This is a genomic window from Halomonas sp. DP3Y7-2, assembly GCF_019800795.1.
In the GTDB taxonomy this organism is placed as follows: Bacteria; Pseudomonadota; Gammaproteobacteria; order Pseudomonadales; family Halomonadaceae; genus Halomonas; species Halomonas litopenaei_A.
In genome coordinates this window covers 1-57,671 of sequence record NZ_JAHVKJ010000002.1, presented here as the reverse complement: position 1 = coordinate 57,671, position 57,671 = coordinate 1, and the positions used below count along the sequence as shown (strand labels likewise).

Below are 57,671 nucleotides of genomic sequence, written 5' to 3'. Positions count from 1 at the left end.
CCGGATGCGGGGCAAGGCCCGAGTAGTCCTCAGGCAGTTCCCCCTCGCTGAAGACGATGACGACGGCCTCGTAGCCTTCCGCCAGATAGCCCTGCGCTTCCCATAGCAGGGCATTGAATTCGTTACCGCTGGCACCCAACGCCTGAAGGGGGCGGCGATGATGATTGGCGATAGCGTGAACGCCCAAGGTGGCGTTGTGCACCGACATGGAAAACCGGGTGGGGGAAAGGGGGGCGCTATCGGCCAAGGACTTCAACATGGCTAGCGTGAAGTTGGCATCACCATGGCGAGACGCATGAACGAGAGGAAAGCGCGCATCGGGGTCAAGCTTGCTCAAGATGTCGCAGGTTGCGCGCCCGGGGGTGTCGAGCCGGCGTCGCAACATGCTGGGCACTGAGGAACCTGGTTTCTCGGGCGGCAGGAGGCAGGCATTCATTGCCTGGCTATCACGGCTCGGGGCCCAGCCTAACCATTCACTAAGGCGTAGTTGTTTCATACCTGACATCCGCCTGAGCGAAAAAGTGAAGTTTATCGTTAAAAGGGCGGCTCTCCAAGTAAGCTTAAGTCAAGTATTTCGTCGAAAATAGACGAATAAGCGCGTCTATTTAGAATATTACCGCCACTCGAATGTCGATAATCAGCAAATGTTATATGTCCTAAATGGATGGCCCGGGCTCGGCGGAAGAGACAGACAGAGAGTAACGTCCGCGCGGCTCGGGCCGGCGCCAATAGGCTCGACAGGGGGCTTGGGTGTGTCTCAGGGGACCGCCTGCTGAGCGACAGCCTCGCGATAGCGTTCCAGAGTCAGCTGATTGTTGGCGACCCAGTCGCTATCGACCGCCACCTGCATGTGGTCTTTTACATGCACATGGATGGGCGACATCTCATGCTTATCGGAAAAGGCAAACTCCGTTTCGATATCGGTATTCAGCGCAATGGCCCAGAAGCCCGGTTGGAACCAGGACCAGAAGCGGGTCACCGCAATATCTACCGTCGTGACATCATCGGCAGGCTGGGCGACAACGCGCCAGCCGGCATCCTCGAAGCCCTCACTGGCGTAGGCGCGAATCAAGTCGGTGACGGATGTGCCTTCTGGTAACTGGACGTCGCCGAGGGCCTTTCCGAAGCCATTTCGCTTGCGTCCAATGGCTCGTGCCTTGCGTTCTGCTGTCGCTGCCGTGGCGCCCTCGAAGCCTAGAGAGGGAATGTCTGCGCTGCGCGGAGCTTCCTCGAAGTGACGCTGGTCGGTGACGTTGCGGATATACAGGCTTGGACCGGACATCGCGTGGGTGGCGGTGACTGTGGCAGGGTCTGGCGCGGGAATATTCACGGTGCTGCGGCTTGTTGCGCACCCCTGCAAGAGTAAAACGGCCATCGCGGTAGCGATCAGTAGGATTCTGTTCATGCTGTCGTCCCTGCTTATCTTACGTTATGGAGTTGGCTTCTGGCGGTAGCGAGGTACTTGCCGGCAACAGAATATCAGTAATGTCTTATTTGAAGTGTGATAGCCGTCCCCGTAGCTGATGTAAGGCAACGTAATGCAGGTGTTGGTTTGTAATTGTCTAATTTATGTTAATGTTTTGTATTGGTTTTATCTTCATGAATTTTATGGATTTATTGCCCTGAGTGTTCTCTCGGATCGGCAGGTTGCTTTTCCATCTGTTGAGCGATGCGCGCTGCTTGCCTATAAGGGAACGGACCTGGCTGTTGGGTGGGAGAACCCCAGCCAAGTGGCCGAGACGTTGTCGCATGAGCGGCGACGGCCGGCATATTTCCCGAGCAAACAATGGAGTGTTTGTCATGGCGAAGAACCCTCATACCACCTCGAATCGCGATCAGGCTCACGACACCGATCGTGGTACCACTGCCAACAGCAAGTCAGAGAACCTTGAGACCTACCGCAGTGATGCCACTGGCCACGATCTACGGACCAACCAGGGCACAAGGATCGCGGACAACCACAATTCGCTGAAGGCCGGCGAACGTGGCCCGACCCTGATGGAGGACTTCATCTTTCGCGAGAAGATGAACCACTTCGATCACGAGCGCATTCCCGAGCGTATCGTCCACGCTCGCGGCGCCGCGGCACACGGCTACTTTCAGCCCTATGAGGCGGCAGCCCGCTATTCCAAGGCGGGACTATTCAAGGATCCCGGTAAGAAGACCCCGGTCTTCGTGCGCTTTTCTACCGTGCAGGGGGCGCGGGGCTCCAACGACACCGTGCGTGATGTGCGCGGTTTTGCCACCAAGTTCTACACCGACGAGGGCAACTGGGATCTGGTGGGCAACAACATGCCGGTGTTCTTTATTCAGGACGCGATGAAGTTCCCCGATCTGGTGCATGCGGTGAAGCCTGAGCCTCATAACGAGATTCCCCAGGGCCAGTCCGCCCATGACACTTTCTGGGACTTTGTCTCGCTGATGCCTGAAAGCGCTCACATGGTGCTGTGGACCATGTCAGACCGGGCGTTTCCTCGACACTATCGGTATATGGAAGGCTTTGGCGTTCATACGTTCCGACTCATTGATCGCAGTGGCAAGGCCCGCTTCGTCAAGTTCCACTGGAAGCCGCTGGCCGGCACCCATTCGTTGATCTGGGACGAGGCGCAGAAGCTCTGGGGGCGTGACCCGGATTTCAATCGCCGCGAGATGTGGGGCGACATCGAGAACGGCGATGTGCTGGAGTGGGAGCTGGGCATACAGGTCGTCGAGGAAGAGGATGAGCATGCCTTCGACTTCGACATTCTTGATCCGACCAAACTGATTCCCGAGGAAGTGGTGCCGGTGACTCCCATTGGCAAGATGGTGCTGGATCGCAATCCAGACAACTATTTTGCCGAGACCGAACAGGTGGCGTTCAACCCCGGCAACGTGGTGCCAGGGATCGACTTCAGCAACGACCCGCTGCTGCAGGGACGTCTGTTCTCCTACCTGGATACCCAGATGCTGCGCCTGGGCGGCCCCAACTTCCACGAGATTCCAATCAACCAGCCGGTGTGCCCCTTCCATAATCATCAGCGTGACGCGCCGCACCGTCAGACCATCAACAAGGGGCAGGTGTCCTACGAGCCCAACTCGATCGACGATGGTTGGCCCCGTGAAACGCCTCCTGCAGATGAACACGGCGGGTACGAGAGCTATCACGAGCGCATCGACGCCCACAAGATCAGGGGACGCAGCGAGTCCTTCGGCGATCACTACTCCCAGGCTCGCCTGTTCTGGCATAGCCAGACGCCGGTTGAGCAAGAGCACATTATTGCGGCCTACGCCTTTGAGCTTTCCAAGGTGGAGCGGCCGTGGATCCGGGAACGGGTGATTCGGGAGATTCTTCCCAACATCGATATGACGCTGGCTCGTCGGGTCGGCGAGGCGCACGGTGTGACACCGCCGGATCATCCCCCCGCCGCCAAGGAAGAGCTTGGCACGATATCGTTGGATAGTTCGCCTTCGCTGAGCCTGCTGCATCGTGAACAGCCCGACATCCGCTATCGCAAGGTGGCGATTCTGGTCGCCGATGGTGTCGATGGCGAGCAGGTAGAAGTCCTGCAGCAGCGCCTGGAGGCTGAAGGCGCTCAAGGGTTGGTCATCGCGCCGTCGATGGCTTCGGTAAAGACCCTGCAAGGAGGCACCCTGACCCCGGATGCCATGCTCAATGGGCTGCCCTCGGTGACCCTGGACGCTGTCGTGGTGGCACCGGGTGAAGATAGCGCCAAGACGCTGGCAGGCTCTGGCCTGGGCCTCTACTACGTGCAGGAGGCCTACAAGCACCTCAAGCCTATCGCCGCTCTCGGTGACGGTACCAAGGTGCTGCAGGGTGCCGGTATCGAGGTGCCGGAAGAGGGCGTGTTCTCGGCGGATCGTGTCGACCAGTGCTTTGCCGATTTTCGTGAAGCGATGCGTGGCCACCGTGTGTGGTCTCGCGATGCCAAGGCGAACGACATGCCGGCCTGAGATAGCGGACCGCGATATCGTGGTGCAGGGCCCTGCGGCTGGCACCCTATCGTAGCCACTTCTAGCCCCCCAGGCCTTGCTTGGGGGGCTGGGTAGTTGAGGTGGCTTGATCGGCGTGGGGCCAGCGGAGCCGGAGGCGCTGGCGGCATGATCTGCACCATGCCAGACAGGTCGGCAGGGCTAAATAATTTGGCTTAAATGAGCGTCAGTGAACCTGCTGATATCGACTTTTGTCTCCATGCGGGTCGATCGCCTGCACGAGTCCAAGGTGATCTCGCACGCAGCGGTGACGCTCGTCGTCTTCGGAGTCGATGGTTTTTTCGACGTTGGCGTTTTTTTCTGCTCATTTTCCGCATTCAACCCCCTATTTGTCCCACTATGTGGTCTCCGTGGTGACTATTTGACCAAGCATGGCAGCTTGCCTTGAATGGAGTGAATTCAGGGAGGTGCCATGGACGAGTTGACCTACCAGCGAGACAGGCCGGTCGTGCGGTCTGGGACTCAGACACTTAGTCGAGGGCTTGAGGTCCTCCAGTACGTCGCGCGTGGCATATCGACCCCCAAGGCGCTGGCGCAGACGATGCAGCTTCCACGCAGCACGATCGCCCGGACCTTGGCCAGTCTGGTCAGGGAAGGCTATTTGCACAAGGTGCCTTACAGGGGGTACTTCCTGGGAGCGAGGCTGATCGAGCTGGGAGAGCGGGCAGCGGAGCAGCAGCCACTGGTGGATATCGCCAGGCCCTTCCTGGAGGCCTTGGCCAATGATACCCGTGACACCGTTCACTTCGGTGTTCTTGACGGTAGTGACGTGCTCTATCTGTGCAAGCTGGCAGGCAAGCGTAGCCTTGAAATGCGCTCGCGCAGCGGAGGTCGCATGCCCGCCCTTGCCACGGCAATGGGCAAGGCCATGCTGGCGTCGCGCGACCCTGCTTCCTGGCCCTCCTATCACGCCTCACTGCAGCGCCATCATTCTCCGGCAGACGATGCTCCTCCGGTAAAGACCTTTGCCGAACTCCACCGAGACCTGATCGAGAGCGATGAACGGGGCTGGAGCTACGACTGGGAGGAGAACGAGTACGGCATCCGCTGCGTGTCGGCGGCAGTGATGAACCATGCCGGCCTGTCCATCGCCGCGGTGAGCGTGACCAGCGTCATCAGCTTCATGCCCGAGCAACGAATGCGTGCACTAGGCGGTCAGGTGAAAAGGACAGCAGATGCCATTGCTCGATCGTTGTCCTGTCGAGCGTGACCCGTAAGGCCTGGTCTGCCGGGCTGGGTCTTGTGGACTTGGCTTTCTGAGCATCTCCCTATCGGCTCAGGACAAAGGTGCGACAGGAACAGTGAACAGGAGAGGGTGATGGAAGCATTGGTCTATACCGGGCCCGAGAAGGTGGAAGTTCAACAGGTCGCCCTGCCTGTTCCCTGCGACACCAAGGTAAAGGTGCGAGTGCTGCTATGTGGTATCTGTGGCACCGACATCGGGATCTATTCTGGCAAGCACCCACGCGCCAAGGCGCCGTTGATACTGGGGCATGAATTCGTAGGCCGGGTCGAAGAAGGTCCTGAACACTCGCGCTTTGTTCCCGGCGATCGTGTTGTGGCCTACCCCTTGCTGTCGTGTGGTGACTGTCATCCCTGTCGTCATGGCACGCCACATGTCTGCGCCAATCTCAGGCTGATCGGCATCGATCGTGATGGAGGGCTTACTGATCATCTGTGGCTCGATGATGAGGTGCTGTTCAGGGTGCCCGAGGCGCTCCCGGATCAAATTGCGGCGCTGGTCGAGCCATTGGCGGTGGTCGTGCGCACCCTTCACCAAGCACGCTTCACTCTGGGGCAGACAGCGGTGGTGATGGGGGCTGGACCTATCGGGTTGCTGACTGCTGTGGTGCTGCGTCACGCTGGCGCGTCGCGCATCCTTGTCTCGGACATTGACTCGTCTCGCCTCGAGCTGTGTCGACGCATGGGCTTCGACGCGGTCGATGCCAGCATCGAGAGTCTGCAGCAGCGTGTCCTGCAGGTCAGCGGCGGAGATGGCGTGGACGTGGTCTTTGAATGCTCCGGGGTGGCCAGTTCTGCCCTGGAGATGACCGCTCTGGCACGGGTCGGAGGAACGCTCTGTCTCACCGCTACCCATAAAACGCCGCCACCAGTATCGCTGATCGACGTCAACTTCAAGGAGCTGACATTGGTCGGCTCTCGAGTCTACACCCTGGCGGAATTCGCCAGTGCCGTGGAGCTGGCTGAGTCGTTGGCCGACACCCTGGCGCCGGTGATCACCCAGGTCGTTCCTCTATCAGGCTCGGCGAGCATCTTCGACATTATCGCTGATCCCGCCATCCATACCGTCAAACTGCTGGTGGACTGTCAATCATGACGCTATTTGATCTTGCAGGTCATAGAGCTTTGGTAACCGGGGGCTCGCGAGGGCTTGGCTACAGCATGGCAGATGCCCTGCTCGATGCAGGCGCCGAGGTGGTGATTATCGGCAGTCATGACAGCGTGCTGTCATCGGCGCGAGATCTGGCGAGGGGGGCAAGCACCTGTCACGGTGTCGTTGCCGACCTGAGGAGCACCGATGAGCGTCGCCAGGGCTTCGCCGCAGCCATGGATGCATTGGACGGGCGGCTCGATATCCTGGTGAATGCCGCGGGCATTCAGAGCCGTTATCCCGCTGAAGAATTTCCCTTGGAAGCCTTTGAAGAGGTGATTGATGTCAACCTCACGGCGGTGTTCGAGCTATGTCAGCTTGCGGGGCGGCATATGCTTGATCAGCGGCGTGGAAAAATCATCAACATTGCCTCACTGCTGTCATTTTTCGGCGGCTATACCGTCCCTGCATATGCGGCCAGCAAGGGCGGTGTCATGCAGTTAACCAAGGCACTGGCCAACGAGTGGGCTGGGCGAGGCGTCAACGTCAACGCCATTGCACCAGGTTACATGGCGACCGAGATGAATGCGGCCCTGCTGGCGGATCATGCTCGCAATACCGGGATCACGGAGCGTATTCCCGCGGGAAGATGGGGCGTTGGCGATGACATGAAGGGGCCTCTCCTGTTTCTGGCATCCACCGCTTCCGACTATGTCAATGGTGCCATATTGCCGGTCGATGGTGGCTACCTTGGACGCTAGAACAAGGGGCATGAAGATCGCCTTCTCGGATCTTGATCATGCCGATTATCTGATCGAGAGCGATATCCTTTCCTCGGCTGGCCTCTCGGCGACGATGTTGCGCTGCCGTAGCGAGATGGAGGTTATTGAGCAGCTTAATGATGTCGATATCGTACTGAACCAGTACGCCCCTTTTACGCGTCGAGTGTTCGAGGCATTGCCACGCCTGAAGCAGGTCGTCCGTTATGGGGTGGGCGTCAACAATATCGATATAGCAGCTGCCACGCAGGCCGGAGTGCAAGTCTGTCATGTGCCCGACTATGGCATGCATGAGGTGTCCGATCATGCCTTGGCGCTGACGCTCGCTCTGCTGAGAAAGCTGGTGCCAATGCACCATGCTTGCCACCAGGGGCGCTGGGATTATGTCGAAGCTGTACCGTTGAGACGACTGTCCTTGCTGACCATCGGTGTGACCGGTCTTGGACGGATCGGGCGACTGTATGCGCGCAAGATGCAGGCACTTGGATGCCATGTGCTGGGCTATGACGCCTACTACCATCCATGTGCAGAAGATGGGACGGAGATGATCCAGCGTGCCGAGCTGCTAGAGCTTTACAGTGACGCCGATGTTATCGCCGTTTTCTGCCCATTGACGGCAGATACTCATCACCTGATCAATGCCAGCGCCCTTTCTTCAATGAAGGAAGGGGTCTATCTCATCAACACCTCCCGTGGCGGGATCATTGATGAAGACGCCCTTGCCGATGCGCTGGCATCGGGGCAGGTGGCGGGAGCGGGTATCGACACCACAGAGCATGAACCCCTGCAGCCATCGAGTCGGTTGTGGTCGAGTCCACACTGTCTGATTACCCCCCATATGGCCTGGTACTCGGAAGACGCGGCCGCTGAGCTAAAGCGCAAGGTGGCTGAAGAGGCCGTGCGGTTTGCTCGAGGCGAGCCGGTGCTATGGCCCGTCAACCGTCTGACGTCGTAGCGGGTGTCATCACGCTGAGTCGTAACAAGCCGCCTGGCGGCACTCCCGGGCCTGACGGGCTCGTACTCTAACGCGAAAGAAGGATGTAGCGATGCCTAAGGCTTGCAAGCTCCAGTGGGTGATGTCGGTCGCGATGCTCGGTTCGCTGTTGGCCATGACGCCAGCCACCTCCCAGGCCGAGACGTTACGTATGTCAACGGTCACTTCAGTGTCGGCCAAGGACGCCAGCTATGAGTTGAAGCGCCTGGTAGAAGAGCGAAGCGGCGGTGATCTAGAGATCACGATCTTTCCTGACAACCAGCTGGGGGATGACCGGGTGGTGGTGGAGAGCACCATCTTTGGTGACATCGATATTGGTTTGTCGTCGACCAGTCCCATGGCCACTCTGTTTCCCGACCTTTATCTCTTTGATGCGCCCTTCCTGTTCCTATCCAAGGAGGGGGCCTATGTCGAGCTCGACGGAGAGGTGGGGGATCAGCTGTTGGCCTCTCTTGAGAGCAAGGGCCTGAAGGGGCTGGCGTTCTGGGAAAACGGGTTTCGCAACTTCACCGACAGTGGAAAGGTGGTGGCGGTACCCGCCGATGTGGAAGGCATGAAGGTACGCACCATGGAGAATGAGGTCCATCTGGCCGCATGGCGCGCCTATGGTGCCAACCCGACACCGATGGCGTTCACGGAACTGTTTACCGCGTTACAGCAGGGCACGGTCGACGCTCAGGAAAACCCGCTGGGAATCATCGATGGTAACCGTTTGCAGGAAGTACAAGACCATGTGTCGCTGACGCAGCATGTCTACACCCCGTATCTCGTGTTCATGAACCTTAGTGCCTATAACGCTCTGAGCCAGGACCAGCGTGACGTGCTGGAGGCCGCCATCGATGAGATGACCACCTATCAGCGTCAGCGCTCCGAGGAACTGGAGGGCGAGATTCTGGCGAAGTTCAGTGAGCAGGGCGTGACCGTGACCGAGCTGTCGCCAGAGCAGAAGGCGATGTGGCGTGACGCCGCGGTGGAGGCCGATATCTACGCACTGGTAAAAGACAAGATGGAGCATCCCGAGTACCTCGATCAGCTTTTGTCCCAGTAGCTTCCTGGGGCGCCGGTTCATCGGCGCCCCTTCTTTTTGCCTAAAGTTTCGCTGTTTGCTCCCGATTGCCGCAGGAGGGTGCGGATGAAAGTGCTCAAATGGTTCGACCAGTACGCGGAGATTTCGATCTGCGTGGTACTGATGTCTGCGATGACGTTGCTGCTCGCGGTTCAGGTGTTTATGCGTTATGTCATGGGGGGGTCCCTTTCCTGGTCGGAGGAGCTCGCCCGCTACTTCTTTATCTGGTTGATCTATCTGGGTATCAGCTACGGCGCGCGAGAAATGCGCCATATCAAGATCGATGCGGCGCTCAAGCTATTCCCGCGACCGGCGCGCCCTTGGGTCGTGATTCTTGGGGATGTGCTGTTTCTGGTCTTTGCTCTGTACGTTGTCTGGACCAGTTGGACGGTCATCGAGCGCCAGATGATGCTCGGCCAAACCTCTCCGGCTATCGGCGTGCCCATGTGGATCGTTTATGCAGCCCCCTGTGTGGGCTTTGCGCTGACCACGGCGCGACAGGTGCAGAGCATCTGCTGGCGGATCAAGCATCCCGACGCTGCTCACGAATCGGAGGTGTGAGATGACTGCAGCCGTGTTGTTTCTGAGCCTGGTCGCGCTGTTGATCCTCAATGTGCCAGTGGGCATCGCCATCGGCCTCTCCTGTGTGGTGACAATTCTCACCTTTGGCACGCTGTCCGATCTGTATGTGGCGCAGACTTTGGTATCCGCCACCGACAGCTTTCCGATCATGGCGATTCCGCTGTTTATCCTGGCGGGCGACCTGATGGGGGCCGGTGGGGTTTCCCGGCGTATTCTGGCGGTGGCGTCTGCCTTCTTCGGCCGTGTGACGGGAGGGCTGGCCATCGTCACGGTGGTGGTGTGCATGTTCTTTGCTGCGGTATCGGGGTCTGGTCCGGCGACCGTTGCGGCCGTCGGCTCCATGGTCATACCGACCATGCTTGAGGCGGGCTATTCCAGGTCCTTCGTGCTGGCACTGGTGGCGGCGGCGGGGAGCATCGGCGTCATCATTCCTCCATCCATTCCGATGGTGCTCTACGGTGTCTCTACCGGCACCTCCATCTCCAACATGTTTCTGGGTGGCGTATTGCCCGGATTGTTGATCGGTATGGTGCTGATCCTTTACGCCTACTTCTACTCCAGAAAAATGGGTTGGAAAGGCACTGAGGAGCCCTTTGAAGGGCGCAGGACGCTGTGCCTGGTATGGGAAGCCAAGTGGGCGCTGCTCAATCCCGTGATCATTCTTGGTGGCATCTATGCGGGGATCTTCACGCCGACCGAGGCGGCGGCTGTCGCTGCCGTCTATGCATTTGTCTGCGGTGTCTTTATGCACCGGGAGCTCTCGCCCAGAGACATCTTCAAGGTGATCGCGGGCTCTTGTGCTATCACTGGCACGGTCATGGTGATCCTTGGCTGTGCCTCCACCTTTGCCCGTATTCTCACGATCGAGCAGATCCCGGTGGCCATCGCCGACTTCATGCTGCAGTTCTCGTCGAGTCCGGCGGTGATGTTGCTGGTGATTCTGGTGCTTTTGCTGGTGGTTGGCTGCGTGATGGATACCACCCCCGCCATTCTGGTGCTGTCACCGATTCTGTATCCGGTGGCCACCTCCATGGGGATTGATGCCGTGCACTTTGGCATCGTGATGGTGGTCAGTCTGGCGATTGGCTTTATTACCCCGCCGCTGGGGATCAACCTGTTCGTCGCAGCTCGGATTGGTAACGCGCCCTTGGGTACGGTCATCAAGGGGATCGTGCCTTTCGTGACGGCCATGGTCCTGACGCTGCTGGTGATTGCCTACGTACCAGCGCTGCCATTGATGCTCATATCACTGCTGAGCTGAGCTGAGCTGAGCTGAGCTGAGCTGGGTGGGTAAGCGGAGTTCAGCCTAAGGGGTTGAGTTAGCGGGTTGAGCTTCGGGAGTTGAGTTTAGATAGAACAGAGGATGTGAGGCGCAGTCGCGTCCGGTGCAAAGCAGGACGACCTGAGCGACGCCGCGGGGTCTTTTGGACGGTAGCGTTGGCAGGAGCGACGTGCAGGTGGGGTCGAAAAGATCCGCGGTCTATTGAGGCCGCTTATGCGCCAGCTCGACATGGGGTATCCGAAACGAAAAAGGCTCCTGCGAAATGTTCGCAGGAGCCTTTTTCTGTGAAATTCTTTGGTCGGAGTAGCAGGATTCGAACCTACGACCTCTGCCTCCCGAAGGCAGCGCTCTACCAAGCTGAGCTATACTCCGACGCGTGAGGTGTGCCCCTCAACGGATGCGTAGTATACGGATCCTTGTGATTGATGCAACTCTTGCGAGCCCGATTCGGTACTTTTTTCCAGCTTGCCCGGCACTTGGGGGCACTTTGCCTGTTGCCTATCAGGCCTGGTGATTGTCAGGTCTTGCGCTCTACCGCCAGGCGGGCCAGCTCGGCCATGCTGTCACGGTAGGGAGAGGGCGGCAGCTGGTCGAGTTCTGTCAGCGCCTTCGAGACCATCTCTTCCGCTTTCTGGCGAGTGTAATCCAGGGCCCCGGTAGCGGTAACGATGGACAGCACCTCATCGAGGTGATCGAGTCCGCCCTTGCGGATGGCGCGACGTATGATGCGGGTCTGTTCCGGCGTGCCGGCGGCCATGGCCTGAATCAGCGGCAGGGTCGGCTTGCCTTCCGCCAGGTCGTCACCGACATTCTTGCCCATGGCCTTGGCGTCGCCTTCGTAGTCGAGCAGGTCGTCAATAAGCTGGAACGCCAGGCCGAGATAGCGCCCGTAGTTCGCCAGCGCCTGTTCCTGCTGCTCATCGGCGCCGGCGAGAATGGCGCCGCTATGGGAGGCAGCCTCGAACAGCATGGCTGTCTTGCCAAGAATGGTGTCGAAGTAGGCCGCTTCGTCGGTGTCCGGATTGCCCACGTTGGTGAGCTGCTGGACCTCGCCCTCGGCGATGGTGCAGGTGGCGGCGGACAGCACTTCCATGATCCGCATCGAGCCGACGTCGACCATCATCTGGAACGAACGCGAGTAGAGGAAGTCACCCACCAACACCGATGGCGCATTACCCCAGGCGTCGTTGGCGGTGGCCTTGCCGCGGCGCATGTGTGACTCATCGACGACGTCATCATGGAGCAGCGTCGAGGTATGCATGAACTCGATCAGCGTGGCCAGGGTAATGTGACGCTCGCCCTGGTAGTTCAGTGCCCTTGCCGCCAGCAGCACCAGCAGCGGGCGCAGACGTTTGCCCCCGCTTTCGATGATGTATTGCCCAATGGTTTCGACCAGCGGGATGCGGGAGGCAAGCTGGTCCAGGATGGTCTGGTTGACGGCGGCGAAGTCGTCGGCGACCACCGCATGAATCGGCGAAGGAGCTGCAGATGAAGGCGTGGTGGCGTTGACAGGCATGAAGGCGGCTTCGGCTTATAGAGATGGGAGGCCAGGGGCCAGGTTGCCGGTCATGCTATGGGCCCCCTATGGGGCCGTCAAGACGATAAGCACCCTGGCAGGGCCCGTGAAGAGGTTTTTGCCGGCAATGTGGCTTGACGGCAGTCGTCGGGTTGTGTTGTCGCGCGGGCATCGTTATAATTCGCGGCCCACTCATCCATGCTCCCTGTCAGATGGCTGCCAAAAGGGGCGCCACTCGAAGCAGGTCGATCAAGAGCCAACCCCGATGAGTATCTGGAGAAACAGCATGTACGCAGTGATCAAAAGCGGTGGCAAGCAGTACCGCGTTCAGGAAGGCCAGACTCTCAAGCTCGAGAAGCTGGAAATTCCGACTGGCGATACCGTCGAATTCGACGAAGTCCTGCTGGTTGGTAATGACGACGACGTCACCGTCGGTGCCCCGCTGGTAGCCGGCGCCAAGGTGAGCGCTGAGATCGTTTCCCACGGCCGTGGCGAAAAGGTCACCATCATCAAGTTCCGTCGTCGTAAGCATCACATGAAGCGTCAGGGCCACCGTCAGTGGTTCACTGAAGTTAAAATCACCGGAATTTCTGCCTAAGAACGCCTCGCCTCACGGCGAATGCGTAGCGGACTATTCCCTCAACGAGCGAGGACTTTGCAATGGCTCATAAGAAGGCAGCCGGCTCCACACGTAACGGTCGCGACAGTGAAAGCAAACGCCTTGGCGTCAAGCTGTTCGGTGGCCAGGCAGTGACCCCGGGCAACATCATCGTGCGTCAGCGTGGCACCAAGTTCCACGCCGGCACCGGTGTTGGCATCGGCAAGGATCACACTCTCTTCGCACTGGACGAAGGTGTGGTCAAGTTCGAGACCAAGGGTCCGAAGAACCGTAAGTTCGTGAGCGTTGTCTCTGCCTGAGACCGCCCCGAGCGCCATGGGTAGGCAGCGGCCGTGAAGTTCGTCTGCTGTCAGGCCCCGGAAGGCCCCGCCAAGCGCGGGGCCTTCTTGTATCATGGTGGAAAGCTTCCGCCAGGAGAGTGACAGATGCAGTTCGTCGATGAAGCCTCGATCATCGTGGAGGCGGGCAACGGGGGTAACGGTTGTCTCAGCTTCCGTCGTGAGAAGTACGTGCCCAAGGGCGGCCCGGATGGTGGAGATGGCGGTCATGGTGGGTGTGTTTACCTGATTGGTGACGACGCCCTCAATACGCTGATCGACTTCAAGTACCAGCGCTTCTACAAGGCGCAGAACGGGCAGCCCGGGCAGGGCCGTCAGATGAGTGGCAAGGCTGGCGAGGACCTCCACGTGAAGGTCCCGGTGGGAACCACCGTCATTGATGAAGATACCCTTGAGGTGATCGCTGACGTGACGGAGGTCGGCCAGGTCGTGCAGGTGGCCCAGGGTGGTCGTCGCGGGCTTGGTAACATCCACTTCAAGTCGTCTACCAATCGCGCGCCGCGTCGGACCACGCCTGGTACAGAGGGTGAGCGCCGCAACTTGCGCCTGGAAATGAAGGTGATGGCCGATGTCGGGCTGTTGGGGCTGCCCAATGCCGGCAAGTCGACGCTGATTCGTTCCGTCTCAGCGGCCAAGCCCAAGGTGGCCAACTACCCGTTTACCACCCTTGTGCCCAACCTTGGCGTGGTCAAGCTGGGGATGCACGAGCACTTTGTCATGGCGGACGTGCCCGGGCTGATTGAGGGTGCCTCCGACGGCGCCGGCCTGGGACTGCGCTTTCTCAAGCACCTGACCCGTACCCGGCTGCTCTTCCATGTGGTGGATGTGGCACCCTTCGATGAGTCTGATCCGGTGGATGCTGCGGCCGCCATCATGCATGAGCTTGGGCAGTTTTCACCGACGCTGGCGGAGCGTCCGCGCTGGCTGGTGCTCAACAAGCTGGATCTGCTGCCGGAAGACGAGCGCGAGTCGGTGGCGGCAGAGATCGTGCGTCGGCTTGACTGGCAGGGGCCGGTCTTCCGTATCTCGGCCATCTCCAATGATGGCACCGATGCGCTGGTGCAGGCGGCTCATCGCTGGTTGACCGAACAGCGCACCCTCGAGAACGAAGATGAAGAGGCCATGGAGCGCGAGCAGGACATGCGCCAGCGGATGGAAGATGAAGCCGTGGCGCGCACCGAGGCTCGTCTCGGGCGGCGTCGCAAGCATGTTGATGACGACGACGATGATGATCTGGACGACGATGATCACGACGTCGAGGTCGAATACGTTCAATAGGGCTGCCGGGCTGTCAGCAGCAGGCGCGGTCGGTAGCGTGAACAGGTCGAGGAAAGGATGCACAGCGTAGAGCAGGTTCCGGGGCGAGACGCCCTGAGCAGCGCGCGGCGGGTGGTGGTCAAGATCGGCAGCGCCCTGTTGACCAACGATGGCCGTGGCCTCGATGACGACGCCATTGGCGGCTGGGTGGACCAGATTGCCGCCCTGGCGTCCCGCGGGGTCGAAGTGGTCCTGGTGTCGTCGGGGGCGGTGGCCGCCGGCATGGTGCGCCTGGGGTGGGCATCTCGCCCGTCGTCAGTTCATCAGCTCCAGGCGGCGGCGGCCGTAGGGCAGAATGTGCTGACGGAAACCTATGAAAGCCATTTTGGCCGTCATGAGCTGCTTACCGCGCAGATCCTGCTGACCCACGATGACCTGTCCAATCGCAAGCGCTACCTGAATGCGCGATCCGCCCTCAGGACGTTGGTCGACCTCAAGGTTGTCCCCGTGATCAACGAGAACGACACGGTGGTGACCGACGAAATTCGCTTCGGTGACAATGACACCCTGGGCGCGTTGGTGGCGAACTTGCTGGAGGCGGACGCGCTGGTGATCCTGACCGACCAGGAAGGCCTATTCGATGCGGACCCCCGCCATGACCCGGATGCCAACCTGATTCAGGAAGGCCGCGCCGATGATCCGCGGCTTTCAGCGGTGGCCGGCGGCGGCGGTGCGCTTGGGCGCGGGGGCATGACGACCAAGGTGCGCGCCGCCAGGCTGGCTGCCCGCTCGGGCGCGGTCACGGTCATCGCCAGCGGTCGCCAGCCGCGGGTGCTGGAGCGTCTCGCGGATGGCGAGCGTCTCGGTACTCTGCTGACTCCCGATCGTGCTCCCATGGCCGCTCGCAAGCGCTGGCTCGCCGGTCAGCTGCAGGTGCGTGGCACCTTGACGCTGGACAGCGGGGCAGTGCGCGTCCTGCGCGACAAGGGGTCGTCGTTGCTGCCTGTGGGCGTAAAAGGCGTTCAAGGCAGGTTTGCCCGCGGTGACATGGTGCTTTGTGTAGATGAGCAGGGAGAGCGTGTTGCCAAGGGGTTGATCAATTACCACGTGGATGACGCGAGCAAGATCCTTGGGCAGCCCAGCGGACGCATCTGCGAGCTACTGGGCTACATGGAGGCGCCCGAGTTGATTCACCGCGACAACCTGGTGGTGTTTTGACAAGGCCACATCCTGTACCCGCCTTGTCAGGGGCGTCTGGCAACACGTGCCGAAAAGCTGGCACCCCGGGGCTTGACATGATAGGATGCGCCATCCTCTCAGACACGGCCCGTAACGATTGCCTTGCAACATAGGTTGCGATGGCGGTCGGCCAGATGGCCAGGCCGACGGGGATTTTTTATTTTCCCCTGTTGGATCAAAATGTTATCAAGTCATCGTATGACGGTGACGACAACTTTCTCCAAGGAGACAGTCAGTGGCTAACAGCAAGCAAGCCCGTAAGCGCGCCCGTCAGGCAGAAACTCGTCGTGTCCTGAAGGCAGGCCAGCGCAGCATGGTCCGCACTTACGTCAAGCGCGTGATCAAGGCAATCAACTCTGGCGATCACGCCCAGGCAATGGACGCCTTCAAGGCAGCCCAGCCGGTCATCGACCGCATTGCCGACAAGGACACGCTGTCCAAGAAGAAGGCCGCTCGTATCAAGAGCCGTCTGAACAAGCGCATTAAGGCACTGGCTGCGTAAGCCGGTACTGCGCTCTCGGTGTGACGCGGCGAGCCCGAGTCATGCTGACGAAAAACCGGCTTCGGCCGGTTTTTTTGTGTCTGCTGATTGGCTCTGGCCACCACCGCCAGGGTGGCTTCCATGACGATGGTCCTGCAACGATGGTCCCGACACAAAGGGTCCTGCGATAAAGGGTGAGATGACGTGAGTGACGAGCGTCGACAGCCACAGGCGAGCAATGATCGCCCTGAGCACGAGGCGAGCGATCTGAGCCGCTCTCTGGAACAAGGCAATGGAACGCCTGCTGGCGCGGCGGAGGATGGCGCTGCGCGTCCCCCCGCGCGACGTGGCTTGATGCGCTCTGGCCTGGTGGTCAGCAGCATGACCATGGTGTCGAGAGTGCTGGGGTTGGTGCGCGACGTGGTGATTGCCACGTTGCTGGGGGCTGGGCAAGGTGCTGACGCCTTCTTCGTGGCGTTCAAGATCCCCAACTTCATGCGCCGGCTGTTTGCCGAGGGCGCCTTCAATCAGGCCTTCGTGCCTGTGCTGTCCGAGTATTCGACCACCCGCACCCGCGATGAGGTGCGTGAGCTGCTCAACGCCGTGTGTGGCAGCCTGGCTGCGGTGCTGGCACTGATCACCGCGCTGGCGATCGTGGCGGCGCCCTGGCTGACCTGGCTGTTTGCCCCCGGCTTTGCTCGCGACCCCGAAAAGCTGGCGCTGACGGCTGATATGCTCAGGCTGACCTTTCCCTATCTGCTGTTGATTTCGCTCACCGCATTCGCGGGCAGTGTGCTCAACACCTGGAATCGGTTTGCCGTGCCCGCCTTCACCCCGGTACTGCTCAACCTGTCACTGATTGGAGCTGCCCTGCTGCTGACTCCCTTGATGAGCGAGCCGTCCATGGCGCTGGCCTGGGGCGTGCTGATTGCGGGTGCGGCGCAGCTATTGTTCCAGGTGCCTTTTCTGGTCCGCCTGGGGCTTATGCCACGGCCCTGGCCAAACTTCGCCCATGAAGGCGTGCGCCGCATCCTCAAGCTGATGGCGCCCGCGCTGTTCGGCGTATCGGTATCCCAGATCAACCTGCTGCTGGATACCATCCTGGCGTCGTTGCTGGCGGCCGGCAGTGTATCCTGGCTGTACTACTCGGACCGCTTGGTGGAGCTGCCGCTGGGCGTCTTTGGCGTCGCCATCGGGACGGTCATCTTGCCTGCCCTGTCACGCCGTCATGCGGAAGCGTCCACCGAGCATTTCAGTCAGATGCTGGACTGGGCGCTGCGTGCTGTCCTGCTGCTCGGGCTGCCGGCGGCGCTGGCGCTAGCGCTGTTGGCTGAGCCGCTGCTGATCACGCTCTTCCACTATGGCGCCATGACCGACAATGACATCGTGATGGCGGCGATGAGCCTGCGTGCCTATGCCCTTGGGCTGGTGGCGTTCATGCTGATCAAGGTGCTGGCGCCGGGCTTCTTTGCCCGCCATGACACCAAGACGCCGGTCAAGGTAGGGATTGTCGCCATGGTGGCCAACATGGTCTTCAACCTGATCCTGATCTGGCCTCTGGCCCACGCTGGCCTGGCCTTGGCGACCGCGCTGTCGGCCTTCCTGAACGCCGGCATGCTGGCGTGGCTGCTGCGTCGTCAAGGAGTGCTGAACTTTCAGCCTGGCTGGGGGCGTTTTGGGGTGCAGCTGGGGGGCGGCTGCGTCGCCATGGCGGGCGTGCTGATACTGCTGGCGCCTGACTGGCACCAGTGGCTGACCTGGTCGCTTGTCGCGCGGGCGCTGTGGATGCTTGGGCTGGTGGCCGCTGGCGGGGCGACCTATTTTGCCTGGCTTGGGATCACCGGTGTGCGCGTCAGGCACTTCCGGTTCAAGGGCTAGCCCATGGACGTGCAATGGGTCAGCGGGAAGACGTGGCCCCCTGCACTTCGTTATACTCGTCACCCTTTAGGTTCGGTGTGATCCGGCTCATGGAAGTAATCCGAGGCTTGCACAATCTGCGCGAGAGGCACAGAGGCACGGTCGCCACCATCGGCAACTTCGATGGGGTCCACCTGGGTCATCGTGCCATTCTCGACCAGTGTCACGCTGAGGCGGCCAGGCGCGACCTCGCGGTCACTGCGGTGGTGTTCGAACCCCAGCCCAGGGAGTATTTTGCCGGTGACCAGGCGCCACCGCGGCTGACGCGCTTGCGTGACAAGGTAAAGTTGCTGGGCGAGTGCGGCGTTGATCGGGTGCTGTGTCTGCCGTTCAACGAATCGCTGCGCCAGCTGACGGCAGCGCAGTTCATCGACCGGGTACTGGTCGAGGGCCTGGATGTTCAGCATCTGGTGGTGGGAGACGATTTCCGCTTTGGCTGCGACCGCCGTGGGGATTTCGCCCTGTTGACCGAAGCAGGGAAATGTCAGGGGTTCACGGTAGAACATACCCTGACCTTCCGTGTCGATGATGACAGGGTGTCGAGCACGCGGGTGCGAACCCTGCTGGCCTGCGGCAATTTCAAGGCAGCGGCTCAACTGCTTGGGCGGGCTTACTGCTTTCGCGGGCGGGTGGTGCCTGACCAGCAGCGTGGCCGCACCATCGGTGTCCCGACGGCTAACCTTCCGTTGCTGCCAGGACCGCTGGTGCTGCGAGGTGTCTATGCGGCCATGGTGGAGGTGGAAGGCGATAGCGGCACGCGCTATCCGGCCGTGGTGAACATTGGCTGGCGCCCCACGGTGGGGTCGGTACGCCCTGTGCTCGAGGCACACCTGCTGGACGTTGAGCGTGATCTCTACGGTCGACGGCTGACAGTAGTGCCCTGTGCCAAGCTGCGGGGGGAGGAGACCTTTGCCGACTTTGCCGCGCTGAAGACACAGATCTATGCCGATATCGACCGGGCCCGCGAGGTGTTTGCCCGGTACGACAGCGGTAGACGACCCTTTTTTGAAGAGTATCCTCTGGCGTCGGCGCCCCGTGCGCGCGAGGCCGTAACCCAGGATTCCCCGGCGGGGCAGGGCCCCGCCGATCATGATGACGGCTGACCCCAGGACTATGAGCGACTACAAGCACACTCTGAATCTGCCAGAAACCGAATTCCCGATGCGCGGCATGCTGCCCAAGCGCGAGCCGGCCCGGATTGAACAGTGGCAGAAGCTGGACATTTACCAGCGCTTGCGTGAAGCACGCCAGGGCCAGGAGGTGTTCGTGCTGCACGACGGCCCTCCCTACGCCAATGGCAGCATTCACATCGGTCATGCCGTCAACAAGATTCTCAAGGACATTATCGTCAAGTCGAAGAACTTGGCGGGCTTCGATGCACCCTACGTGCCGGGCTGGGATTGTCACGGCCTGCCCATCGAGCACAAGGTCGAGACAACCCACGGCAAGCACCTGGAGCCCGAAAAGGCGCGGGCCCTGTGTCGTGACTACGCCGCCGAGCAGGTCCAGGGCCAGCTTCAGGACTTCGTGCGTCTGGGCGTGGTGGGCGACTGGGACAACCCGTATCGCTCCATGGATTACGCCAATGAGGGCGGTGAGATTCGCGCGCTGGCCGATATGGTCAAGGGCGGCTACGTGTTCAAGGGACTCAAGCCGGTCAACTGGTGCTTCGATTGCGGTTCTGCCCTGGCCGAAGCCGAGGTCGAGTACGCCGACAAGAAGTCCGATGCCATCGATGTGGCCTTCACCTGTGCCGATGCTGACAAGCTCGCCGCCGCGTTCGGCCTGGACAGCCTGACGAAGCCTGCCGCCGTGGTGATCTGGACCACGACGCCCTGGACCATTCCGGCCAACCAGGCGCTCAACGTCCATCCCGAATTCAACTATGCGCTGGTCGACACGGGCGAGCGCCTGCTGCTGTTGGCCGAGGACCTGGTAGAGAGCTGCCTGGAACGCTTCGGTCTCAGCGGTGACGTGGTCGCTACCGCTCGCGGTGAGCGCCTGGAGCTGATCGAGTTCCAGCACCCGCTGTATGAGCGCACCGCGCCGATGTATCTGGCCGACTACGTGACCTGCGATGAAGGCAGCACCGGCATCGTTCACTCGGCACCGGTGCACGGGGTCGATGACTTCGACTCCTGCCGTCGCTACGGCATGGACTTCAGCGACTTCATCAGCGTGGTCAAGGGCGACGGTTGCTATGTCGATGATCTGCCCCTGTTCGGTGGCATGCTGATCTGGAAGGCCAATCCGAAGATCGTCGAGGCCCTGTCCGAGACAGGTGCGTTGATGGCCCACAAGACCATCACTCACAGCTACATGCACTGCTGGCGCCACAAGACGCCGGTCATCTACCGTGCCACCGCCCAGTGGTTCGTCGGTATGGACATTCCGGGGCACGATGGCCGCACCCTGCGCGAGAGTGCACTTGAGGGCATCGAAGCGACCCAGTTCGTGCCGGCCTGGGGCAAGGCTCGCCTGCATAGCATGATTGCCAACCGCCCGGACTGGTGTATCTCCCGCCAGCGTAACTGGGGGGTTCCGATCCCGTTCTTCCTGCACAAGGAGACCGGCGAGCTGCACCCGCGCACGGTAGAGTTGACCGAGCAAGTGGCAGACCTGGTTGACCAGGCCGGCATCGACGCCTGGTTCAGCCTTGATCCGGCAGAGCTGCTTGGCGACGAGGCCGGTCAGTATGACAAGGTCACCGACACGCTGGATGTGTGGTTCGACTCTGGCACTACCCATCGCCATGTACTGCGTGGCTCGCACCCCCATGGGCACCAGAGCGGGCCGCGAGCGGACCTCTACCTGGAGGGCTCCGACCAGCATCGTGGCTGGTTCCACTCATCGCTGTTGACCGGCTGCGCCATCGATGGTCATCCGCCTTATCGCGGTCTCCTGACCCATGGCTTCACCGTTGACGCGCAAGGCCGCAAGATGTCCAAGTCCATGGGCAATGTGGTGGCTCCGCAGGAGGTGATGGACAAGCTGGGGGCCGATATCCTCCGCCTGTGGGTGGCGTCTACCGACTACTCAGGCGAGATGGCGGTGTCGGACGAGATCTTGAAGCGCACCGCTGACGTCTACCGGCGCATTCGTAATACCGCACGCTTCCTGCTGGCCAACCTCAACGGCTTCAACCCCGAGCGCGATGCGCTGGCCTTCGATGACATGCTGGCATTGGACCAGTGGGTGGTGGACCGCGCGGCCCAGCTGCAGGAGCGCATCGAGACGGCCTATGCCGAGTATCGCTTCCTCGACGTCTATCAGCAGGTGCATGGTTTCTGTGCGCGGGAGCTGGGTGGCTTCTACCTGGATGTGATCAAGGATCGCCAGTACACCACCCAGGCGGACTCCCAGGCCCGTCGCAGCGCCCAGACCGCGCTGTATCACGTGGTTCAGGCGCTGGTGCGCTGGGTCGCGCCGATCCTGTCGTTCACCGCCGAGGAAATCTTCGAGAATATTCCTGGTGAGCAAGGTCTGGAGCAGGGCCGCAGCGTACTGCTGGAGACCTACTACACCGGTCTGTCCACCCTCAGTGGCGACGCCAGCATGGGCCGTGACTTCTGGGAGCAGGTGCTGACCGTCAAGCAAGCGGTCAACAAGTGTCTGGAAGACGCCCGCAACGCCAAGACCATCAAGGGCAGCCTGGCCGCCGAGGTGACGCTGTACGTCAGCGATGAACTCAGCGAGCTACTGTCGCGGCTGGGCGATGAGCTGCGCTTTGTCATGCTCACCAGCGACGTGCGCCTGGCGCCGCTGGCCGAGGCCAGCGATGCCGCGGATACAGATGTCGAAGGTCTCAAGGTGGCGGTGAGTGCCAGTGACCACGCCAAGTGCGAGCGCTGCTGGCATCATCGTCCTGAGGTAGGCTCGCTGCCCAAGCACCCCGACCTGTGTTCGCGCTGTGTCAGCAACCTGCCCGATGGCTCGGGCGAGGTGCGTTACTATGCCTGATCCTGCCGAGTCGACTGCCAAGGAGGCAAAGGACGCGATGAGTTCTCAGGTGCAACCGATGAAGCAGCCGCTGCGCTGGTGGTGGCTGGCGTTGGTCTGGATCGTGCTCGACCTTGGCACCAAGGCGCTGATGAGCCAGTCCCTGAGTTACGCTACGCCGGTAGAAGTGCTGCCGTTCTTCAACCTGACGTTGCTGCACAACACTGGTGCCGCCTTCAGCTTCCTGGCTGACCACCCAGGCTGGCAGCGCTGGCTGTTTGCCGCCATTGCTGTGGCGGCCACCGTCGGCCTGACCATCTGGATGAAGCGGCTGCGCCAGGATGAAAAGCTGCTGGGAGCTTGCCTGGCGCTGATCATCGGGGGCGCCCTGGGCAACCTTTACGATCGGCTGGTGCATGGCTACGTGGTCGACTTTCTGTCGTTCCATGTGGCGGGCTGGTACTACCCGGCCTTCAACGTGGCCGATATCGGTATTACCCTGGGGGCCATCGGCCTGATCTGGGAGTCCATCTTCGGCGAACGTCGACGCGCCCGGCGCGGCTAACCCCTCCTTTGCCGACGGGGGCGTTACCGACCCCCGCCGGCCTGTCACTCTTTTGGAGATCCCATGAGCGACTACCGTATCGACGAGGGCATGGAAGTCACTCTGCACTTCACCCTCAAGCTGGAAGATGGCACCGTGGTGGACAGCACCCGCGACAAGAGTCCGGCTACCTTTCAGCTGGGCGACGGCAACCTGCCACCCGGTTTCGAGCAACCGCTGAAGGGCATGACAGATGGCGATAGCGGCAGCTTCGAGGTCAGCCCCGAGCATGCCTTTGGCCAGCACAATCCGCAGAATATTCAGCGCATGAAGCGCGATGTGTTCAACGGCGATGAGCCCGAAGTGGGCACCGTGATGTCGTTTGCCGACGTCAACGGTGACGAGCTTCCCGGTGTCATCACCGAGCTGGATGGAGACATGGTGGAAGTGGACTTCAACCATCCGCTGGCAGGACGCACCCTGACCTTCGAGGTCGAGGTACTGGGCGTCAAACCCGCCACGACGCACTGACAGGCCTGCGTCTCTGGGTGTGTCAGGCGAGGCCCAGCGGGTTAGAGCCTGATCCACCAGCAGTTTATTCATTTGCTAAACCACCGCTCAATCAGACGCCTAGAAGGCGCCAAGGCAAGGCAGACCATGCAAATCAAGTTGGCCAACCCCCGCGGCTTCTGTGCCGGCGTCGACCGGGCCATCGATATCGTCAACAGCGCGCTGGATGTGTTCGGACCGCCGATCTATGTGCGTCATGAAGTGGTCCACAACCGCTTTGTGGTCGATAGCCTGCGTGAGCGCGGCGCGGTCTTCGTCGAAGAGCTGCATGAAGTGCCCGATGATGTCATCGTGATCTTTTCTGCCCACGGTGTATCGCGAGCGGTGCAAGAGGAAGCCGAGCAGCGCGGGTTGAAGGTGTTTGATGCCACCTGCCCATTGGTGACCAAGGTGCATATGGAGGTGCTTCGCTATGCCCGCCGTGGGCAAGAGTGCATCTTGATCGGCCACGAGGGCCACCCTGAAGTGGAAGGGACCATGGGACGTTATGATGTTTCCTATGGTGGCCAGATCTACCTCGTGGAGGATGAGGATGACGTCGCTCGGCTGGAGGTCAAGGACCCCAGTCGGCTCGCCTTCGTCACCCAGACGACCCTCTCCATGGATGACACCGCTCGCGTGATTGACGCCTTGCGTGCGACCTTCCCCGAGATTCAAGGCCCGCGCAAGGACGATATCTGCTACGCCACCCAGAATCGTCAGGATGCGGTGAGGGAACTGGCCGCGGCAACAGATCTGGTGTTGGTGGTGGGTAGTCCGAACAGCTCCAATTCCAATCGACTGCGGGAGCTTTCCGAGCGTGTGGGCACCGCCGCCTACCTTATCGATAATGCCGAGCAGATTGATCCGGCGTGGGTCGACGGCGTGACTTCCGTCGGCGTTACGGCCGGGGCCAGTGCCCCCGAAGTGCTGGTCAAGGGTGTGATCGACCGGCTGATCGAACTGGGAGCCGAAGCGCCCGAGGAACTGGCAGGGCGTGAAGAAACGATTACCTTCTCGATGCCCCGAGAGCTGCGTGACCGGGTTATCGTCAGCGACTAGTCTTCGAGCAAGACCCCTTGCGAGCGTTGAGCTTCACGCCGACAAGAATGCGTCGATAAGAAAGCACCGATGTAAAAGCGCCGCCTGTCACAGGGCGGCGTTTTTGCATCCAAGGCTCGGGATGACCAGGTTTCTGTGCCTATTCGTTGCTCTGTGACAGATCCTTGATCCAGCGCCTGCCTTTGGCCGTCCCACTGGGACATACTTGGGGCGAAAACGAGCCGGAGATGCCTGATGATGGTAAGACTGCAGCCGCTAGCCAGGCGCGGTGCATGCATGGGTGATCGCCAAAGGCGCACAGCAGGTAGCCGCCGTTGCGCTGGCTCCCGGCCTTCGTCAGGACGGCAGACGGCAGCAGGGGGGCGGCGAGGCCAGGCGGGCTTTACACTGCTGGAATTGCTGCTGTGTGTCGCCATCCTGGGCCTGTTGGCGTCGGTGGCATACCCGATGTACACCGAACGCCTGCGCGAGAGCCGGGTCGCCGATGGCCGTGCGCTGCTGTTGACCGCGGCCTCTTCATTGGAGCGCTGCTACACCCGTGATCAGGCGTATGATGCGCCCGCCTGCGATGGCCTGGCCACGCCCTCGGCGTCAGGTTTCTATCTGCTGACCGTGGAGCGTTATCCGGGACGCTTCTTTCTTGAGGCCCGGGCGGTGGATGCCCACTCGGTCAAGGGCGGATGCGACAGCCTGACCATGGACCAGACCGGGGAGCGTGCACCGAATGAGTGCTGGTAGTCGCCGCCAGCGAGGGATGACCTTGATTGAGCTGGTCCTGGGCTTGGCGGTGGTCGCGCTGATGGCGACAGTGGCGGTGCCCAATCTGCACCAGTGGTTGCGGCATGAGCGTCTGGTCGCCGATGCCAACCAGCTGGTGGGCGCCTTGACCCTGGCACGGACGACGGCCCTGACTCGCCGTCAGAATGTGACAGTACGAGTGCAGGAATGCAGCGGTCACTGGCGACTGGAGGTGCTGGCAGGCAACAGCGCTGCTGAGGGCTGTCCCGTGTCCGCCAGTCACGGCGAACCAGCGTTGATGATCGAGCAAAGCTCACGTACCGATGGTACGACCCTGACCGCCGGTGACGTCACCTTCGACCTCATGGGGCGGCTTGACCAGTGTCATTTCGAGCCACCATGCCGGCTGTGGCTGAGCTCGCCTGCAGGCGAGCGCCGCTGGATCCGCGTGGAGCCCAGCGGCATCGTACGCTCGGGGGCGGGAGAGGGGGCCGTATGATCACGCCAGCGTGGCAGCGTGGCTTTTCCCTGCTCGAGGCACTGGTGGCCCTGCTGCTGCTGTCAGTTGGCTTGCTGGGTATTGCGGGGCTGCAGCTGCGCAGCCTCCAGGGGGCGCACTCCAGCATTCAGCGGTCTCTCGCCGACCTTGCCGCCCAGGATGCCAGGGAGTTGCTGTGGGCGAGCATGACGGCGCTAGACGGCGAGTGTCCTCCCGATGCTGCGCAAAGCCTTCGCTCACATCAGTGGCACCAGCATTGGGCGCCCTTTCTACCGGGGCTTGCCGACGCCGATCAGTCGATCGAGCCTGCCGAAGACTGCGCCTTCAAGATATCGATTCGCTGGCAGGACGAACGCTTCTCCGATCCCAGCGTGTTCGATTATTGGGTCAAGTTGCCGGCCAGGGATCACCTATGAGCGGGCTGGGGCGCGGGCACCTCGCTATCCGCTTGGGCGCGCAGCGTGGCGTGTCACTGGTCGAGCTGATGGTGGCCATGCTGGTGGGGAGCCTGGTCATCCTTGCCGCGGGGAACCTGTTTCATGAGGCCAACGTCAGCGCCAATACGGTCTTACGACTCGCCGATCGTCAGGCAGTGATCAGCTATGCGTTGGATACCGTGACCGCCGCGGTGCGGCGCGGATCGGCTGACGTAGACAGCTACGTGCTCAGGCCTTCGCTCGATGGCGAAGGCTGCACCCTGCACGATGCGCTGAGTGGTGAGCCCTTGGTCGATGGCCTGGCCGATAGCGGTCACTGTGACCAGGATCCCGTGCTGGAGTCGCTTGGTGAGGGGCTCTATCGCATCACGCTGAGCCTGCCTCACAGTCCCGTGCCCTTGTCGTTGCACGTGGTAAATCGCCAGACCGCCATGGCGTCGCTGGAGGGCTCGCCATGAACAGATGTTCGATGTGTGACAGACAGCGTGGGGCGGTGCTTCTGGTGGTGCTGTCGCTGGTGGCCATCGCCTCGGTGATTGCCATGGCAGCGGTCCAGTCCTCCGTGGTCGACGAACGTCTTGCGGGCAATATGCGAGCCATGGCTCAAGCACAGATGGCCGCCGACTGGGGCGCTGCCGAGGTGATGCAAGATCTCGATATGACCCTGTCCGCCACCGAAGAAACCTGCCAGGTGTTGGAGCAGCAGGTGATGGCAGGAGGGTGGGGGCCCTCCTGGCGAGAGGCGGGTACCCTGCCGAATCAGCCAGGCGTTGGCTACCGGTGGTCCCCTTGCGATCATGAGGGAAGTGCGGCTCGTCTTGTCGTGGGCTACGTCGAGGATGGGTCTCATCATCTGGCATTGCACGGTGTCATTATTGCCGCATCGAAAGGGGACGGTGGCGCAAGTCCCGTTCCCGCACTCCCGGATGGCTGTGACACCGTGTCGGCGGGCCCCTTCGTCAACTATGGTCCGAACGATGTGCAGATGTGCTGGAACACTGCGCCGTCGCCAGGTCAGCCCGCTCCGTCGCTCGACCCGAGACCCTACATGGATGAAGTGTTCGCGGCCTTTGAGGGGGTGCCGTTTGATGCGAGTGGCTGTGCGTATCAGAATCACACCGTGCTGTGTGATAGCGACAGGGGCTTTGACGGCACCATGGACCTGTCCGCCCATGCTGATCTGGATGCGGTGATCGTGGATGGGGCGGTGACCATGACGGTACCTTCTGGCAGCTACGGCTGTGATGTGGTGGCGACGGGGCAGGTCACGCTGAATGGTCAGGGTGGCGTTATCCTGGACGGCAGCGTCTGGGCGAACGGTATTTCCATTCACGGTGATGTGGACAATGCGACGTTCGAGGTGCAAGGGGCGTTGGTGTCGGCGGGAACCGTGATTGTCGATCACAACGTGAGGGTAGAGCCGGAGCTCGGTGGTGGTGAGAGTGCCGATGGTGCCCTGTGGCTGGATCGATCCGCCTAGGGCTTGTACGAAAAGTGCCTGCGCTTGGTGATACGGCGTTAAAATCGTCTGGTACGCCAGCCCGGTCAAAATGCTCATTTACACCTCGTAAACTGCGCTTTCTCACCGATTTTTGCCTTGTCTAACCTTCACTCGTCGACTTTTCGGACAAAGCCTAGCCTTCGAGGCAGGGCGTCGTTGTGGAGTGAGTCTCGCTGCGCAGGCGCCCGAAATTGCTGAGTACCAGGCGCACATGACGCCGATCGTTTGTGCACAGCTCAAAGGTCCCGTTGTGCCCGCTGGCCCGTCCATTGGCCAAGAACCTGACGGGCTTGTGGTCCTCGCGAAAGCGAATGCGCGGCAGCAGGCTTGGAGGAAACACTCGCAGTGTGGCGCCACCCCAGCTCGGAGCTCCTGCCTTGATCAACAGCTTTCCTGTCCAGTCAGTACCGCAGTGTACGCCATCAGCACTAGGACACAGGGTGACCTGGGAGGCACGCACAATCGCGGTACTGCGGGTCAGCGCCAGGGCGTCCTGTAGCCGCGCAACGTCGCTGGCGATATGCTGGCGAGCGATCATCGCGCGATAGCCCGGCACGGCCACCGCGCTCAGCATGCCGATAATGGCGATGACCAGCAGCAATTCCAGCAGGGTCGCACCCGACTGAGGTCTTTGGAGGCAAGGACGCTGCGCAGCAGATCGGTCGTCGTCCATGGCAATCTCCCTTCGCTGCCGCCTATGCTGGCGAAATGAACGGGCAGGCCTCCGTCGCGCCCGGCGTCATGCCCCTGGGGCGATGACACAGGTGATGATGGCGTTGAAGCGGTGCTGGTCGTGCGGGTGTTGTTCCGAGTGTAGTTCTCGATAGTGGGGTAGACAGGTGGGAGGCGTGTTTTGAGCGAGTTTGTGGTGATCGGCGGTGGCGTGATTGGGCTGATGACGGCCCTGCAGTTGGCAGATGCTGGCCACAGCATCACGGTAATCGACCGCGGGCAATGTGGAAGAGAAGCCTCCTGGGCGGGAGGAGGGATCGTCTCGCCGCTTTACCCATGGCGCTATAGCGACCCTGTTTCCCAGTTGGCGAGCTGGTCCGAGGGCGCCTATCCCGAGCTGTCGCTGCGCCTGCTCGAAGAGACAGGGGTAGATCCAGAATACCGTCAGAAGGGGCTTCTCTACCTGCGTGTCGAAGATGAAACACGCGCCTTGGCGTGGGCCAGGGGAGTCGGCAAGCCGCTGTCTCGGGTAGGGGCGGAGGTGATTCGCGCCAAGGAGCCTCAGGTGCGTCAGGATGTCGAGGACGCCCTGTGGATGCCAACGCTGGGCAGTATTCGCAACCCGCGCTTGATGCGTTCGCTCAAGACGAGGCTTTCAAGCATGCCTGGCGTGACCTTTGCCGAGCAGACGTCGGTCACAGGGCTCAACCGGCAGGGCCAGCGCGTCACCTCGGTAGCCACGGACCAGGGAGACGTCGGCGCTGACCAGGTAGTGATCTGTGCGGGTGCATGGTCCGCCCAGCTGGCCAAGCTGGCGGATCTCAGCCTGCCGGTGCGGCCGGTCAAGGGCCAGATGCTGCTGTTCAAGGCGCCGCCTGGCATGGTGGAGCGGGTGGTGTTGATGGACGGGCGCTACGTGATTCCCCGGGGTGATGGTCGCGTGCTGGCAGGCTCGACGCTGGAGGAAGCCGGGTTCGACAAGGGAGTCGATGAGCAGGCCCGGCAATCATTGTGGCAGTCTGCCACCGGGATCATCCCTGCGCTGGCAAGCTGTGAGGTAGAACACCAGTGGGCGGGGCTGCGCCCGGGGTCGCCCGATGGGGTGCCCTTCATCGGCAGAGCCCCCGGCTGGGACAACCTGCACGTCAATGCCGGGCATTATCGTAATGGACTGGTGCTGGCTCCGGCGTCTACGCGGCTGCTGGTCGACCAGATGCTGGGACGCCGGCCCATTATCGAGCCCTCCGCCTATGCCCTGGAAGGCCGGCTGGAGCAATGACAGGCTGGCCCCCGAGGCCTAGTCGTCGCTGTCCTTGTCCTCGTGCTCTGCCAGGGACTTGTCACGATGGTCGCCACAGCAGAACCACTGTCCCTGCGCACGCAGGGCGTCCTGTTCCGGCAGATGCACGTTGCACCAACTGCAGCGGACCATTTTTCCGCCCTGCTGTGTGCTCGGGCCGTGGTCTTGTTGCTCGAGCTTCCATTCGCGGTACATGCGATACAGCTTGAGCCCGGCGAAAAACACCACGGCAAAGATCAGCAGACGGATAATCAATAGGTTCATCCTTACTCCCGGTGGGGAGGCGGCCCTCGATGAGCGGCGGCCTTTGCCACTTGGCGGCCCTTGCGGGACAATGGGTTGACCCTATCGATTTTCGAGAGATTTCTTCGCTCATGCAAGACCTGACTCTGGTGATGGCGCAGCTCGATCCCCTGGTGGGCGACATCCCCGGCAATGCCGACCGGGCGATCGAGACCGTGCGGGAGGCCTACCTCGAGCACGGCGCTGACGTGGTTGTTCTGCCGGAACTTTTTCTGACCGGCTATCCCCCCGAAGACCTCTTGCTGCGCCCCTCCATGGAGACGCGATTGCGTGAGGCTCGTGCACGCATGGCCGCCAAGATGGTGCGCGACGTGATGGTCATCGTTGGCTATCCCGGACGTCGCGAAGGCGCGCTCTACAATATGGCGGGCGTCCTCTACAACGGACAGTGGCTGGATGAATATGCCAAGCAGGCGCTGCCCAACTACCAGGTCTTCGACGAGCAGCGCTACTTTACTGCCGGTGCGAGCCCCTTGGTGATCGAGCATAAAGGGGCGAAGCTGGGTGTCCTGATCTGTGAGGACATCTGGCAGGAAGCGCCGATCCAGGCGACTCGTGCTGCCGGTGCTGACATCCTGGTGACGTTGAATGCTTCACCCTATCACCAGAACAAGCCTGCGGAGCGCCTGGCACTGCTCGAGCAGCGCGCACGTGATGCGGGACTGCCGCTGGTTTACGTCAACCAGATCGGCGGCCAGGATGAGCTGGTGTTTGACGGTGGCTCTTGCTGCGTCGATGCCGATGGCAGCCTCGCCGTCCAGGCTCCCCACTGGGACATCTGGCTGAGCCCTGTTCATTTTTCTCACGAAAAGGGTCGCTGGTCACCGCGTCAGGGGGAGTTAGACCTCGACGTGGCGCCAGAAGAAGACCTTTACAGTGCGCTGGTCACCGGGCTGAGAGACTACGTCAACAAGAGCGGTTTCCAGGGGGTGGTACTGGGCCTCTCCGGTGGTATCGATTCGGCGCTGTCGTTGGCCATCGCGGTTGATGCACTGGGGCCTCAGCGGGTGCACGCGGTGATGATGCCGTATCACTACACCGCCGATATCTCCAAGGAAGATGCCGCCGAACAGGCCCGACTTCTCGGCGTCAGCTACGAGGTCATGCCCATCGCGCCCATGGTCGAAGCCTTCATGGACACTCTGGCCGAGAGCTTCGAAGGGACCGAGCGGGATACCACCGAGGAAAACCTGCAGTCACGCTGTCGCGGCGTGCTGTTGATGGCACTGTCGAACAAGAAGGGACTGATGGTCCTGACGACCGGCAACAAGAGTGAAATGGCGGTGGGTTACGCCACTCTCTATGGCGACATGGTGGGGGGCTACAACGCGATCAAGGACGTCTACAAGACGTGGGTGTATCGCCTGGCACGCTGGCGCAACACCGAAAACCTGGTCATCCCCGAGCGCGTGATCGATCGTCCGCCCTCCGCGGAGCTGGCGCCGGACCAGCAGGACAGTGACTCGCTACCTGACTACGACACCCTGGATGCCATTCTGGTGCGCTATATCGAGGGTGACATGAGTGCCGAAGCCATCATCGCGGCAGGGTACAGTGCCGAGGATGTGTACAAGGTGGTCAAGCTGGTGGACCGCTGTGAGTACAAGCGCCGACAGGCACCGGTCGGAGTACGCGTGACCCAGCGCGGATTTGGCCGCGACCGCCGCTATCCCATTGTCAACGGCTGGCAACCTGGCAGCTGATCCTTCTCCCCTCCAGTCGTTACCCGCACGCCCTGCGACGGTCGCTTCGGACCATTGCAGGGCGTTGTTGGTTGTGTGCATAGCTGCACAGTTACGGAGTGTGTATCCGGCGGAGCCTGCTAAGTTTGCTTAATAGGTGTTTGTTAAAGGCAACTTTAGGAGGTGCCATGTTGCTCAGAACCGTGTTGGTAACAGGCAGCCTGACATGCGTGTTAAGCACGGGGGCGGCGCTCGCTGAATCGTCGCCGATCAGTGCCTTGACCATCGCCACGGTGGGCAACCGTGACATGGTCCGCATGCAACAGCTCAGTGAGGGCTTTACCGCCGCGAATTCAGATATCGAGTTGCAGTGGGTGGCGCTGGATGAAAACACTCTGCGTCAGCATGTGACGACGGATATCGCCACTGCGGGGGGGCGCTTTGACATCGTGACCATTGGTACCTACGAGGCAGCGATCTGGGCCGAGCGAGGGTGGCTGCTTCCCCTTGACGACCTGCCAGCCAGCTACCAGGTGGATGATCTACTGCCCACAGTGCGTGAAGCGCTGTCGTTCCAGGGGCAGCTTTATGCTGCTCCATTCTATGCGGAGTCGGCATTTACCCTGTATCGCGAGGATCTTTTCGCCGAAGCCGGGTTGAGCATGGTCGAGTCACCGAGCTGGGAGTTCATCGCCCGGGCTGCCGCTGCGTTGCATGACCCTGATGAGCACTATGGCATATGCCTCAGGGGCAAGCCGGGCTGGGGCGAAAACATGGCGCTGTTGACGGCGATGGCGAACGCCTATGGTGGCCGCTGGTTCGACATGCAGTGGGTCCCGCAGTTGGCGACGGCCGCCTGGCGTGACGCCCTGGACCAATACCTATCGTTGTTGTGGGAGTATGGCCCACCGAATCCGGAGCAACTGGGCTTCAATGACAACCTGGCGCTGTTTCAGCAGGGCAAGTGCGCGATCTGGGTGGATGCTACGGTCGCGGCGTCCGCCGTCACCAACCCACGAGAGTCAATGGTGGCCGATCGGGTGGGGTTTGCATTGGCGCCACAGCAGGGGATGGGCAAGCGAGCCAACTGGCTGTGGGCATGGGCGCTAGCGATACCGTCGAGCTCCACTAGTAGCGACGCGGCAAAGCGTTTCATCGCCTGGGCCACCTCGGCAGACTTCCAACGTCAGGTCGCCGAGGATGAAGGGTGGGCTCAGGTCCCTCCCGGTACTCGCCGCTCCCTCTATGCCAATCCCCACTATCAGGCCGCAGCGCCATACAGTGACATGGTGCTGGAATCGCTGACAGCCGCAGATCCTGGGAACCCGACGGTGGAGCCAGTGCCGTATCGTGGCATCCAGTACGTGGCGATTGCTGCCTTTCCTGGTATCGCCACGGCGGTAGGCAATCGCTTCGCGAAGGCGCTGGCAGGCGAGATAACGGTCGATGAGGCGCTGGAAAACGCGCAGTGGGTAACCCAGAAGGTGGCCGAGCAGGCCCGCTTTGCCGATCAATGATGCATCGGCTGTGGGCGTCATTTGCCGGCGTGAAGCTAACGCCAGGCCGCCCACTGCCTCGTGATACCAGGCGTAGTGTCCTGCGCCGGGACAAGGAGATTGCCATGGCTTCATCCGGGTTCAACCCCCATCAGCCGCTGGAGCGCATCGACGATGAGCAGCTGCCGGTGTCGCCTCACAAGCAGCATGGTGCCAGACACTTTCTAGGGCTCTATGCGGCGGAACACGTCGCCGCGACGGAGTTCGTGATAGGCGCCACCTTTGTCGGCCTGGGGGCAGGAATATGGGACATCCTGATCGGCTTGATCATCGGCAATACGTTGGCGGTGTTGAGCTTCACGCTGATTACGGCCCCGATCGCGGTAGGCACGCGATTGAGCCTGTTTGCCTATCTGGAGCGGATCGCCGGTAATGTCATGGCCAAGCTCTACAATGGCGCCAATGTGGTGATCTTCTCGGCCATCTCGGCGGCCATGATCACGGTGTCAGCGACCGCAGTACGCGTGCTGTTCGATGTGCCTCCGCAAGTGGCTCCCTACCCTACGGACGTGGCTTTTGTGCTGATTGCCTTTGCCGTAGGGGCGATCGTGGTGCTGGTGGCAGCGTTTGGCTTCAACGCGCTAAGCGAGTTTGCCAGTATCTGTGCCCCCTGGCTGATGGTCATGTTTACCGCCGGGGGCATGGTGCTGATTCCAGCGCTGGCGGAGTCGGTGACGGGCTTCACGACACTCACCAGTGTCTCTGATTTCATTGCCATTGCCAGTGCCAGCGTGTTCACCGGCGTCAACGCTGAAGGCGAGCCAGGTATCGGTCTCTGGGAGGTCATCGGTTTCGCATGGGCGGCCAATACCTTTGCGCACTTCGGACTGATCGATATGGCGCTTCTGCGTTATGCACGCAAGGTGCGCTACGGTCTGGCCACCTGTACAGGCATGATGTTTGGTCACTACGTTGCCTGGATCTCGGCCGGGCTCATGGGGGCGGCGACCGCGGCTACCATGAAGCTCAGCATCATGGTGGTGGACCCCGGCGATGTGGCTTTCTATGCGCTCGGACTTTCCGGTTTCGTCATCGTGGTCGTGGCGGGGTGGACGACCGCCAATTCGAACTTGTACCGAGCAGGCCTGGCAGCTCAAGCCTTGATGCCTGAGGTCAAGCGCTGGAAAGTGACCATGCTGGTAGGCTTAGGCGTCATGGGGGCGAGCTGTTTCCCGTTCGTCTACCGCAGCATGCTGCCCTTGCTGACCTATGCGGGCCTGATACTGGTGCCCGTAGGCGGGATTGCCTTTGCCGAGTACCAGCTGTTCCCGCGGCTTGGCATGACGTCATACTGGGCCAGCTTCAAGGGGCTGGCAGACAATCGTCCAGCCATTGCCAGTTGGCTTCTTTCGCTGGCCTTTGGTGTGGGACTGAACGTGCTGGATATCATGCCGTTCTACTATCTGTTTCTCCCTACCTGGTGTGTCTCCATCCTGATCTATGTCGTTCTCGCGCGGCGGGCAGGGGCCTGTGAGGCCTATCCAGAGCAGCAGCGCGCGCTGGAAGACTTCCATCAGCGGGTGGCTGAACGCCATGAACGCAAGGCGGCGGAGAAGCATCGCCAGAGGATCGAGGACAAGACCTGGCTGTCCAAGGGCATTGTCGTCATCTGGTGCGGGGTAGGTTTGATCGTGCCCGCCGTCTTGGCCTGGCGAGTCATGTTCGATAGCCCGGATCTCTACGAATACTACGTTAATCGTGAGCTGTTCTACGACGTGACCATCTGGTGCACGCTGGTGTACTTCACGTTCGCCTACTGGGGCCTTCAACGGCGCAAGCGGTTCAAGCGTGGTGGCGTCGCGGCCCACACACCAGAGGCCGCCGGGTAGCGGTCGGTCACGACAGCGGCGCTGTTCCGTAGAGGGCGCTCTGGCCAGAAGAGGGCGTTGGCCAGAAGAGGGCGTTGGCCAGAAGAGGGCGCTGGCCCAGAGGCTGCGCTGTGACCGCAAGACGTCACCATCAAGAAAAGGGGCTGCGTCAGCAGCCCCTTTTTCCATCGCAATCCGCGCTTGTATCGTGATCAGGCGCTGAGCGGTGCTTCGTCCACGTACTTGGGTTCGAAGCGGCGACCATCGAGGCGCTCGTTGTCGGGGTCATTCTCGAGCAGTACCTGCAGGGTCTCGCTGGCGCGATCGCGCATGCCCATGCCCAGGTAGCCTTCGACCATGACCGCCAGGGCGTCACGGGTCGCTTCTGCCTGGGGGTAGTTCTCGATGACCCAGCGGCCGCGCTGGACTGCCGCCATGTAAGCCTTCTTGCGCAGATAGAAGTCAGCCACGTGGAGCTCGTGCTGGGCCAGCAGGTTACGCAAATAGATGATGCGTTGACGAGCATCGGGTGCGTACTGGCTGTCGGGGTAGCGGTTGGTCAGGTCAGTGAAATCGGTATAGGCATCTCGGGTGGCCCCAAGGTCACGCTCGGAGATGTCGATGACTTTCAGCGACTCAAGACTGAAGCGACCTGCCTGCCAGGCGGCCAGGCCTCGCATGTAGTAGGCATAGTCGACCTGGGGGTGATTGGGGTGCAGACGAATGAAGCGACTGGCGGCGGCACGAGTGCCCTCCCAATCGTCCGTTTCGTAGTACGTGTAGATCAGCTCAAGCTGGGCCTGCTCGGCATAGTCGCCGAAGGGGAAGCGGGTATCGATCGCCTCCAGGCGGTTCATGGCGGTGGTGAAACTGCCATTTTCCAACGCCTCGCGGCCCTCCTGATAGAGCTGGCGCTCGGTAGCGCCGTCGTAGCGCTCTTCTTCGACGTCGTTGCTGGCGCAGCCGCCGAGCACCGCGCCCATCAACACCAGGGCGCCCAGGCGAGTAGCGGAAATAGTGAAAACGCGCATCTTGGTCCTCGTGTCAAACAACCCGGGTCGGCCGTGGTAGAATCGGCCGCGATCCGCCCACTATAAAGCACCTTGTCCTGAAACGCAGTCCTCCTGCACTTCGGAACACGCTTTGGGCGCAGGCGAACCACTGGTTCCATTGACTTTCATGCCAAGAGACGTCGTCCGCACCTATGTCCCAGACCCTCGATGTTCACCACCGCATTCCCCTTGAGATGGCAGGCTTTCGCCTCGACCAGGCCGCGGCTGAGCTGTTCTCCGACTTTTCCCGGGAGCGCCTCAAGGGCTGGATCAAGGATGGCTCCTTGACCCTGGATGGCGCGACCGCCAGGCCAAAGGATAAGGTGCACGGCGGCGAAAGACTGTCGTTGACGGCGCATATCGCCGACGATACGCGCTTTGATGCCGAAGACATCCCACTGGATGTGGTCTACGAGGACGATGATGTACTGGTGGTCAACAAGCCGCCGGGACTGGTGGTTCATCCGGCTGCGGGGAACCCTGACGGCACCCTGCTGAACGCACTGCTGCATCACTTTCCTGATGCCGCGACATTGCCCCGGGCGGGTATCGTGCATCGCCTCGACAAGGACACCAGCGGATTGATGGTGGTGGCCAAGACCCTGGCCGCCCACGCGGACCTGGTGGCGCAGCTGCAGGCCCGCACGGTATCGCGGGAGTACGACGCCATCGTGGTGGGCAAGATGACCTCCGGAGGAACGGTTGATGCCCCGATCGGACGTCATCCCAAGGATCGTAAGCGCCAGGCGGTCACCGCATCGGGCAAACCGGCGGTGACCCACTATCGGGTCGTCGAGCGCTTCCGCGCCCACAGTCATGTGCGCTGCAAGCTGGAGACCGGCCGTACCCACCAGATTCGGGTGCATATGGCCCACCGGCGCTTTCCGCTGATCGGTGATCCGGTTTACGGTGGTCGACTCAAGCTGCCACCGGGGGCGGGCCAGACATTGAAGGAAATTCTGCGTGAGTTTCCTCGCCAGGCATTGCACGCTCGCCGCTTGGCCTTTGTGCATCCCCGTCATGGCGAGGAGGTCAGTTTCCACGCCGCGCTGCCGGATGACTTGCTGATGCTGCTGGATTATCTGCGCGTTGATGCGGAGACCATGCAATGACGGATGCCCTTGATCTTCGCCCCAGCGTTATCCTGCCAGACTGGCCGGCACCGGCGAATGTGGGCGCCTTTGTCACTACTCGCGAGAGCGGGCCCAGCCAGGGTCCCTATGCCGCTTTCAACACCGCCAGTCATGTAGGCGACAAACCGGAGCACGTCAGTCTCTGCCGACGCCAGCTGGGCAAGGAAATTGGCGATGAGCGGCCCCTGCTGTGGCTGGACCAGGTTCATGGCGCCAGTGTGCAGCACGGTTGGTGCGATGAGACGCCCAAGGCCGATGCGGCGGTGGCGACGACTCGGGACTATGCCTGTGTGGTAATGACGGCCGACTGCCTGCCCGTCTTCTTCTGCGACCGGAGTGGCGAGCGCGTCGCGGTCGCCCACGCTGGATGGCGCAGCCTGGCAGGCGGCGTGCTGGAAGCTACTGTCGCCTCGCTGGGGAGCCCCGCCGGCGAACTGCTGGCATGGCTGGGACCCGCCATCTCGAACGCCCAGTTCGAGGTGGGTCCTGAAGTACGGGAGGCGTTCTGTGGTGTGCATCCCGAAGCCTCCAGTGCGTTTGAGCCCAGCCCGTATCGACTGGGTCACTACATGGCGGATCTTTACCGGCTGGCGAGGTTGCGACTGGAGCGCCTGGGTGTCGCTCACGTCAGTGGAGGGCACTTCTGCACTGCCTGTGAATCCCGTTTCTACTCTCACCGCCGCGATGACGGCGTGACGGGGCGCATGGCCAGCGTCATCTGGCTGCGATAGCCACAGCGCTATGGTCTTGTCCCACGCCATCGGCGACGGGCGGTGGCGTAGGATCTCCCTGTGGCTCTGTAGTCCTGTGGACGATGCGCTGCGGCCCGATGAAGGCGACGCTGCCTGCCAAGGTGTGACCCAGATAGTGCTGTTGGCCGCCGTGCGCTGCTCTGCCTGTTGTACGTCTTTCCCTTCTTTTCGTGTGCTCTCCGCTGCTTCTCTTGTTCATGGCCTGGTACAGGCGCTATGTGGCCCGGGTATCTCAACGCCAAGGTGCGTGCGTGGAAGGCCCGGCACGGGCGTTGCCCGGTAACGAGAGAAGGCAACGACAGGCTGCCTGATGTTTCAGAGTTTATTTGTTTAGGTTGTTCCCGTGATGTGTCACTCGGGAACGGCTGTATCTCCGTGCCTTTTTTATGAATTTTTGAAATCGAGAAGCTTGTAGGACTATGGCTATGCCGTCCCTAAGAGGGAGGTGTTAGCGTCATCTTCTTGTGAAAGTGGGATCGACTTACACCGCAGCTGGGTATCCGTAATGTCCGGAGTGTCTCGTTTTTTTATTGTTGCATTTAATTTCCCTACATTGCTGTTCACGATACTTCTGATGGTGTCAGTGCTGTATTGGCTGATTACTCTATTGGGTTTTATGGATGGCGACATGACGGACCTGGTCGACATCGATGCGGAAGGGGCGTTTGATCTTTCCGGCCTGTTGGCGACGTTAGGTCTGCATGGTGTCCCGTTGCCCATGACGGTGACACTGCTGTCCCTGTTTTCCTGGCTTAGTAGCTACGTGCTTCAGCTGTCAGCTATCTCCTATCAGTGGTCCTCAGGCGGGTGGATGATGATCTCGCTGGGAATCCTGGTCATTTCCGTCGTGGCCGGTTATCTGCTTGCCGTCATGCTGGCGCGATGGCTGCGCCCCGTATTTGCGACCTTGTATCAGCACCATCAAGAACACTGCATGGAAGGCTTGAGCGCTGTGGTGACAGGACTGGCCAGGGATAGCTGTCGAGGGCGGGCTAGGGTCAGCCGGGAAGGTGTCGATTTGACCGTGAATGTCAGGGCCGTAGCGCCACTCAAGCATGGGATGAGAGTACTGCTGGTTCGGGAAGAACGGGGGCTTTATTACTGGGTGGAAGATGTCACGCCGGGGTAGGTCTTGCTGGGTCGATGTAGATCATGCTTCGCGAGGGTCTCCATAGTGCTTCGCAAGCCAACGTGGATATGCAACGTAGGCGCCGAAACATAACGATATACGACAGGGAATGGGGTGCGATCAATGGAAGATATTATGCCGTTTGAAATGGACTTTTCGTGGGTGATGCCCGCCTTGGTAGTGGTAGGCGTCATCGTGCTGGTCATTGTATCAATCATGTTGTTGATCAAGGCGTTCTACAAGAAGATTGATCAAGGGCAGGCGTTGATCGTCAATGATATGTCCAAGACCCCCAAGGTCTACTTTACCGGGGCCATGGTACTGCCCGTCATTCATCGTGATGAAACGATGAAGATCTCGGTGATTACCCTGGAATTGAACCGCCAAGGGAAAGAAGGACTGATCTGCAAGGATAACCTGCGAGCAGATATCTCGGTCGCGTTCTATCTGCGAGTCAACGAGACCGCGCAGGATGTCCTGAGGGTTGCCAAGTCCGTTGGCGTCGACCGTGCTTCCGATAGAAACGCGGTGAATGAACTGTTCAATGCTAAGTTTAGTGAGGCACTCAAGACCGTCGGCAAGAAGCTCGAGTTCATGCAGCTGTTCGAGGAGCGGCAGCGTTTTCGCGACATGATCATCCAGACCATCGGTGAAGATCTCAACGGCTATGTGCTGGAAGATGTCGCTATCGATTATCTGGAGCAGACGCCCAAGTCTGCCCTGGATCCCAATAACATCCTCGACTCTGAAGGCATTCGTCGCATTACCGAAATCACGGCGGCCCACAACTTGGATACCAACCGGCTTGAGCGCGACCAGGAGCTGGAAATCAAGCGCAAGAACGTTGCGGCCCGTGAGGCTTCGCTCGAGCTGGACAAGTCGCAGGCTGACGCTGAGGCCCGCCAGACTCGGGAAATCGAGACGATTCGAGCCCGTGAGGAAGCCGAGACAGAGCAGGTGAAGGAGCAGGAGCGGGCCAAGGCTGAAGCGGCGCGTATCAAGACCGACGAAGAGCTCGCCGTCGCCAGCGAGAACATGCGCCGTCAGGTCGAGATGGCCGAAAAGGCGCGGGAGCGCGCGGTACAGATCGAGGAAGTGCGTATCCAGCAGGCGCGTGAACTCGAGGACGTCAACCGTCAGCGCAGCGTCGAGGTCGAGCGTATCGGCATGGAGAAGACCCTGGAAGTCGAGCGCAAGGAGATCGCGGTGATCACCAGCGAGCGCATCTCGGTGGAGCGCAACGTGGCAGAGGAAGAAGAGCATATTCGGGATGTGCGAAACCGTGCCGAGGCTGATCGCCGCAAGGTCACCAGCGTGGTGGCCGCCGAGGCTGAGGCAGAAGAGACCAAGATCAAGGAGCTGCGCCTGGCCGAGGCTGCCTTTGAGCGTGCCAAGCTGGAAGCCGACGAAGTGCTGGTGCGTGCCCAGGCCGAGGCAGAGGCGGCGGAGAAGCGTGCGGTCGCAGATGAAAAGCAGGCTCGCGGCCAGCAGGCATTGGCGGCTGCCGAGGGATTGGCGCAGGCGCAGGTACAGGAAACTCGCGCCAAGGCCCTGCGTGCGGAAGGCTTGGTTGAGGCAGAGGTCATTTCGGTCAAGGCCAAGGCCGACGAAGATGCGGGTCTTGCGGATGTTCGAGTGCTTGAACAGCGCCTCGAGGCAGAAGCGTCTGGTGAGGAAAAAATGGGGCTGGCGAAGGCGTCTGCTCGAGAAGCCCTGGCCCGGGCCGAAGCCAATGGTCTGGTCGAGAAGTTGAAGGCGTACGACGCCATGTCTGCCGATGCTCGTGAGTTCGAGCAGTTCCGCATGAACCTTGAGCTGCTTGAGAAGGAGACGCTGGCCAGCATCGATATGCAGCGTGTAGCGGTGCAGGAAAATGGACGAGTGATGGCGGAAGCACTGAAAGGCGCCAAGTTTGAGCTGATCGGCGGTGACGGTGGCATCTTCGATACCTTCTCCAAGGGGTTGGGGATCGGCAAGGGGGTGCAGGGCGTCATGGACAAGGCGCCCGCGCTGCAAACCCTCATGGCTGGTCTGGCCGGCAATGCAATGAGCCGTGCTTCTGCCAAGGATCATCAGCAGTAAGACGCTCACACATCCAGCGATAGCTCGGCCGTGTCCGGGCTATCGCAACGATGCTGTTTCCACTTCTGCAATAGGCATTCCGGCACCATGGCTGACTCCGATCCCCAACACGTCAAGCTTCACGAAGATGGTTCTTCCTATGCACTGCTTGCTCGCCGCCTGGCCACACAAGGGCAGCAACTCGAACGACTGAGCGCTTCCCTCAACACCCTGCGTGAACAGACCTTTGGCGCTACCTCGATGGTGTTGCTGGGGCGAGGTCGAGTGCGCACCGAGTTGAAGTCGATTGCCCGTGATGCCGTCCGTATTGGCGACCAAATGCTGTTTGGCTTTCACGTTCAGCTAGGCCTCAAGCGGGCGCTGCGCGTGGAGGATGTTTTTCGTCTCTATCGGGTCGATGACCAGGAGCATGCGTTTAGTGTTGCTGAGTTGGGGGTGTCGGAGAGCTTTCTGACCGACGAGCGCTTCAATACCGATTTCCAGGAACTCCAGCAGTACTACAGTCATGCCACGCTGTCCCAGTTGGTGATCCTCAAGGGCATGCTGCTGATGGACTTCCAGATTGGCGAGAAGCTCGAGGATCGTCGAGTCTTCCGTTGGGAGCTGGACGCCCTTGGCAACGTCAGTCGCTACATCGACAACCGCGGCGACCGTGACCTGAGTCTGCCTGACCGCTTTGACTTTGCCTGGCGGCGAGTCAGCAGAGACGACCATGTTCAGGGGCGTTCTCCGCACATCAATATTGCCGATACGCTGTTCGTCGATAACCTCGGCGGCTCGGTGACCTTCAAGGTCGAGAACAATACCGACAGCGGCGAGGGGATCTATACCGACAGGGTGGAGTCTGACTCGCAGTCGTTGGATGACGCCAGTGTCGAGTACGCCGACCTGGGCGAGCTGCTGCTCGTCAGGATTCGCCCTTTCGCCGAAAAGGTGATGCGCTACTACGCCTTCCACCGGCCGACGCGAGGTATTCAGCGCTGTGATGCGATGGATAGCGGCATTGTGCTGCTGCCAGACAACCACGGGCTGATGTTTGCGTCTGGGTATCTGCTCAGCAATGGTCAGCTCAAGACCTTTGACGTACCGGCCGAGCCCATGCGTCTGTTGCGATCCGTTCGCTCGCCCAACGGCGAAGATGTGCTGTACCACTTCTATGCCGGCAGCAGCGGGAGGGTGGTGTTCTATCGCTACAACCTGGTCACCAAGCAGGCCGATGCGCCATTGCTGGGACACGGTGCAGCGCTGTTCGATAACGGCCATCTGGTGCTGTTCAATGCGGAGCGTGAACCCTCGTTGGTGCACCCCTTGCAGATATGGATTACCCCCTTTCTGTCTGATATCCAGCATGCTCGCCACGCCGCTGACAATGACAGCCAGCTAGGCCGTATCGGTAACGCGGAGCTGGTTCGGGGACTGGCCGAGCTCAACGACCTGGCAGGGCTGGTGCGAGGACTGCAACCCTACGATGCGTACCTGGCGCAGTTGATCAAGGGCTGCGATCGCTTGCTCGAGCAGTACTACAGGATCGATGAAATCCCCCTGCCGGGAGAAGACGGCGAGACGGATGTCCAGCACCTGCCTGAACAGATTCAGTGTATTCGGGAAACGGCAGAGACGATCGGCGACGAGTTTGAAAAAGTCGAAGAGATCCGTCGCCAATCCGCCGAGGCGGTCACCCGAGCGTCGGCACAGCTGAGCACACTGAAGCGAGGTATCACACCGGATAGCTGGCACCATCCAGAGCCATTTCTGCGACAGCTGAAGGCCGTTCGGCAGTTTCGCGGTGACGTGCGTACCCTGGCGCAGCGTCGTTATGTGGATGTTGAAGCGGTCGACAGCATGGACCAGACCGTGGCGGAGATCGAGCAGCGCCTGATTGACAGGACCCTTGCCTTTCTCGCCACCCCAGACGCCTTGCAGGGCTACCGCGATAGCCTTGCGGCGCTGGTGGACAGAAGTCAGCAGGCCACGGCTCGTCAGGCGCTGGCGGATTGCGTGGCGGACTATCGCGAGATCGCCGAAGGGTTGGACCTGGTCCAGGCCATGCTGGCTACCCTGGGTGGCAAGAATCCAGAGCTTGAGGTCAACGTCAATCAGATGCTGGCGACCGTGTTTGCCTCGCTCAATCGCGAGCGCACGTCAGCGGAACGGCGCCTCGAGGAGCTCACGGTTGTCGAACAGAAGGCTCGCTTTGGAGCGCGCTTGCGACTGTTCGAACAGAGCCTGGCATCGGGTATCGCGGCCATTTCCGCGCCGGATGACGCCACTGAGCTGTTGACCCGCATGTTGGACCTGCTGCAGGAACTGGAGGCCGAATTTGGCGAGCAGGCGGCGTTTCTCACCTCGATTGTTCAGCAGCGAGAGCATTGCCAGGAGGCCATCGAGACCAAGCGTGAACAGCTGGCTCAGCAGCGCCGTGGGCGGGTGATGGCGATGTCTCAGGCGGCTGAGCGGATCCTCGACGGTGTGCCTCGTCGGGCGGAGCGCTTCGAGGAAGAGGCGGCTCTGCAGGCCTTTCTCGCCGCCGACCCGATGATCGAGAAGGTCACCGACTCGGTCGCGAGCCTGCGTGAGCTGGGCGCCACCATGGAGGCGGATGATCTGGAGGCGCGGCTGGTGGCTGTCCGTGATGCGGCGTTGTGCAGCGTCAGGGATCGTGCCGACCTATTTGAAGACGGGGGGCAGGTTATCCGGCTGGGGCCGCGTCATCGCTTCTCCGTCAATCGCCAGGAGGTCTCGCTGACGCTGGTACCCAGAGACGACCAGCTCACTCTCCATATCACCGGTACCCAGTTTTACGAGGCGCTGACCTGTGCTGAGCTCCAGGCCCTGTCACCGCTATGGACGCAGCACCTGCCCTCCGAGTCGCCACAGGTCTATCGTGGTGAATATCTGGCGTATCGTTACCTGCAGCATGTCGATGCTGTCGTGGACACGGCGGACATGGATGCCCTCGAGGCGTCCGTTCGGCAGTTTGCGGCTCCCCGCTTCCGTGAAGGATACGAGCAAGGGGTGCATGACCATGATGCGGCTCGCATTATCGCGGTGCTCGAGCCGGCCAGACGTCAGGCGGGGCTGTTGCGCTTCTCGCCCTTGGCACGCGCAGTGGGTCTTCACTACTGGCTGGGGTTGCCGACCGCCGAGGCCCAGGAATTGATTGCCCACTGTGTGGGCGCAGGACAGATACTGCGGGAATACGGAAGCGACGAGCTGAAACGCGACCTGGTGGCAGAACTCGCACCGCTGCTTTCCACCTATGAGTTGGTGGTGGCGCTGGGGGCGGAGGAGCGCTGTCACGAAGCCGCGACGTATCTGGTCGAATGGCTGGCAGCCGATCAGCAGGGCATCGAGGTGTCTCAGCATGCGGACCGGCTGGCCAACGCCTTTCGCGAGGCGCTAGATCGTGGCCAGCAGAGAGCTGCCTTCGAGGCCATGCGACAGGCCCTGACCCGGCGTGCGGAAGACCGCTGGATGGCGACCCGACGCTGGCTGAGTGCCTGGAGTCACGCGGCGGGTATCGATGAGTTGGAGCGCTACTATCTGGACGAGGTAGTGGCGATGATCGACGCTGGCGACCAGCTGTCCTAGACGCCGCGGGAGGCTGAGTTGAGCGTTCCCGTCGAGGGATTGCTCGGCGATCATGGCCTGATCGAATCACGCAGGTTGATGCTTCGCCTTGATGACTTCGAGCATCGTCTCGAACACCATCTGGCACGGGTGGAGCCTGCGTGGGAGCAGCTGCAGGACCTGCGCAAGAGCGTGCTGGAAGAACAAGGCAGGCGTCTTGATGTCACTGCGTTCAGGCCTCGCCCGCTGACGTCCTTTGTACGCAACCGATTGATCAGCGAGAGCTATTTGCCGTTGATTGGCGACAACATGGCCAAACAACTGGGTACCGTGGGAGCGAAGCGACGCAGCGACCTGATGGGGCTGTTGATGCTGATTTCACCCCCCGGCTATGGCAAGACCACGCTGATGGAGTATGTCGCCCATCGTCTGGGCCTTATCTTCATGAAGATCAACTGCCCGAGTCTGGGGCGAGAGGTGACATCGCTCGATCCACAGAAGGCGCCTCATGCCACGGCACGAGCCGAACTGGAGAAGGTCAACCTGGCGCTGGAAATGGGCAACAACGTCATGCTCTATCTTGATGACATCCAGCACACGGATCCAGAGTTCCTGCAGAAGTTCATCTCGCTGAGCGACGCCACACGCACCATCGATGGTGTCTGGCGCGGCACCTCGCGTACCTATCAGTTGCGGGGAAAACGCTTCTGCATTGTGATGGCCGGCAATCCCTATACCGAGGAGGGCAAGGCGTTTCGTGTGCCTGACATGCTTGCCAACCGTGCTGATATCTACAATCTCGGCGATATTCTCTCCGGCACAGCGACCATCTTTGCCCAGTCGTACATCGAGAATAGCTTGAGCGCTCACCCGGTGCTGGCCCCTCTGTTGACTCGGGGTATGGAGGACGTTTATCGGTTCATCGACATGGCCGCTGGCAGGGAGGTGCCGGTCAGTGAGCTGGAACATGACTACAGTGGGGCAGAAAGAGATGAGATTGTCGCCCTGCTGACCAGAATGCAGCGGATACGCGACGTCATTCTCAAGGTCAATGGCGCTTATATCGCGTCCAGTGCCCAAGCCGACAGCTACCGGGAAGAGCCGCCATTTCTGCTTCAAGGCAGCTATCGCAACATGGCCAAGTTGGTGGAGAAGCTGTCCCCTGCGATGACCGACGGCGATATCGATGCACTGATCGACGATCACTACCAGGGTGAGGCGCAACTGCTGACCAGCGGTGCGGAAGAAAACCTGCTCAAGCTACGTGCCTTGAGAGGCACGATGGACCCCGACGATGCAGCGCGCTGGGCCTCGGTGTGTGCAGAGTACCGTCGGCGTCAGCAGGCGGGGGGAGACGAGGATGTGGGGGCCAAGGTCGTCATGCAACTTGGGCGGATTGCCGAAGGGCTGGGGCAGGGGGTGTCGAGTCGTCAGCGAGACCGTGATTCGCAGCTCTGCGACAGGACCTAGTGTCGATATGTCACCTGCCAGCCTGCGCCTGGAGTCTAAGCCCCTGGCGTTGCAGCACGCCCGCTGCAGCAGCGCCAACCCGACTTGAAACCTTGCTAAAGCACCGCCATATCTCTGTCAAGTCACATTGACAGGGTCACGCGGTGCGTCCGATCGCATCGCCATCCCCAAGGAGATATCGATGCGTTTCGACAAGTTTACTGCAAAGCTTCAGCAAGCCATTGCCGATGCCCAGTCGTTGGCCGTGGGCCGTGGACACAATCAGATGGAGCCCGCACACCTGCTGCTGGCACTGCTCGACAATCGCGATACCGGCATCAAGGCGCTGGTACAGAAGTGCGGCGGCGATGCCGCAAGGATGCGAGATGGACTCGCAGGTCTGCTCGACGATATGCCAAAGGTTGCCCACTTTGATGGCGAGGTGCAGCCCTCTCGCGATCTGATAAAGCTGTTCAACTTGACCGATGCAGAGGCCCAGAAACGCGGCGATCAGTATATCGCCAGCGAGTTGGTGCTACTGGCCGCGCTGGCCATGAAGCACGCGGTGTCAAAGGTCCTTACCCAGGCAGGGGTCACCCAGGCGTCTCTGCAGACGGCGATTGATAGCGTTCGAGGTGGCCAGAAGGTGGATGATGCCAACGCCGAGGACAGTCGGGAGGCGCTGGAGAAGTACACCCTGGATCTGACCCAGCGGGCTGCGGATGGCAAGCTGGATCCGGTCATTGGTCGCGATGATGAAATTCGTCGCACCATTCAAGTACTGCAGCGGCGCACCAAGAACAACCCGGTATTGATCGGCGAGCCAGGGGTCGGCAAGACGGCTATTGTCGAGGGCCTGGCGAGTCGCATCATCAATGGTGAAGTGCCAGAAGGGCTGAAGGACAAGCGCGTGCTGTCGCTGGATATGGGAGCCCTGTTGGCTGGCGCCAAGTTTCGTGGTGAGTTCGAGGAGCGCCTGAAGTCGGTGTTGAATGAGCTGGCTCAGGAAGAGGGCCGGGTCATCCTGTTTATTGACGAATTGCACACCATGGTGGGCGCAGGCAAGGCCGAGGGGGCGATGGACGCCGGCAATATGCTTAAGCCGGCGCTGGCTCGCGGTGAGTTGCACTGTGTCGGTGCCACCACCCTTGACGAGTATCGTCAGTACATCGAGAAAGATGCCGCGCTCGAACGTCGCTTCCAGAAGGTGCTGGTGGATGAGCCGAGCGAAGAGGATACCGTCGCGATTCTGCGCGGGCTCAAGGAGCGCTACGAAGTTCATCACGGTGTGGATATCACGGACGGGGCGATCATCGCTGCCGCCAAGCTGTCGACCCGCTACATTACCGATCGGCAGTTGCCGGACAAGGCCATCGACCTGATCGACGAGGCGTCGTCACGTATTCGCATGGAGCTGGATTCCAAGCCTGAGGAGATGGACCGTCTGGATCGTCGCCTGATTCAGCTCAAGATGGAGCGGGAGCACCTCAAGAAGGAAACTGATGAAGCCTCGCGCAAGCGACTGGAAACCCTCGTTGAGCAGATCGAGGAGCTGGAGCGTGAATACGCTGATCTCGACGAGATCTGGAAGGCCGAGAAAGCCAGCATTCAGGGAGCTGCCCAATTCAAGGATGAGCTTGATCGCGCGCGGGTAGATCTGGAGCAGGCACGACGCCAGGGTGACCTCGGGCGCATGTCGGAGCTTCAGTACGGGGTGATTCCGGAGCTTGAGAAGAAGATTGCCGAGAGCGGGGACGCGGAAACCGATACGCGCCATCACACCCTGCTGCGCTCCAACGTCACCGAGGAGGAAATTGCCGAGGTCGTATCCCGGTGGACCGGCATTCCGGTGGCCAAGATGCTGGAGGGCGAGCGCGACAAGTTATTGCGTATGGAAGAGGCGCTGCACGAGCGCGTCATCGGCCAGGAAGAGGCGGTCACAGCGGTGTCCAATGCGGTGCGCCGTTCACGCGCGGGATTGGCAGATCCTCAGCGTCCCAATGGCTCTTTCCTGTTCCTTGGCCCCACCGGCGTGGGCAAGACCGAATTGTGCAAGTCGTTGGCCAACTTCCTGTTCGATACCGAGGAAGCCATGGTTCGCATCGACATGTCTGAATTCATGGAGAAGCATTCCGTTGCACGCTTGATCGGCGCTCCCCCCGGATACGTCGGCTATGAAGAAGGTGGGTACCTGACCGAGGCGGTACGTCGCAAGCCGTATTCGGTGTTGTTGCTGGATGAGGTGGAAAAAGCCCACCCAGACGTCTTCAACATTCTGCTGCAGGTGCTGGAGGACGGGCGCCTGACCGATGGGCAGGGACGCACCGTGGATTTCCGTAATACGGTCATCGTCATGACGTCGAATCTGGGCTCCGACATCATTCAGCATTTTGGTGGGGATGACGCGGACTATGACAGCATGCGCCAGGCAGTGATGGAGGTAGTGGGTACCCACTTCCGCCCAGAGTTGATCAACCGAATCGACGAGGTGGTGGTCTTCCACGCGCTTGGGCAAGAGCAGATTCAAGAGATCGCCGGCATCCAGCTCGAGCGCTTGCGTTCGCGCCTGGCTGAACACGAACTGGGGTTGGAGGTCAGCGACGAAGCGCTGGCTTTGTTGGCGGTGGTCGGCTTCGACCCCGTCTATGGCGCGCGTCCCTTGAAGCGAGCGGTGCAAAGCCGTATCGAGAATCCGCTGGCCCAGGACTTGCTGGCGGGCAAGTTCACCCCCGGAGAGGTGATTCGAGTGGTGGCGGATGACGGTCAGCTACGTTTTGCCCACTGACGTGTGCCCGGTCGTCCGTCTGTTTAAGCCCTTGGGTGTCATCCCCTTCATCATGAAGGGGATGAGTTCACTTACAGTCTTTGCTGTTATGAAGTATCGGTAAGCGTTATCAGGCAGATTTCATGCCTCTCGCTATACTGAAGTTCAGGTTGCGTCCTGTGACCCCCTTGCCCGCCCGGTTCCCCACCCGGCGGGCTTTTTGATAGCAGGGGCGGGCTATTGTGATAGCAGGGCAGGGCTATTGTGACAGCAGGGCCGGGCTATTGTGATAGCTGGGCCGGGCAATGTTGATAGCGGTGCCGGGTCTCTCGCTGGCGGACACTGTCTTGCAAGTTTGCCCCATGGCGAGATGCTGCCGGTGAAAAGAGGGCAGCGTCTCGCTGGCCCATCGTTCAGCGCAGGACACGTGCCCCGGAAAGTCGGACGCGGCGCAGCCTGACGTTGTCGCCTACCAGATGTCGTTGCAGCTCTTCCAGACTGACGTTCTTGGTTTCAGGCATCAGGAACATCACGAAAAGCAGTTGCAGCAGCATCATGAGGGCGAAGAAAGCAAACACCGGGCCACCATTGAAGGTGCTGAGAATCCAGGGCATGACCAAGGTAATCAGCGCCGCAAATACCCAGTGAATGGAGGCGCCAAACGATTGTCCTCGGGCGCGCACGTGGTTGGGAAACACCTCCGAGATAAAGACCCAGATAACGGCACCCTGGCTGATGGCGTGGGCCGCAATAAACAGTGCCAGCAGCATGGGAACCTCGATGCCGCCTAGCGCCTCTGCAAAGAAGGCTCGTGAGATCATGACCAGAGAGACCAGGTATCCCGCCGATCCTATAAACAGCAGAGTGCGTCGCCCGAAGCGATCAATCAGCGACATGCCGATCATGGTAAAGATGAGATTGACCAATCCGATGCCAGCGGTGGAGAGCAAGGCGGCTTGGCTGCCCAGCTCGGCTGCCTCGAGCACTCGTGGAGCATAGTAGATGATGAAGTTGATGCCCGAGAGTTGGTTGAAGAAGGCAATCAGAAAGGCCAGCAGAAGCGGTAGGCGATAGCGTCGTGAGAAGAAGGGGGCTTTGGCAGACTGCTCTTGCGCTTCTGCGTCACGGATGGCGGCGATGTCGGCATCCACGTCTGCTGCGGGATTGATCAAGCGCAGCACGCTTGCCGCTTCCTCGATAGCGTTCTTGTTCAGGATCAGCCAGCGTGGACTGCGTGGCACACGGGTGATCATCAGGGTGTAGATCAGCGCAGGAACGGCCTCAATGCCGAGCATCCAGCGCCAGGCGTCATCACCGATCACGCTGCCGATCACATAGTTCGACACGAACGCCATCAGGATGCCAAACACGATGTTGAATTGATAAAGGGCAACGAGAAAGCCACGCTGGCGCGGTGGGGCGATTTCCGAAATGTAGGTTGGCGCAGCGACGGAAGAAATCCCCACGCCAATCCCTCCGATCAGACGGAAGAAGGCAAATAGCCAAGGATCGGACACGATGGCCGACCCCACCGCAGAGACCAGATACAAGACGCCGATCATCAATAGGGTGGCGCGCCGGCCGAGCGTATCGGTGGGCCAGTTGCCGAAAATGGCACCGATGACTGTGCCCCACAGCGCCATCGACATGATCAGCAGGCCATGCTGCAGGTCGCTTAGCCCCCACAGGGATTGAATCGGCTTGTCGGCGCCGGAGATGACCGCCGTGTCGAAGCCAAAGAGAAAGCCCGCAAGGGCGACGGTGATGGACCATTGGACGATTCTGGACATGGCAAGTCCTCGTTGAGCTGTTGTGATTGTCGTCAAAGAGAGCATGATGAGAGGTGAATCGATTCACTCATGCGGCGTCTTGTGCTCTCGGCCAAGTGCCCGCGAAGGTGTTGTCCAGGAGCGAACTCGCGCGTTACAGGCTTGGTTCGTGTGGTGACGATGAGCTGGATGTGAAAGAGTGAATCGTGTCACCTGTCCATCTCATTACAGCAGCCAAGCAGGAATACTTCGAGCTCCAGGGCTTAGACATTGGTCGTGGGCATGGCCACTGCAGGTGATCCATCACAGCGATAACGGGATGGCCTGCACGGTGCAGGGAGCGTGCGGGTCAAGAACGGCGGTTGACAGTCACTGGGCGCTATTGGAATCTTGTGGGTTCCTGACTGCGGGCGCGGCACCATGGGAGACCCCCCAACGCCGCGTGAAGGGTAGGCCTGCGTGCCTCTACCCGCCGAAGGACTTCCAGGTGAGGGTTAACCGCCCCGCCTGGCCAACGCCCCGACGCGGTGACCCGCCGTGATGAGAGTGCAGGCCCCAACCGGGCCGACGGACGCCAGGGTTTGGCATCAGGTGCCGGTGCGCCGGCAGCAGCATATCGCTGCACTCGACTTCGTGCCGATAACCGGTACGAATCGCACTCGAGACCTCCAGGGGAGATACATCTGTGGAATTGCTTTCAGGCGCGGACATGATCGCCCGCTTCCTCCAGGATGAGGGCGTGGAATACATCTACGGCTATCCAGGCGGCGCCGCGCTACACATCTACGACGCCTTGTTCCGTCAGGACAAGGTAAAGCACATCCTCGTGCGCCACGAACAGGCTGCCACCCATGCCGCCGACGGCTATGCGCGTGCCTCGGGCAATCCTGGCGTCGTGCTGGTGACGTCTGGTCCAGGTGCCACCAACGCGGTGACCGGCATCGCGACCGCTTACATGGACTCGATTCCGATGGTCGTGCTTTGCGGTCAGGTCATGAGTCACCTGATTGGTGACGATGCCTTCCAGGAAACCGATATCGTCGGTGTGACCCGCCCGATCGTGAAACATAGCTTCTCGATCAAGCACCCCAGCGAAATTCCCGAGGTGCTGAAGAAGGCATTTTACCTGGCAGCGACGGGCCGTCCTGGTCCTGTTCTGGTCGATATCCCGAAAGATATGACGGCGCCCACCGAGCGTTACGAGTACGTCTACCCGAAAAAGGTAAAGATTCGCTCGTACAACCCGGTGAGCCGCGGCCACACCGGTCAGATCAAGAAGGCGGTGGAGTTGATGCTGAAGGCGCGCCGTCCGGTCTTCTATACGGGGGGCGGTGTCGTACAGGGGCGTGCCAGCGAAGGGCTCACCGATCTGGTCAAGCAGCTTGGCTTTCCTATCACCACCACGTTGATGGGCATCGGTGCTTATCCCCAGAGTGACAGTCAGTGTCTTGGCTGGCTGGGGATGCACGGCAGCTACGAATCCAACATGGCCATGCACCATGCGGATCTGGTGATCGCCATCGGTGCGCGCTTCGACGATCGCGTCACCAACAACACGTCCAAGTTTTGCCCTACGGCGAAGATCATCCACGTCGACATCGACCCAAGCTCGGTGTCAAAGACGGTGCGTGCAGACGTGCCGATCGTGGGCCCGGCCGCCAGCGTGATCAACGAGATGATCAGCCTGGTGCAAGGTCATGAGATTGCCAATCCGGAGGCACTCAAGGACTGGTGGAAGACCATCGATGGTTGGCGCGAGGACCGCAAGGGCAAGCTCTACGAGCCCTCCAAGCCGGGAGAAGTGCTCAAGCCCCAGGAAGTCATCGAGGCCATCTGCCGGGTAACGCGGGGTGAAGCCTTCGTTACCACCGATGTTGGGCAGCACCAGATGTTTGCGGCGCAGTACTACAAGTTTGACAAGCCCAACCGCCTGATCACGTCTGGTGGCCTGGGCACGATGGGGTTCGGGTTTCCGGCGGCCATGGGCGTCAAGCAGAACTTCCCCGAGGAAGAAGTTGTCTGCGTCACTGGCGAAGGCAGCTTCCAGATGATGATGCAGGAGCTTTCCACCTGTAAGCAGTTTGGTGGTGGGGTCAAGATCATCAATCTGAACAACGGTTCCCTGGGGATGGTGAGGCAGTGGCAGGACCTCAACTACAAGTCGCGTCACGCGCACTCTTACATGGAGTCGCTGCCGGACTTCCAGATGCTGATCCAGTCCTACGGCTTCACGGCGTTGAGGGTCGAGAAGAAGGAAGATCTCGAGGAAGCCTTGGCAAGAACCTTTGCAGACACCCATGAGCTGGTGTTCCTCGATGTCGCGGTGGACCCGCACGAGCACGTCTATCCGATGCAGGTGCCCCTGGGCTCCATGCGTGACATGCTGCTTTCCAAGACGGAGCGGACCTGATGCGACATATCATCTCGATTCTGATGGAAAACGAACCGGGTGCGCTGTCGCGGGTCGTGGGACTGTTTTCTCAGCGCAACTTCAACATTGAAACCCTCAATGTGGCGCCGACAGACGACCCGACACTGTCGCGTCTGACGGTGACCACCGTTGGCGATGACCGGGTGATCGAGCAGATCACCAAGCATCTCAACAAGTTGATTGATGTGGTCAAACTGGTGGATCTCACCGAAGGCAACCACATCGAGCGAGAGTTGATGCTGGTGAAGGTGAAAGCGCTGGGTGCCGCCCGCGACGAGGTCAAGCGCACGGTGGATATCTTCCGGGCTCAGATTGTCGATGTGACTCCGAGTCTGTACACCGTGCAGATCACCGGAGATGCCGAGAAGCTCGATGCCTTTCTGCAGGCCATGGGGCCGGTCGGCGTCCTTGAAGTGGCGCGTACCGGGGTGTCCGGTATTGCCCGTGGTGACAAGGTACTTAGCCTGTAGCGGCGGTCGTGATCGTGTGGCCAGCACTTGGCTTTCGCGCTCACTGCACACGTCTTGCGCCGCCCTTCGGGGCGGCGTTTTCATGGGTGGTGTCAGCGTTCCACGACTTCCTGCCACAGGGCATCGATCAACGGGCTCTTCAGGCGACGCTCCAGTACGCATAGACCCACATCGTAGTAGGGCAGTTCCGGCTTCACCGGCAGCATCCTGACCCGTTCAGCCAGAGGGCTTGCCTCCAGCACGATACGGGGTACGACTCCGATCCCGAAGCCCAGTCCGACCATGCTGACGATGGCCTCGTGCCCGGCAACCTGAGCGTAGATCGTCGGATTTACCCCCAGCGCCTTGAACCAGGTGTCAGCCAGCTCCCGCGACAGCCCACCCTCCGACAGAATCATGGGAACACCCTGCCACTGTGGTTGGCTGGGGCTCATCGGCTGCTGCGGAATCCACGGCTGCGACTCCTGGGGAGCAATGAACACGAGGGCCGAGCGGGTCAGTGACTTGAAGGCGAGCCCTTCCGGCATTCGCCTGGGACGCGAGGTGATCGCCATGTCCTCTTCGCCGTTAAGGACTCGCTGGATGGCCCGAGCCGGATCGCCGGTATGCAGCTTCAGCTCGATATCAGGATAGCGCTGACGGAACTCCGCCAGCAGGCTGTAGAGGAAGCTGTAGCTGGCCGTCACGGAGCAATAGATGCTGATTTCACCGCTCAAGCGCATCGCCGTCGACTGGAGCGACAGCCGTACCTGCTCCCACTGTTCCAGCGCTTCCTTGGCGTAGCGCTGGAAGTGATGCCCCTGAGGGGTCATGACGACGTGGCGGTTGTCGCGTTGGAACAGACTCACTCCGAGCTGGTCCTCCAGCTGTTGAATCGAGCGACTAAGCGTTGATGGGCTGACATGGCACGATTCGCTGGCGCGGCCAAAGTGCAGGGTGTCCGCCAGGGCGAGAAAGTGTTTCAGCAGGCGTAGGTCCATATCGCACCGAGCAAGAAAGAGAGGGAATGTCTGCGTTTCACATATTGGGATGTAGTATTGCAAATATAGCGTTTTACGCAATATAGGTGCGCGGGTAAGGTGGCTGCATGGATGGGCGACCTGGTCATGGCCGGTCGACACTCGCCCAGCGCCGCACAAGACGGCGCGGGTGGCCATCAACGCTGAACACCACAAGACCTATTAACGCCGAGCAGGCAAACGAATCCAGGAGCACCAGATGCGCGTTTATTACGACAAGGACTGTGACCTTCAGCTGATCCAGAGCAAGCAGGTCACCATCGTGGGTTACGGTTCTCAGGGCCATGCCCATGCCAACAACCTGAAAGAGTCTGGCGTTTCCGTGACCGTTGCCCTGCGTCCTGGGTCTTCCTCGGCGGCCAAGGCCGAAGCGGCAGGTCTCAAGGTGGCCTCCGTCGCTGAGGCATGCCAGTCTGCTGACGTCGTCATGGTGCTGGCACCTGACGAGAATCAGAAGGCCATCTATGAGCAGGATATCGAGCCGAACCTCAAGGAAGGTGCGACGCTGGCATTCGCTCATGGTTTCAACATCCACTACAACCAGATCGAGCCGCGCAAGGATCTGGACGTGGTGATGATTGCTCCGAAGGCACCTGGTCACACCGTGCGCTCCGAGTTCACTCGCGGCGGCGGCATCCCGGACCTGATCGCTATCCATCAGGACGCGACTGGCCAAGCCAAGGAGCTGTGTCTGTCCTATGCGGCAGCCATTGGTGGCGGCCGTAGCGGGATTATCGAGACCACCTTCAAGGATGAGACCGAGACTGACCTCTTTGGTGAGCAGGCGGTGCTGTGTGGTGGTGCAGTAGAACTGGTCAAGGCCGGCTTCGAGACGCTGACGGAAGCAGGCTACGCGCCTGAGATGGCCTACTTCGAGTGTCTGCACGAGCTGAAGCTGATCGTCGATCTGATGTACGAAGGCGGTATCGCCAACATGAACTACTCCATCTCCAACAACGCGGAGTATGGCGAGTACGTGACCGGCCCTGAGGTCATCAACGACGAGTCTCGCGCGGCGATGCGCAATGCGCTCAAGCGTATCCAGACGGGTGAATATGCCAAGATGTTCATCAACGAAGGCAACACCAACTATCCGTCCATGACGGCGCGTCGTCGCCTGAATGCGGAGCACGAGATTGAGCAGGTTGGCGAGAAGCTGCGTGGCATGATGCCGTGGATCGCCGCCAATCAGCTGGTCGACAAGACCAAGAACTGATGCAGCCCTGTCTGGGCGACCGTCAGGTCGTCCAGACTGCCGGCGTATAGCAAAAGGGAGAAGCCGAGGCTTCTCCCTTTTGCGTTTGCTGGCATCGCGCTGTTAGCGCGCCTGAGGTGGGGAGTCCTATCACGAGTCTGGGGTAAGACAAGAGTTGCCTTGACGTCGGCAGGGCGGTGAAGGTTGAGTGGTGTAGAATGCCTTTCATACCCGAAGCCAATGGATGACAGAGATGAGCGAAGACGCAGGCAAGCGTGAGCCGACCCCGCGGGAGTCGCAGGAAGAAGATCTGGCAAGCGCCTTCATGCGGGAGTCCGAAGTTGTGGAGGAGGCAGTGGAGGACGGCAAGAAGGTGCGCCGGCGGGGGATCTACCTGTTGCCCAACCTGTTTACGACCTCAGCGCTGTTTTCCGGCTTCTTTGCTGTGGTGGCGGCTCTCAATGGTGACTTTACTGCAGCGTCGGTAGCGATCTTCATTGCCATGGTGCTCGATGGGCTGGATGGGCGCGTGGCGCGTTTGACCAATACCCAAAGTGAGTTCGGTGCGGAGTATGACAGTCTGGCGGACATGATTTCCTTCGGCATGGCGCCCGGGCTTGTCGCCTTCACCTGGATTCTTCAGGACATCGGCAAGACGGGTTGGGTGGTGGCCTTTCTTTATGTCGCTTGCGCGGCCTTGAGGCTGGCGCGATTCAATGTCCAGATCGGCAGTGTCGACAAGAAATGGTTTATCGGGTTGCCCAGCCCCTCGGCGGCGGCACTGGTGGCTGCCAGCGTCTGGACCTTCCACAGCTTCGATGCCACTGCACTCGGGTTCAAGCTGCTGATGCTGCTGGTGGTGGGTGCTGCCGGCATCTTGATGGTCAGCAATATTCGCTATTACAGCTTCAAGGACGTGGACTTGAAAGGGCCCGTACCCTTTGTGGTGCTGCTGGCCATCGTGCTTGGCTTTGTGGTGATCTCCATCGAGCCTTCGGTCATGCTGTTGTTGCTGTTTGGAACCTATGTCGCATCCGGTCCTGCATTGGCGTTGATGCGCAAGCTGAAATCCTGAGTTCCCGTCGATTAAGCGAGCTGGCGGATTTCTGCCAGCTCGCGGCCTGGCTGGCGTAGCCGCTTTCTGCTCGCGATCAGCGGTTCTCGCTCTTTTCTTCTTCTTCCGCTCCCTTCCTTCGCCTTCGGCTCTCCCTCTCTGCTTTTCCCCCTCTCTGCTGTTCTCCCTATCCTTCGGCGCTTGGTTCCTGGACTTGAACGCCCTGCAGCTTGCCCATCGTGCTCCCCGCTCGGGCGCACGGTTATCCACTGAGGTGTCATGAGGAGAGGGGTGTGGATAAGGGGGATGTGCCGGTGCGCACTTTTTTTACGTCAGGCTATTGCCAAGCTGCCTCGAGATCCGTAAAGTACGCATCCGCTGCCGGCGACGAGCAAACGTCACAGGCGGTAAAGAGTGGTAAAAGTAGTTGATTTGAAAAGGCTTTTTTAAGCTTCTCGGAAAAATCACTGCTTGACGAGCAACGAGAAATCGGTAAAATGCTCGCCACTTGATCGGAGTCGCCGACAGGGCATCGAAGGATGCGCTGAGGCACGCTTCGCTCTCTTTTGAGGTCTGCGAGCATCGCTTGCGGGACGCAAAAGAAAGCGCTTGACGAAACGCTTCGATTCTGTAGAATACGCCTTCCTCGCAGGGCGCTGAGCAAAGCGCTCGGCAACAGCGAGGCGCTCATTGAGCTCACTAGAGTCAAGAGCACGCTCTTTAAAAATTGATCAGGTAATTCATGTGGGCGCTTGCCGATGAGTCAGTGACAATGTCACTGAAATATCAAGGCAAGCGACTCGTCAAACGAGACGTTTGA

Annotated in this window: 48 protein-coding genes and 1 tRNA gene (1 of these 49 running past the window's edge); 40 read left to right on the top strand and 9 right to left on the bottom strand. The window is 60.6% G+C overall.

Annotated features, from left to right (window positions below; translation table 11 throughout):
* Both KUV45_RS03495 and KUV45_RS03490 read right to left on the bottom strand, forming a co-directional pair.
* On the bottom strand, positions 1 to 496 hold the 5' portion of the coding sequence (locus KUV45_RS03495) for a beta-ketoacyl synthase chain length factor (RefSeq protein WP_222164078.1). The gene continues 170 nt to the left of window position 1, outside the view; the window shows 496 of its 666 coding nt (coding positions 1–496); its start codon is at positions 494 to 496; its stop codon lies beyond the left edge, outside the window.
* A gap of 261 nt (positions 497 to 757) precedes the next feature.
* Positions 758 to 1,405, bottom strand: a complete 648-nt coding sequence (locus KUV45_RS03490; RefSeq protein ID WP_222164077.1) for a hypothetical protein — start codon at positions 1,403 to 1,405, stop codon at positions 758 to 760.
* A 395-nt stretch (positions 1,406 to 1,800) separates the two neighbouring features.
* Between KUV45_RS03490 and katE the strand changes: the two genes are divergently transcribed.
* The 9 genes from katE to KUV45_RS03445 all read left to right on the top strand — a co-directional run bounded on the left by katE (position 1,801) and on the right by KUV45_RS03445 (position 11,004).
* The gene (katE, locus tag KUV45_RS03485; RefSeq protein WP_222164076.1) at positions 1,801 to 3,951 is read left to right on the top strand and encodes a catalase HPII; all 2,151 of its coding nucleotides are present in this window, start codon (positions 1,801 to 1,803) and stop codon (positions 3,949 to 3,951) included.
* 208 nt (positions 3,952 to 4,159) lie between these two features.
* On the top strand, positions 4,160 to 4,378 hold the full coding sequence (locus tag KUV45_RS03480) for a hypothetical protein (RefSeq protein ID WP_222164075.1): 219 nt from the start codon (positions 4,160 to 4,162) through the stop codon (positions 4,376 to 4,378).
* A 24-nt stretch (positions 4,379 to 4,402) separates the two neighbouring features.
* Positions 4,403 to 5,200, top strand: coding sequence for an IclR family transcriptional regulator (locus KUV45_RS03475; protein ID WP_222164074.1), 798 nt, complete (start codon positions 4,403 to 4,405; stop codon positions 5,198 to 5,200).
* Between the two features lie 108 nt (positions 5,201 to 5,308).
* Positions 5,309 to 6,328, top strand: coding sequence for a zinc-binding dehydrogenase (locus tag KUV45_RS03470; protein ID WP_222164073.1), 1,020 nt, complete (start codon positions 5,309 to 5,311; stop codon positions 6,326 to 6,328).
* Positions 6,325 to 7,083, top strand: a complete 759-nt coding sequence (locus tag KUV45_RS03465; RefSeq protein ID WP_222164072.1) for an SDR family NAD(P)-dependent oxidoreductase — start codon at positions 6,325 to 6,327, stop codon at positions 7,081 to 7,083. Before KUV45_RS03470 ends, KUV45_RS03465 begins: the two co-directional genes overlap by 4 nt.
* A 10-nt stretch (positions 7,084 to 7,093) precedes the next feature.
* A complete protein-coding gene (locus KUV45_RS03460) occupies positions 7,094 to 8,056 on the top strand; it encodes a C-terminal binding protein (RefSeq protein ID WP_222164071.1) in 963 nt (320 codons plus the stop codon).
* Between the two features lie 91 nt (positions 8,057 to 8,147).
* Entirely contained in the window at positions 8,148 to 9,143 is a 996-nt protein-coding gene (locus tag KUV45_RS03455) for a DctP family TRAP transporter solute-binding subunit (RefSeq protein WP_222164070.1), read from the top strand.
* Between the two features lie 84 nt (positions 9,144 to 9,227).
* A complete protein-coding gene (locus KUV45_RS03450; RefSeq protein ID WP_222164069.1) occupies positions 9,228 to 9,722 on the top strand; it encodes a TRAP transporter small permease in 495 nt (164 codons plus the stop codon).
* Between the two features lies 1 nt (position 9,723).
* Complete coding sequence (locus tag KUV45_RS03445) at positions 9,724 to 11,004, top strand: TRAP transporter large permease (protein WP_222164068.1); 1,281 nt, start codon at positions 9,724 to 9,726, stop codon at positions 11,002 to 11,004.
* Between the two features lie 316 nt (positions 11,005 to 11,320).
* On the opposite strand, the gene KUV45_RS03440 is transcribed toward KUV45_RS03445, so the two are convergent.
* Positions 11,321 to 11,397: transfer RNA gene (locus KUV45_RS03440), tRNA-Pro, on the bottom strand.
* A 145-nt stretch (positions 11,398 to 11,542) separates the two neighbouring features.
* Positions 11,543 to 12,541: an octaprenyl diphosphate synthase gene (gene ispB / locus KUV45_RS03435; RefSeq protein WP_206944006.1), complete on the bottom strand. Its 999-nt coding sequence runs from the start codon at positions 12,539 to 12,541 to the stop codon at positions 11,543 to 11,545.
* A 286-nt stretch (positions 12,542 to 12,827) separates the two neighbouring features.
* Here ispB and rplU point away from each other — a divergent pair, with 286 nt between their 5' ends.
* The 16 genes from rplU to KUV45_RS03355 all read left to right on the top strand — a co-directional run bounded on the left by rplU (position 12,828) and on the right by KUV45_RS03355 (position 27,640).
* On the top strand, positions 12,828 to 13,139 hold the full coding sequence (gene rplU, locus KUV45_RS03430; protein WP_206944005.1) for a 50S ribosomal protein L21: 312 nt from the start codon (positions 12,828 to 12,830) through the stop codon (positions 13,137 to 13,139).
* Positions 13,140 to 13,201: 62 nt separating this feature from the next.
* Complete coding sequence (gene rpmA / locus KUV45_RS03425) at positions 13,202 to 13,459, top strand: 50S ribosomal protein L27 (RefSeq protein WP_097790539.1); 258 nt, start codon at positions 13,202 to 13,204, stop codon at positions 13,457 to 13,459.
* Positions 13,460 to 13,585: 126 nt separating this feature from the next.
* The gene (gene cgtA, locus KUV45_RS03420; protein WP_206944004.1) at positions 13,586 to 14,776 is read left to right on the top strand and encodes an Obg family GTPase CgtA; all 1,191 of its coding nucleotides are present in this window, start codon (positions 13,586 to 13,588) and stop codon (positions 14,774 to 14,776) included.
* 57 nt (positions 14,777 to 14,833) lie between these two features.
* Complete coding sequence (gene proB / locus KUV45_RS03415) at positions 14,834 to 15,973, top strand: glutamate 5-kinase (protein WP_206944003.1); 1,140 nt, start codon at positions 14,834 to 14,836, stop codon at positions 15,971 to 15,973.
* A 256-nt stretch (positions 15,974 to 16,229) separates the two neighbouring features.
* Positions 16,230 to 16,496, top strand: a complete 267-nt coding sequence (rpsT, locus tag KUV45_RS03410) for a 30S ribosomal protein S20 (RefSeq protein WP_206944002.1) — start codon at positions 16,230 to 16,232, stop codon at positions 16,494 to 16,496.
* A gap of 333 nt (positions 16,497 to 16,829) precedes the next feature.
* Positions 16,830 to 18,353 carry a murein biosynthesis integral membrane protein MurJ gene (gene murJ / locus KUV45_RS03405; protein WP_222164157.1) on the top strand — a complete coding sequence of 508 codons (1,524 nt, stop codon included), beginning with the start codon at positions 16,830 to 16,832 and terminating at the stop codon, positions 18,351 to 18,353.
* A gap of 89 nt (positions 18,354 to 18,442) precedes the next feature.
* A complete protein-coding gene (ribF, locus tag KUV45_RS03400; protein ID WP_222164067.1) occupies positions 18,443 to 19,495 on the top strand; it encodes a bifunctional riboflavin kinase/FAD synthetase in 1,053 nt (350 codons plus the stop codon).
* A 10-nt stretch (positions 19,496 to 19,505) separates the two neighbouring features.
* Positions 19,506 to 22,352 (top strand): isoleucine--tRNA ligase, encoded by a 2,847-nt coding sequence (gene ileS, locus KUV45_RS03395; protein ID WP_222164066.1) that lies wholly within the window; start codon positions 19,506 to 19,508, stop codon positions 22,350 to 22,352.
* A gap of 37 nt (positions 22,353 to 22,389) precedes the next feature.
* Positions 22,390 to 22,896 (top strand): signal peptidase II, encoded by a 507-nt coding sequence (lspA, locus tag KUV45_RS03390; RefSeq protein WP_224852145.1) that lies wholly within the window; start codon positions 22,390 to 22,392, stop codon positions 22,894 to 22,896.
* 63 nt (positions 22,897 to 22,959) lie between these two features.
* Positions 22,960 to 23,406: an FKBP-type peptidyl-prolyl cis-trans isomerase gene (fkpB, locus tag KUV45_RS03385; protein ID WP_206943994.1), complete on the top strand. Its 447-nt coding sequence runs from the start codon at positions 22,960 to 22,962 to the stop codon at positions 23,404 to 23,406.
* 126 nt (positions 23,407 to 23,532) lie between these two features.
* Positions 23,533 to 24,486, top strand: coding sequence for a 4-hydroxy-3-methylbut-2-enyl diphosphate reductase (gene ispH / locus KUV45_RS03380; RefSeq protein WP_206943993.1), 954 nt, complete (start codon positions 23,533 to 23,535; stop codon positions 24,484 to 24,486).
* Between the two features lie 276 nt (positions 24,487 to 24,762).
* Positions 24,763 to 25,224 (top strand): type IV pilin protein, encoded by a 462-nt coding sequence (locus tag KUV45_RS03375; protein ID WP_222164064.1) that lies wholly within the window; start codon positions 24,763 to 24,765, stop codon positions 25,222 to 25,224.
* A complete protein-coding gene (locus KUV45_RS03370; protein ID WP_222164156.1) occupies positions 25,211 to 25,723 on the top strand; it encodes a prepilin-type N-terminal cleavage/methylation domain-containing protein in 513 nt (170 codons plus the stop codon). The genes KUV45_RS03375 and KUV45_RS03370 overlap by 14 nt, the downstream gene beginning before the upstream one ends.
* Complete coding sequence (gene pilV / locus KUV45_RS03365; protein ID WP_222164063.1) at positions 25,720 to 26,139, top strand: type IV pilus modification protein PilV; 420 nt, start codon at positions 25,720 to 25,722, stop codon at positions 26,137 to 26,139. The genes KUV45_RS03370 and pilV overlap by 4 nt, the downstream gene beginning before the upstream one ends.
* A complete protein-coding gene (locus tag KUV45_RS03360) occupies positions 26,136 to 26,618 on the top strand; it encodes a PilW family protein (protein WP_222164062.1) in 483 nt (160 codons plus the stop codon). Before pilV ends, KUV45_RS03360 begins: the two co-directional genes overlap by 4 nt.
* The gene (locus KUV45_RS03355; protein WP_222164061.1) at positions 26,615 to 27,640 is read left to right on the top strand and encodes a PilX N-terminal domain-containing pilus assembly protein; all 1,026 of its coding nucleotides are present in this window, start codon (positions 26,615 to 26,617) and stop codon (positions 27,638 to 27,640) included. The genes KUV45_RS03360 and KUV45_RS03355 overlap by 4 nt, the downstream gene beginning before the upstream one ends.
* Positions 27,641 to 27,794: 154 nt before the next feature.
* On the opposite strand, the gene KUV45_RS03350 is transcribed toward KUV45_RS03355, so the two are convergent.
* Positions 27,795 to 28,334 (bottom strand): GspH/FimT family pseudopilin, encoded by a 540-nt coding sequence (locus tag KUV45_RS03350; RefSeq protein WP_222164060.1) that lies wholly within the window; start codon positions 28,332 to 28,334, stop codon positions 27,795 to 27,797.
* A gap of 180 nt (positions 28,335 to 28,514) precedes the next feature.
* Here KUV45_RS03350 and thiO point away from each other — a divergent pair, with 180 nt between their 5' ends.
* The gene (gene thiO, locus KUV45_RS03345) at positions 28,515 to 29,612 is read left to right on the top strand and encodes a glycine oxidase ThiO (RefSeq protein WP_222164059.1); all 1,098 of its coding nucleotides are present in this window, start codon (positions 28,515 to 28,517) and stop codon (positions 29,610 to 29,612) included.
* A gap of 18 nt (positions 29,613 to 29,630) precedes the next feature.
* Here thiO and KUV45_RS03340 read toward each other — a convergent pair whose 3' ends face one another.
* On the bottom strand, positions 29,631 to 29,897 hold the full coding sequence (locus KUV45_RS03340; RefSeq protein ID WP_222164058.1) for a PP0621 family protein: 267 nt from the start codon (positions 29,895 to 29,897) through the stop codon (positions 29,631 to 29,633).
* A 110-nt stretch (positions 29,898 to 30,007) separates the two neighbouring features.
* Here KUV45_RS03340 and KUV45_RS03335 point away from each other — a divergent pair, with 110 nt between their 5' ends.
* The 3 genes from KUV45_RS03335 (at position 30,008) to KUV45_RS03325 (ending at position 35,003) form a co-directional block, all read left to right on the top strand.
* Complete coding sequence (locus KUV45_RS03335; RefSeq protein WP_222164057.1) at positions 30,008 to 31,639, top strand: NAD+ synthase; 1,632 nt, start codon at positions 30,008 to 30,010, stop codon at positions 31,637 to 31,639.
* A 167-nt stretch (positions 31,640 to 31,806) separates the two neighbouring features.
* Positions 31,807 to 33,135 carry a sugar ABC transporter substrate-binding protein gene (locus tag KUV45_RS03330; RefSeq protein WP_222164056.1) on the top strand — a complete coding sequence of 443 codons (1,329 nt, stop codon included), beginning with the start codon at positions 31,807 to 31,809 and terminating at the stop codon, positions 33,133 to 33,135.
* 104 nt (positions 33,136 to 33,239) lie between these two features.
* Complete coding sequence (locus KUV45_RS03325; protein ID WP_206943979.1) at positions 33,240 to 35,003, top strand: cytosine permease; 1,764 nt, start codon at positions 33,240 to 33,242, stop codon at positions 35,001 to 35,003.
* A 191-nt stretch (positions 35,004 to 35,194) separates the two neighbouring features.
* Here the strand turns inward: KUV45_RS03325 and KUV45_RS03320 are convergent, their stop codons facing one another.
* Positions 35,195 to 36,013: an outer membrane protein assembly factor BamD gene (locus tag KUV45_RS03320; RefSeq protein WP_206943977.1), complete on the bottom strand. Its 819-nt coding sequence runs from the start codon at positions 36,011 to 36,013 to the stop codon at positions 35,195 to 35,197.
* A gap of 173 nt (positions 36,014 to 36,186) precedes the next feature.
* On the opposite strand from KUV45_RS03320, the gene rluD reads away from it, so the two are divergent.
* The 7 genes from rluD to clpB all read left to right on the top strand — a co-directional run bounded on the left by rluD (position 36,187) and on the right by clpB (position 48,934).
* Positions 36,187 to 37,146: a 23S rRNA pseudouridine(1911/1915/1917) synthase RluD gene (gene rluD / locus KUV45_RS03315; protein WP_222164055.1), complete on the top strand. Its 960-nt coding sequence runs from the start codon at positions 36,187 to 36,189 to the stop codon at positions 37,144 to 37,146.
* Positions 37,143 to 37,898, top strand: coding sequence for a peptidoglycan editing factor PgeF (pgeF, locus tag KUV45_RS03310; RefSeq protein ID WP_206943974.1), 756 nt, complete (start codon positions 37,143 to 37,145; stop codon positions 37,896 to 37,898). The genes rluD and pgeF overlap by 4 nt, the downstream gene beginning before the upstream one ends.
* A 649-nt stretch (positions 37,899 to 38,547) precedes the next feature.
* Complete coding sequence (locus KUV45_RS03305) at positions 38,548 to 39,048, top strand: hypothetical protein (RefSeq protein ID WP_206943973.1); 501 nt, start codon at positions 38,548 to 38,550, stop codon at positions 39,046 to 39,048.
* A gap of 135 nt (positions 39,049 to 39,183) precedes the next feature.
* On the top strand, positions 39,184 to 41,130 hold the full coding sequence (locus KUV45_RS03300; protein ID WP_224852143.1) for a hypothetical protein: 1,947 nt from the start codon (positions 39,184 to 39,186) through the stop codon (positions 41,128 to 41,130).
* Positions 41,131 to 41,217: 87 nt separating this feature from the next.
* Positions 41,218 to 44,721 carry a DNA repair ATPase gene (locus KUV45_RS03295; RefSeq protein ID WP_224852142.1) on the top strand — a complete coding sequence of 1,168 codons (3,504 nt, stop codon included), beginning with the start codon at positions 41,218 to 41,220 and terminating at the stop codon, positions 44,719 to 44,721.
* 18 nt (positions 44,722 to 44,739) lie between these two features.
* Complete coding sequence (locus tag KUV45_RS20270) at positions 44,740 to 46,170, top strand: AAA family ATPase (protein ID WP_224852141.1); 1,431 nt, start codon at positions 44,740 to 44,742, stop codon at positions 46,168 to 46,170.
* 181 nt (positions 46,171 to 46,351) lie between these two features.
* Positions 46,352 to 48,934, top strand: coding sequence for an ATP-dependent chaperone ClpB (gene clpB, locus KUV45_RS03290; protein WP_222164054.1), 2,583 nt, complete (start codon positions 46,352 to 46,354; stop codon positions 48,932 to 48,934).
* Between the two features lie 392 nt (positions 48,935 to 49,326).
* On the opposite strand, the gene KUV45_RS03285 is transcribed toward clpB, so the two are convergent.
* Positions 49,327 to 50,748 (bottom strand): sugar porter family MFS transporter, encoded by a 1,422-nt coding sequence (locus KUV45_RS03285; RefSeq protein ID WP_206943970.1) that lies wholly within the window; start codon positions 50,746 to 50,748, stop codon positions 49,327 to 49,329.
* A gap of 619 nt (positions 50,749 to 51,367) precedes the next feature.
* Between KUV45_RS03285 and KUV45_RS03280 the strand changes: the two genes are divergently transcribed.
* Together KUV45_RS03280 and ilvN are read left to right on the top strand one after the other, a co-directional pair.
* Positions 51,368 to 53,092 carry an acetolactate synthase 3 large subunit gene (locus KUV45_RS03280; RefSeq protein ID WP_206943969.1) on the top strand — a complete coding sequence of 575 codons (1,725 nt, stop codon included), beginning with the start codon at positions 51,368 to 51,370 and terminating at the stop codon, positions 53,090 to 53,092.
* Positions 53,092 to 53,583 (top strand): acetolactate synthase small subunit, encoded by a 492-nt coding sequence (gene ilvN / locus KUV45_RS03275; protein WP_206943968.1) that lies wholly within the window; start codon positions 53,092 to 53,094, stop codon positions 53,581 to 53,583. Before KUV45_RS03280 ends, ilvN begins: the two co-directional genes overlap by 1 nt.
* 92 nt (positions 53,584 to 53,675) lie before the next feature.
* Here the strand turns inward: ilvN and ilvY are convergent, their stop codons facing one another.
* On the bottom strand, positions 53,676 to 54,563 hold the full coding sequence (gene ilvY, locus KUV45_RS03270) for an HTH-type transcriptional activator IlvY (RefSeq protein ID WP_206943966.1): 888 nt from the start codon (positions 54,561 to 54,563) through the stop codon (positions 53,676 to 53,678).
* A 223-nt stretch (positions 54,564 to 54,786) separates the two neighbouring features.
* On the opposite strand from ilvY, the gene ilvC reads away from it, so the two are divergent.
* Entirely contained in the window at positions 54,787 to 55,818 is a 1,032-nt protein-coding gene (gene ilvC, locus KUV45_RS03265; protein ID WP_224852159.1) for a ketol-acid reductoisomerase, read from the top strand.
* Positions 55,819 to 56,050: 232 nt separating this feature from the next.
* Positions 56,051 to 56,872, top strand: coding sequence for a CDP-diacylglycerol--serine O-phosphatidyltransferase (gene pssA, locus KUV45_RS03260; RefSeq protein ID WP_206943964.1), 822 nt, complete (start codon positions 56,051 to 56,053; stop codon positions 56,870 to 56,872).
* The last annotated feature ends 799 nt before the right edge of the window (positions 56,873 to 57,671 follow it).

Excerpts from the sequence above, each read along its gene's own strand:
- KUV45_RS03350 (WP_222164060.1), bottom strand. The coding sequence starts at position 28,334 with ATGGACGACGACCGATCTGCTGCGCAGCGTCCTTGCCTCCAAAGACCT.
- fkpB (WP_206943994.1), top strand. The coding sequence starts at position 22,960 with ATGAGCGACTACCGTATCGACGAGGGCATGGAAGTCACTCTGCACTTC.
- KUV45_RS03360 (WP_222164062.1), top strand. The coding sequence starts at position 26,136 with ATGAGCGGGCTGGGGCGCGGGCACCTCGCTATCCGCTTGGGCGCGCAG.
- KUV45_RS03285 (WP_206943970.1), bottom strand. The coding sequence starts at position 50,748 with ATGCTCTCTTTGACGACAATCACAACAGCTCAACGAGGACTTGCCATG.
- rluD (WP_222164055.1), top strand. The coding sequence starts at position 36,187 with ATGTCCCAGACCCTCGATGTTCACCACCGCATTCCCCTTGAGATGGCA.
- pssA (WP_206943964.1), top strand. The coding sequence starts at position 56,051 with ATGAGCGAAGACGCAGGCAAGCGTGAGCCGACCCCGCGGGAGTCGCAG.
- KUV45_RS03460 (WP_222164071.1), top strand. The coding sequence starts at position 7,094 with ATGAAGATCGCCTTCTCGGATCTTGATCATGCCGATTATCTGATCGAG.
- KUV45_RS03470 (WP_222164073.1), top strand. The coding sequence starts at position 5,309 with ATGGAAGCATTGGTCTATACCGGGCCCGAGAAGGTGGAAGTTCAACAG.
- ileS (WP_222164066.1), top strand. The coding sequence starts at position 19,506 with ATGAGCGACTACAAGCACACTCTGAATCTGCCAGAAACCGAATTCCCG.
- KUV45_RS03455 (WP_222164070.1), top strand. The coding sequence starts at position 8,148 with ATGCCTAAGGCTTGCAAGCTCCAGTGGGTGATGTCGGTCGCGATGCTC.
- KUV45_RS03465 (WP_222164072.1), top strand. The coding sequence starts at position 6,325 with ATGACGCTATTTGATCTTGCAGGTCATAGAGCTTTGGTAACCGGGGGC.
- KUV45_RS03325 (WP_206943979.1), top strand. The coding sequence starts at position 33,240 with ATGGCTTCATCCGGGTTCAACCCCCATCAGCCGCTGGAGCGCATCGAC.
- lspA (WP_224852145.1), top strand. The coding sequence starts at position 22,390 with ATGAGTTCTCAGGTGCAACCGATGAAGCAGCCGCTGCGCTGGTGGTGG.
- rplU (WP_206944005.1), top strand. The coding sequence starts at position 12,828 with ATGTACGCAGTGATCAAAAGCGGTGGCAAGCAGTACCGCGTTCAGGAA.
- KUV45_RS03445 (WP_222164068.1), top strand. The coding sequence starts at position 9,724 with ATGACTGCAGCCGTGTTGTTTCTGAGCCTGGTCGCGCTGTTGATCCTC.
- cgtA (WP_206944004.1), top strand. The coding sequence starts at position 13,586 with ATGCAGTTCGTCGATGAAGCCTCGATCATCGTGGAGGCGGGCAACGGG.
- KUV45_RS03335 (WP_222164057.1), top strand. The coding sequence starts at position 30,008 with ATGCAAGACCTGACTCTGGTGATGGCGCAGCTCGATCCCCTGGTGGGC.
- KUV45_RS03330 (WP_222164056.1), top strand. The coding sequence starts at position 31,807 with ATGTTGCTCAGAACCGTGTTGGTAACAGGCAGCCTGACATGCGTGTTA.
- KUV45_RS03295 (WP_224852142.1), top strand. The coding sequence starts at position 41,218 with ATGGCTGACTCCGATCCCCAACACGTCAAGCTTCACGAAGATGGTTCT.
- pgeF (WP_206943974.1), top strand. The coding sequence starts at position 37,143 with ATGACGGATGCCCTTGATCTTCGCCCCAGCGTTATCCTGCCAGACTGG.
- KUV45_RS03490 (WP_222164077.1), bottom strand. The coding sequence starts at position 1,405 with ATGAACAGAATCCTACTGATCGCTACCGCGATGGCCGTTTTACTCTTG.
- KUV45_RS03300 (WP_224852143.1), top strand. The coding sequence starts at position 39,184 with ATGCCGTTTGAAATGGACTTTTCGTGGGTGATGCCCGCCTTGGTAGTG.
- KUV45_RS03375 (WP_222164064.1), top strand. The coding sequence starts at position 24,763 with ATGGGTGATCGCCAAAGGCGCACAGCAGGTAGCCGCCGTTGCGCTGGC.
- murJ (WP_222164157.1), top strand. The coding sequence starts at position 16,830 with ATGCGCTCTGGCCTGGTGGTCAGCAGCATGACCATGGTGTCGAGAGTG.
- KUV45_RS03475 (WP_222164074.1), top strand. The coding sequence starts at position 4,403 with ATGGACGAGTTGACCTACCAGCGAGACAGGCCGGTCGTGCGGTCTGGG.
- katE (WP_222164076.1), top strand. The coding sequence starts at position 1,801 with ATGGCGAAGAACCCTCATACCACCTCGAATCGCGATCAGGCTCACGAC.
- KUV45_RS03340 (WP_222164058.1), bottom strand. The coding sequence starts at position 29,897 with ATGAACCTATTGATTATCCGTCTGCTGATCTTTGCCGTGGTGTTTTTC.
- ilvN (WP_206943968.1), top strand. The coding sequence starts at position 53,092 with ATGCGACATATCATCTCGATTCTGATGGAAAACGAACCGGGTGCGCTG.
- ilvY (WP_206943966.1), bottom strand. The coding sequence starts at position 54,563 with ATGGACCTACGCCTGCTGAAACACTTTCTCGCCCTGGCGGACACCCTG.
- KUV45_RS03450 (WP_222164069.1), top strand. The coding sequence starts at position 9,228 with ATGAAAGTGCTCAAATGGTTCGACCAGTACGCGGAGATTTCGATCTGC.
- pilV (WP_222164063.1), top strand. The coding sequence starts at position 25,720 with ATGATCACGCCAGCGTGGCAGCGTGGCTTTTCCCTGCTCGAGGCACTG.
- ispB (WP_206944006.1), bottom strand. The coding sequence starts at position 12,541 with ATGCCTGTCAACGCCACCACGCCTTCATCTGCAGCTCCTTCGCCGATT.
- KUV45_RS03320 (WP_206943977.1), bottom strand. The coding sequence starts at position 36,013 with ATGCGCGTTTTCACTATTTCCGCTACTCGCCTGGGCGCCCTGGTGTTG.
- rpmA (WP_097790539.1), top strand. The coding sequence starts at position 13,202 with ATGGCTCATAAGAAGGCAGCCGGCTCCACACGTAACGGTCGCGACAGT.
- proB (WP_206944003.1), top strand. The coding sequence starts at position 14,834 with ATGCACAGCGTAGAGCAGGTTCCGGGGCGAGACGCCCTGAGCAGCGCG.
- KUV45_RS03355 (WP_222164061.1), top strand. The coding sequence starts at position 26,615 with ATGAACAGATGTTCGATGTGTGACAGACAGCGTGGGGCGGTGCTTCTG.
- KUV45_RS03370 (WP_222164156.1), top strand. The coding sequence starts at position 25,211 with ATGAGTGCTGGTAGTCGCCGCCAGCGAGGGATGACCTTGATTGAGCTG.
- KUV45_RS03305 (WP_206943973.1), top strand. The coding sequence starts at position 38,548 with ATGACGGACCTGGTCGACATCGATGCGGAAGGGGCGTTTGATCTTTCC.
- clpB (WP_222164054.1), top strand. The coding sequence starts at position 46,352 with ATGCGTTTCGACAAGTTTACTGCAAAGCTTCAGCAAGCCATTGCCGAT.
- ispH (WP_206943993.1), top strand. The coding sequence starts at position 23,533 with ATGCAAATCAAGTTGGCCAACCCCCGCGGCTTCTGTGCCGGCGTCGAC.
- ribF (WP_222164067.1), top strand. The coding sequence starts at position 18,443 with ATGGAAGTAATCCGAGGCTTGCACAATCTGCGCGAGAGGCACAGAGGC.